The sequence below is a fragment of the Mesorhizobium sp. B2-6-2 genome, from assembly GCF_006440615.1.
In the GTDB taxonomy this organism is placed as follows: Bacteria; Pseudomonadota; Alphaproteobacteria; order Rhizobiales; family Rhizobiaceae; genus Mesorhizobium.
Map to the genome: position 1 here is coordinate 620,010 of NZ_VFUG01000001.1, position 56,941 is coordinate 676,950.

Sequence of the window (56,941 nt, forward strand, 5' to 3'; positions counted from 1 at the left end):
GCCGAGATTGGCCCGCACATCCTCTCCCAGGAAGGTCTTGGCGCCGAGAAATTCCGTCACCAGGATACCGGGCTCGGCATAATGCACGGCCGGCGCGAAGCCCGCCGCATGCGCCGCCCGTGCCGTCATCACCTCGCGCTCGCGAAAGACATGGTGGAACGGGAAGTCCTGGCCGAAGCGCACGACATGCCGCCCGGCCGCGTCCGTCACGACAAAATTGGCGTTGCTGAGGCCGCCCGGCAGCAGCTCGATCTCGATGCCGCCATTCCAGCACGGCAGGGCGCGGATGCGGTCTTCGGCGCTCACGGCTTCGCTCCGGCCCCAACCGGTCCCGCGGAAAACAAGGCTGGGAGGACATGAAAAAGCCTCGTCGGTGCGAGACGCCAGGATCGGTATCCCGCACCGCACCGACGAGCCCCTTGGCCAGGCATGGTATCCCGGCATCCGCCCCCGCGGATTCGATAAAAGCTCGCGCCTGGCTGGTTCCAGGCGATCTGGTCACTAGGTTGCGGCTCTGCCATCACCCTCCCGCGGCAGTTCCGAGCCTGTCACAAGGTCAATGTCACGCCAGCGTGGCAGCGCTGTCAATCCAAAAGCTGTGACCTTTTTTGGGGGTTTTGCCCGAAAATATAAGCAACTCCTTTCAAAGCGCTGCCAAAGCCTTAAATTCGGTCAGAATCCCCGGACACACCGATGATCCATTCGAAACGGCATGGCGAAATCCTGCGGCTCCTCAGCGAGGAGGGCACGATCACCATAGCCAGCCTCGCCGAGCGGCTCGGCGTCTCGCTGGAAACAGTGCGGCGCGATGTCAAGCCGCTCGCCGATGACGGGTCGGTGCTGAAGATGCACGGTGCCGTGGGCCTTGCCTCGATGCTAAGCGAGGCGCCGTTCGAACGGCGCATGCGCGACAATGCCGAAGCCAAGCGCCTGATCGCCAGGATGGTCGCAGCCACGATCCGCGATGGCGAGGCGATCATGCTCGATACCGGCACGACCACGTCCTTCCTTGCGCGCGAGCTGCTCGGCCATCGCCGGCTGACGGTGGTCACCAATTCCTCCGACATTGCCCGTACGCTGGCGACGGTGAATGGCAACAAGGTCTACATGGCGGGCGGCGAGCTGCGCAGCGATTCAGGCGCGGCTTTCGGCATTTCGGCGATTGAGTTCGTCAGCCGATTTTCGGTCGATCATGCGGTGATCTCGATCGGAGCCGTCGACGCGGCCGCCGGCCTGACCGACTATGATCTGGACGAGGCGGAGTTCGCCCGCATGGTGCTCTCGCGCGGCCAGCGCTCGCTGGTCGTCACCGACCATTCCAAGTTCGGCCGCCAGGGACTGGTCCGGGTCTGCGGCTTCGACGGCTTTTCCGAGCTCGCCACCGACCAGCCGCCGCCACGCGATATAGCCGCAGCGCTGGGCCAGGCCGGCGCCCGGGTCAGTATCGCCGCGGCCTGACGTCGCCCAAGGAATAAGAGCTAGCCGAACACCAGCGACTGGTGCGCCGCAACCCCGGCCATCGCGCCGCCAGACACCGCGAAGGCGATGTTGTGCATCAGGCGCGCGGCGTCTCCGGCGGCAAAGACGCCAGGCACCGATGTCTGCTGCTTGTCGTCCACGACGATCGCCTTGCCGAGCGGGCCTTCGTTGAAGGCGCAGCCCAGCTGCTCGGCAAGCGGGCTTGCCATCACATTACGCGGCGCGGTGAACAACGCCCGCACGCTCGCGCTGCGATTGCCGTCGAGCCTGACGACCAGGCCGCCGGACCCGCTATCCTGCACTTCGCTCACCTTGCCCGACTCGAACCGGATGTTGCGCTTCTCCAATATCCGCGCCTGGTCCGCATCCGGTTCGAACAAACCGTCGGCGAACAGCGTGACCTCGCCCCAGTCGGAGATCAGCTCGGCCTGGTGCAGCGACATCGGTCCGTTCGCCAGCACGCCGAGCGGCCCGCCGGCCACCTCGTAGCCGTGGCAATAAGGACAATGCAGCACTGTCTTGCCCCACTGCGCGGCCAGTCCGGGAACATCCGGCAGGATGTCCCGGACACCGGTGGCCAGCACCAGCCGCGTCGCGCCGAAGCCCTCGCCATCGTTCATCCAAACCTCGAAGCTGGTGCCGGCAATGGCCGCCCGCTCGGCGCGGCCCTCGATCACCCTGACGGTGGGATAGGCGAGCAGCTGTCCCCTGGCCTCGTCGAGAATGTCCGCCGGCGCCCGTCCATCCTGGCCGAAGAAGCCGTGCGAATGTTCGGCGAAGCGGTTCCGCGGCTGCCCGGCATCGATCACCAGCACCTTGCGCCGCCCGCGCGCCGCATACATGGCGGCGGACAGGCCGGCAAAGCTGCCGCCGACGACGATCACATCATACTGCATGGCTGGATACTCCAATGAGGTCATAACGGCGGCGAAAATCGGTCGTCAGGTCGGCCAGCGTGATATTGCTGAGCCGCTCAGTAAGCAGCCTTTCCGCCTCCAGGCGAAAATCGTCGAGCACGGCGATGACCGCCTGCTCGACGAGGCATCCGGGACTTTCCGGCTCGGTGCTGAACGGCAACAGCGTCTCGCCGAGCGCGCCGCTGATCTCGGCCAGCGAGATCTTGTCGGGCGCGCGGCCGAGCTGCCATCCGCCGCCATGGCCGCGCGACGAGGTGACGATGCCGGCCTCCCGCAGCCCGGCAATGGTGCGGCGCACCACCACCGGGTTGGTGTGGATGAAGCCGGCAAGCTCTTCGGATGTCAGCGCCCGCTCGGGGGCCTCGGCCATATGGACCAGGATATGCAGGGTCGAGGACAGGCGGCTGTGGCGTTTCATGTAACTTAGCTAGTTACGAAATGCGCTAGATGTCAAGCTCGACTGGACTGCCGCACCGGCAAGGTTGTGCGGCCAGCGTCGACAGCCGCGCGGCATCCTGCAACCGCCTGGCGCGCTCCGGTGTTGCCGGCAGCGCGGCGAGCCGGGGGTGTTGAGGATGGCGACCGGCGTTCTGAATTCATGCGCGGCATCGATCGGGAAACGCTTGTGCTGTGCGTAACCGGCATCGAGCCGCGAGCCCTTTCTTTCGTGCCACCACGCGATGCGCAATGTCCATGCAATCCGCTACCCGCAAACAGCGCCTTGTCGAATGCCGGGCAGTCCCGAATCGCCCGCGCAAGCAATGAGGTCAACATGCCTGCAAGCGATGCTCTATCCTTCCTGATGGCCTGGACGCTGGCGCCGTTCCGGGTGGGTTCGATCACGCCCTCGAGCCCGAGCCTGGCGGCGCTGATGACGCACGAGATCGGTCCCGAGACTGGTCCGGTGCTGGAGCTCGGGCCGGGCACCGGTCCTTTCACCCGTGCCCTGCTGCAGCGCGGGATCCGCGAAAGCGATCTGACGCTGGTCGAGTCCGACCCGGATTTCGCCTCGCTGCTCGCGCGCCGCTTCCCGGCGGCGCGTATTGTCGAGATGGATGCGGCCTGCCTGCGCCATCTGCCGCTGTTCGATGGCCCGGTCGTCGGCGCGGCGGTCAGCGGACTGCCGTTTCGCCTGATATCGCCGCGCAAGTCATCCGCGATCCTGGAAGGCGTCTTTGCCAGTCTTCGGCCGGGCGCGGCGCTCTACCAGTTCACTTATGGCCGCCGGTGTCCTTTCGACCAGACGGTGCTCGACAGGCTCGACCTCGAGGCGGTCCGTATCGGCGGCACCTTTCGCAACTTTCCGCCGGCGTCGGTCTATCGTGTCTCCAGGATCAAGAGCCTCGGCACCTATGACTGGCGCTTCGCATAACCGATCTCCTGTCGGCGGCACTCGGGCTTGGCCTGATCGGGCGCCGCCTGTCTCGCTCTCACCGAAAAGATCCTGCCTGTGCCGCCGTCGCACGTGCTGCTGCTCTTTCTCGGCATGACCAGGGCGTCTGACTTGGCGGCACTCGGCGTCCTGCTGGCGATGACGACATTGGCTCCGACGGCCGGTTGCCTGTTCTGGTATTCGATGCGTGCCCGGCTCGGGCCTGCGCGCGCCGAAGCCCTCGTCGGGCGCTTCGGCCGCTATATATTCCTTCGCCACGAAACCTATCTGCGTTTCTCCGGCGCCTACCGCCGCAACCACATGCGAGCCTCGCTGCTGGCGCAGTTCGTGCCGACGGTGCGCAATTATCTGCCGATCACGCCGGCGCGCTGCGCCGGCGTGATCAAGCCGGCTGCGCCCGCTTCCTTTCCCGCGCGCGCCGGTGTTTAGTCCGGCCATGGCTTTCACCATCCGCCAATTGCAATTCTTCGTCGCCGTCGCCGAGCAGGGCACCGTCTCGGGCGCCGCGCAGAACCTGTCGATTTCCCAGTCCTCGGTCACCGAGGCGATCAAGGAGCTGGAGAGCGATCTCGGCGTCGAGCTCTTCGAGCGCCATCCGCGCGGCCTCAACATCACCCACAAGGGCCATCAGTTCCTGCGCCACGCGACCAAGATCCTGGCCGACGTTTCCGACGCGCGCCGCTCTTTCTCCAGCGAGCAGGCCGCCGCCGGCGGCCGTCTGCAGCTCGGCGTCACCTCGCTGGTCGCCGGCTATGTCCTGTCCGACCTGCTCGCCCGCTACCGGCGCGCCTATCCCGGCGTCGAGGTCTCGGCAATCGAGGACAATGGCGATTATCTCGAGCACCTTCTGGTCGGCGGCAAGCTCGACATCGCCGTCATGGTGACGTCCAACCTGCGCGACCGCACGGCGCTGCAGTCGGAAATCCTGGAAGTCTCGGCCTACAGGCTGTGGATTCCGCTCAGCCACAGGCTCGCCAGCGCCGACATCATCGGGGTCAATGACATCGTCTCCGAGCCGCTGATCATGCTCACCGTCGACGAGATCGAGGAGAACACCGGCAAGCTGCTGTCGGCGATCGGCGCCAGGCCGCATGTTGCCTTCCGCACCCGCTCGGTCGAGGCGGTGCGCAGTCTGGTCGCAACCGGCGCCGGCGTGGCGCTGCTGCCCGACCTCGTCTACAGGCCCTGGTCGCTGGAAGGCGACCGCATCGAATCGCGCGACGTTTCCGGCTCGCTGCCGGTGGTCCAGGTCGGCACGGTCTGGCGTCGCGGCTCCGCCCTGCCGCAGGCCGCGCGCGATTTCATCGGCCTCGCGCAGTCGCAGCGTATGGTGCGCCAGCGGCTGTGATCAAGCAATTCCAGGAAAAGTGTGGAGCGGTTGGGTTCGGCGACTTCGCCGTAGCCTTCCGTCCGGAATTGCATCAAACAAAGATATCGGTAAAACCGATATCGGCTTTCTGATAAATGAATTTGCGAAACCGGATTTTTCACCGCACTTTCGCTCAGGGAACAAAGCTGCGCCCCGAGAGCGCTGCCGTCGGAGCATGAAGCTCCGACCCTTTGTAGTTTGCGCATGATCCTTTCCGAAAACCGAGCCGGTTTTCGGGGGCATGCGCCAAAATGGGAGATCGACGATGAATGCATTCCTGAAGTCGTGCACGGCGCTGACTGTCGCGCTGACTTTTTCCGCCCAGGCCATGGCCCAGGTCAAGGAGCTCGGCAAGGGCGAGGGCGAGGTCAACATCGTTGCCTGGCCCGGCTATATCGAGCGCGGCGAGACCGACAAGGGCTATGACTGGGTGACGGCTTTCGAGAAGGAAAGCGGCTGCAAGGTCAACGTCAAGACCGCCAACACCTCGGACGAGATGGTCTCCCTGATGAACGAGGGCGGCTTCGACCTGGTCACCGCATCGGGCGATGCTTCACTGCGCCTCGTTGCCGGCAAGCGTGTGCAGCCGATCAACACCGATCTCATCCCAAGCTGGAAGACCGTCGACGACCGGCTGAAGGACGCGCCCTGGTTCACCGTCGACAAGGTGCATTACGGCGTCCCCTATCAGTGGGGCCCGAATATCCTGATGTACAACACCGAAGTCTTCAAGGAAGCGCCCAAGAGCTGGAACGTCGTCTTCGAGGAAATGAAGCTGCCCGACGGCAAGTCGAACAAGGGCCGCGTCCAGGCCTATGACGGCCCGATCCATATCGCCGACGCCGCCAACTATCTGATGTTCCACAAGCCGGAGCTCGGCATCAAGGACCCTTACGAACTCAACGAAGACCAGTACAACGCGGCGCTCGATCTCTTGCGCACGCAGCGCACGCTGGTCGGCCGCTACTGGCATGATGCCGCGATCCAGGTCGACGACTTCCAGAACGAGGGCGTGGTCGCTTCCGGCTCGTGGCCCTATCAGGTCAACACGCTGGTCGCCGCCAAGAAGCCGGTCGCCTCGACCGTGCCGGAAGAGGGCGTCACCGGCTGGGCCGACACCACCATGATGGAAGCCGACGCCGCCCATCCGAACTGCGCCTATATGTGGCTCGAGCATTCCTTGTCGCCGAAGGTCCAGGGCGACGTTTCGGCCTGGTTCGGCTCGCTGCCCGTCGTGCCCGCCGCCTGCAAGGGCAACGAGCTTTTGACCGACGATGGTTGCAAGACCAACGGTTACGACAATTTCGACAAGATCAAGTTCTGGAAGACGCCGGTGTCGAAATGCGCCAGCCAGAACGACCAGTGCGTGCCCTATTACCGCTGGGTGTCGGACTATATCGGCGTCATCGGCGGCCGGTGAAGTCGCTTCGCTGAGAGCTTGGCGCTGCCCCTCACCCTTACCCTCTCCCCGTGAAGAACGGGGAGAGGGAGTCGCCGGCGTTGGAGTGCTTCCCTTTTCCCCGTCGCGACGGGGAGAAGGTGCCGGCAGGCGGATGAGGGGCAGCGCCGTTGCCTGAAATTTGACGAGCCTGACAGATCAGGACAGCCCATGACCTCTGCCGTTTCCTTCAAACAAGTCTCGCGCCATTTCGGCAGCGTGCGCGCCGTCGACGCCGTCGATCTCGACATCGTGCCCGGCGAGTTCTTCGCCATGCTCGGGCCGTCCGGGTCCGGCAAGACGACCTGTCTCAGGCTGATCGCCGGCTTCGAGCAGCCGACGACGGGCTCGATCTCCATCTTTGGCGAGCGCGCCGAAGGCGTTCCGCCCTATCGCCGCAACGTCAACACCGTCTTCCAGGATTACGCGCTGTTTCCGCATTTGAACGTGCTCGACAACGTCGCCTACGGCCTGATGGTCAAGGGCGTCGGCAAGGCCGAGCGGCTCAAGACGGCCGAGGAAACGCTGTCGCTGGTGCGCTTGCCGGGCTACGGCGCGCGCCGCCCCGGCCAGCTCTCCGGCGGCCAGCGCCAGCGCGTGGCGCTCGCCCGAGCGCTGGTCAACCAGCCCAAGGTGCTTTTGCTCGACGAGCCGCTCGGCGCGCTCGACCTCAAGCTGCGTGAGAACATGCAGGAGGAGTTGAAGTCGCTGCAGAAAGTGCTCGGCATCACCTTCGTCTTCGTCACCCACGACCAGGGCGAGGCGCTGTCCATGGCCGATCGCGTCGCCGTCTTCAACGACGGCAAGATCATGCAGGTCGGCACGCCGGAGGATATCTACCAGCGGCCGAACACGCGCTTCGTCGCAGATTTCGTCGGCTCGTCCAATGTGCTGCCGCCGGATTTCGTCCAGCGCTATTCCGGCCAGCACCGCTGGGGCAGCCTGCGCCCGGAGTCCATCCGCGTTTCCAGCGCGGCAAGCGGCGACGGTGTCGCCGCCCGCCTGGTCGGGACCAATTATCTCGGCGCCACGACGAGGCTGGCGCTCGATGCCGACGGGTTGAGGCTGCATGCGGTGCTGCCGGCCGGCACGGCGCTGCCGGCCGAGGGCGAGGCGGTGATGCTGACCTTCAACCGCGACAGCCTGCATCTGATGGACGAGCCGGCATGACCGTGCTCGGGATAGTGGCCAGTCAGGCAGGCGAGGCGCTCTACGACGCCCCCCTCTGGCCTGCCGGCCATCTCCGCCACTTGGGGGGAGATCAGCAGTTCAGCAGCCGGCTCTCTCCTTCTAACGTCGGTGATTGGCGAAAGCGGCCGCGACATCCAATCTCCCCCCTCGTGGGGGAGATGTCCGGCAGGACAGAGGGGGGCGCGAAGGATCTCGGCTTCCCCCACAATGCCCTTCAACACGCGGTGGCGCTATGACCATCGCTGCTGTTCAAGCCAACCCCACTCCCGCCATCCTGCCCGGCAGCGGCGGCCCGCGGGGCGCCCTTTCGGACCTCTTCTGGCGTCGGCCGAAATTCCTGCTCACGCTGATGCTCGCCCCGCCGCTTCTGTGGCTGGGCATCGTCTATATCGGCTCGCTCTTTGCCCTGCTGGCACAGAGCTTCTTCTCGATCGACGAGTTTTCCGGCCTCATCAACCGCGAGTTCACGCTGAAGACCTATGGCGACCTGTCGCAGGCCGCCAATCTCGACATCATCCTGCGCACGGTGACGATGGCGGCGCTGGTCACGCTTGCTTCGGCGATCATTGCTTTCCCCATTGCCTATTACGCGGCGCGCTATGCGCGCGGCCGCTGGAAGGCGCTGTTCTATCTCGGCGTCATGTTGCCTCTGTGGTCGAGCTACCTGGTCAAGATCTATGCCTGGAAGCTGATCCTCGCCAAGGAAGGCATCCTCACCTGGCTGCTGGCCAAGCTCAACCTGCTTTGGCTGCTCGACGGCTGGCTGTCGCTCCCCGTTGTCGGCGGCAACTCGCTGTCGGTCTCCTTCACCGGCACGTTCATCGTCTTCGTCTATGTCTGGCTGCCTTTCATGATCCTCCCCGTTCAGGCCGCGCTCGAACGCGTGCCCGGCAATCTCGTCGAGGCCTCTTCCGATCTCGGCGCCTCACCCGGCCAGACCTTCCGCAACGTGCTGTTCCCGCTGGCGCTGCCCGGCATTGTCGCAGGCTCGATCTTCACCTTCTCGCTGACCTTGGGCGATTACATCATCCCGCAGATCATCGGCACCTCGCGGCTGTTCATCGGCCAGGCCGTCTATTCGCAGCAGGGCACCGCCGGCAACATTCCTTTGGCCGCCGCCTTCACCGTGGTGCCCATCGTCATCATGGGCTTCTATCTCTGGGGCGCCAAGCGCATGGGGGCCTTCGATGCGCTCTGACCGTGGTCAATCCGCTCCGCTCGGCCTGAAGATCGCCGCCGCCTGCGGCCTGCTCTTCCTGCATTTGCCGATCCTGCTGATCTTCGTCTATGCCTTCACGACGGAGGAAAAGAGTTTCGTGTGGCCCCCGCCGGGGCTCACCGCGCAATGGTTCGCCGTCACCTGGAACCGGCCCGACGTATGGGAGGCGCTGTCGCTGTCGGTCCGCGTCGCCGCCATCTCGACGGCGATCGCGCTGGTGCTCGGCACGCTCTGCGCGGGGGCCGTCTCGCAGACGCGCTTCTTCGGCCGGGAGGCCATCTCTTTGCTGGTCATCCTGCCGATCGCGCTGCCCGGCATCATCACCGGCATAGCCCTGCGCTCCGCTTTCGCGCTCGCCGACATCCCGTTCTCGTTCTGGACGATCGTGCTCGGCCACGCCACCTTTTGCGTGGTCGTCGTCTACAACAACGCCGTCGCCCGCTTTCGCCGCACCTCGGGCTCGATGATCGAGGCTTCGATGGATCTCGGCGCCGACGGTTTTCAGACCTTCCGGCATGTCGTGCTGCCGAACATCGCAACCGCGCTGCTTGCCGGCGGCATGCTCGCCTTCGCGCTGTCCTTCGACGAGGTCATCGTCACCACCTTCACCGCCGGGCAGCAGCAGACCGTGCCGATCTGGATGCTGGAAGAGCTGATCCGCCCGCGCCAGCGCCCGGTCACCAATGTCGTGGCCATGGTCGTGGTGCTGGTGACGCTGCTGCCGATCCTCTTTGCCTATTACCTGACCCGCGACGGCGATCAGATTGCGGGCAGTGGAAAATGAAAAACAGCGAATAGGGAGTAGCGAATAGCGAATAGGGAAATCGATGGCCCAACCCTACTCGCTATTCGCTACTCCCTATTCGCTCCTGTTAAGGGAGAAATCCAATGGACACCCAAATGCTGATCGGCTCGAGATTCGAGAAGGGCACTGAGGCCGAGGAGCCGATCCTCAATCCGAAGACCGGGGCGACGATCCTCAATCTGCCGGAGGCTAGTCCGGTGCAGATCGAAGCCGCCGTCAGGGCCGCCGAACAGGCGTTCGTCAGTTGGTCGCGCACGACGCCGGCGCAGCGCTCCGGCTATCTCTTGAAGGTTGCCGACCGCATCGAAGCCGAAGCGAAGGAGTTCGCGGCGCTCGAAGCGCTGAACTGCGGCAAGCCGATCAACGCCGTGCTCAATGACGAGATTCCGGCGATCGTCGACTGCTACCGGTTCTTCGCCGGCGCGGTGCGCTCGATGCCCGGCCAGGTGGCTGGCGAGTATATTCCGGGCCACACCTCGATGGTGCGGCGCGACCCGATCGGCATCGTCGCTTCCATCGCGCCCTGGAATTATCCGCTGATGATGATGGCCTGGAAGCTGGCGCCCGCGATCGGCGGCGGCAACACGGTCGTCTTCAAGCCGTCGGAGCAGACGCCGCTGACGGCGCTGAAACTGGCGAGGATCCTTTCCGAGATCCTGCCCGAGAGCGTCGTCAATGTCGTGCTCGGCCGCGGCGACAGCGTCGGCAACACGCTGATCAACCACCCCAAGGTCAACATGATCTCGATCACCGGCGACGTTGCCACCGGCAAGAAAGTGCTGCAGGCGGCCGCCAAGTCGGTCAAGCGCACGCATCTGGAGTTGGGCGGCAAGGCACCTGTCATCGTCTTCGACGACGCCGACCTCGGCGCCGTGGTCAACGGCCTGCGCGCCTTCGGCTACTACAATGCCGGTCAGGACTGCACGGCCGCCTGCCGCATCTATGCCGGCAAGAAGATCTACGACAAGCTCGTCGCCGACCTCTCCTCGGCCGTCTCGACCATCAAGTACAACCAGCCGGACGATACCGACAATGAGATCGGGCCGCTGATCTCGCGTCGCCAGCGCGACCGTGTGTCGAGCTTCGTCGAGCGCGCTTCGGAACTGAAGCACATCGAGATCACCACCGGCGGCAAGCCGGGCGAAGGTTCCGGCTTCTATTATCAGCCGACGGTCGTCGCCGGCGCGCTCCAGGAGGACGAGATCGTGCGCCGCGAGGTGTTCGGTCCGGTCGTTTCGGTCACCCGCTTCACGGATGTCGATGAGGCGGTGAACTGGGCGAACGACAGCGACTACGGCCTTGCCTCGTCGGTATGGACCAAGGACGTCTCGCGCGCCATGGCGACCGCTGCCCGCCTGCAATATGGCTGCACCTGGATCAACACCCATTTCATGCTGACCAACGAGATGCCGCATGGCGGCTTGAAGCAGTCCGGCTACGGCAAGGACATGTCGCTCTACGCGCTGGAGGATTACACCGCCGTCCGCCACGTCATGGTGGCGCACGGGTAGTGCAGCTTTCTCTTCTCCCCCTGTGGGAGAAGGTGGATCGGCGCGCAGCGCCGAGACGGATGAGGGGTGTTCCAGCTTGGCGCCAAGTCACCCCTCACCCGGATTGCCGGCCGGATTGCGAAGAGCAATTCGGAGGCAATCCGACCTCGGCGACGGTCCCTGTGTCGGCAGAGGCAGCGTAAAACTAAGCAGCCGTCCTGCCCATCTCCGATGTCGCGGGCTTGATGTTCTGGTTGACCCGGAAGACGTTGAGGGGGTCATAGGTGCGCTTCACCTGGCTCAGCCGCTCGTAGTTTGCGCCATAGCTCGCCCGCACGCGTGCTTCACCTTCGTCGTCCATCATGAAATTCACGTATCCGCCTTCGCCATTATGGGGATGGATGCTCGCCCAGTAATTCTTGGCCCATTTGGTGAGGTCGGCGGCCTTACCTGGATCGGGATCGATGCCGGCGATGACCATTGACCAGGTTGCGTCGCGCGCGTTCCATGCCGTCTCGTTCTTGCCGATGCGGCGAACGGCGCCGTCGATCGGGTAAAGATGCATGAGCGACAATTCGCTCGGCGCCTCGGCGGCCTGCGCGATATGGGTCGCGATGGCTTCGTCGGGAAGCGACTTGACGAAATCGCCCTTCCAATACCATTGCAGGCCCTTCGGAAGCAGCGGATCGAACAGCGCCTGCAGGGCCGGGAACGGCATCACGCCCATCCAGTTGAAGATCGGCGGCGGCAGAGTGTCGAGCAGTGGCGCCATGGCCTTGCGGCCGTCCTCCTCGGTGCCGTTGTAGCAGGAAATGATGGCGCATGCGCGTTTGCCCCAGTATTCGCGCGGGAAGGGGTCGGTCGAGGGAACGGTTTTCAGGCCGACAAAAGCGCCAAGATCTTCCGGCGCCTCCGGCAGGTAGTCGCGATAGGTCTGCATGACGGCCAGCGCATCCTTGGCCTCCCAGAACACCGGGCCGCCGAAGATCATGTTCACAGGATGGGCCTGGAACAGGAAGCTGGTCACGACGCCGAAATTCCCGCCGCCGCCCCGCAGCGCCCAGAACAGGTCGGGGTTCTCCGCTTTGCTGGCTGTCACCACGCTGCCGTCGGCCAGCACCAGATCGGCTTCGACCAGATTGTCGATGGTGAGGCCGTATCTGCGTGTGAGATAGCCCGTCCCGCCGCCGAGTGTTAGGCCGGCAACGCCCGTGGTCGAGACGATCCCGGCCGGAACGGCCAACCCGAAAGGATGGGTGGCATGGTCCACGTCGCCCGAAGTGCAGCCGGGTGCGACCCTCACGGTGCGCGTTTTCGGATCGACGTGGACCCCCTTCATCATCGACAGGTCGATGACGAGCCCGTTGTCGCAAATCCCCAACCCGGCGCCGTTGTGCCCGCCGCCGCGCACGGCGATCAGCAAGTCGTTGTCGCGCGCGTATTTTACAGCGGTGATCACGTCGGCGACATCGGCGCAACGCGCAATCAGCAGCGGGCGCTTTTCGATCATGCCGTTATAGACCTTGCGGGCTTCGTCATACCCGGCATCGTCACGCGCGATCACGTCTCCGCGCAGGCTTTCACGCAGTTTTGCATGGGTTTCGTCGGTCATCGATTTGCTCCCTTGATTGCGCCCATCGCCATGCGGCGTCGGCGCGACGCATTTGTTGCTTCGTTATGCCGCCTCGACGGACGGGTGCGTTGGATGGTGCAGGAACAGCACATTGCACCAATCCGGTGCGCGCCGCTTCGCCCGAAAGGACCAGCGGAGCATGGCCCGGGTGAGCCATGGTATGGCGGCAGGGCCGCCGGATTGGCCGTGCCGGGATGCTCGGTCCCTGGTCTTGTCGATCTGATGGTGACGAGTGGCCGCCCGCGTCGCAGCCGCTCGCGCCTTCGTGCTCGCCGGCGGCCTCTCAGCCCCGGCTCTTCGACGATGCAGCTATTCCACGATCCGGAAGATCGTCCATTGGCTGGTGCCCGACACCACATAGGGCTCCAGCTCCTTGCCCCATTTGGCATGCGCGTCGATCTTGGCGATCTTGGCGAAGAATTCCTCCAACTGGGCCAGGCTTTCGACCTGATGGTGCGCCTCGATCGTCGCTTCGCGCGCACCCACGGAACCGGTCATGAGCTGGAACTTCATGTCGGCGAGCCCGACCTGCGAGCCGATCTCGCTCTCCCATTTGCGCATCAGCTCGAGCGCGGCCTGCTTGTGACCGAACTTGGCGTCGATCTGCCATCTGGCACTGAACATTTTGGTTCTCCTCCCTGATTTGCGGTTGAGCCCGCTGTTAACTATTCGTCCCAGGCCTGCACGACGGTCTGCCGCGCGATCCGCCCGTTCTTCAGCTCCACCATCGCCGCGCAGTACACTTTCGTGCCGTCCGGATAGGCGCAGGCTTGCATAAAGGCGAGGTTGTCCCCCTCGGCAATGGTGGTATCCACCTTGTGGGTCATCGCCCGGCTGCAGATGTCATCCCAGAAGGTGCTGATCGCCGCCCGGCCGCGGATCTCGCGCGGTTTGCTCGGCGGATTGTTGCGGTCGATCACCCGCACCAGCGCGTCGTCATTGTAGAAGCTCGATAGGAGCTTGCCGTCACGGCCTTCGATCGCCTTCTTGATCGCCGCGCCGTCCACTGTCTGTGTCTTGGTCAGCATGTCGTCCTCCATGTGCCCATCGTCTGGGCGGTTGATATGCGAAAGTGCCGCCCGGTGCTTGGTGCCGGGCAGGGGTTTTTTCACTGCGACTTGGTTTTGACTGCCGCGAACAGGTCGTCGGTCTGCTTCTTGAAGGTCGCCAGGTCGACCTGGCTGCCGTTGAGCATCGTCGACCAGTGGCGGACGATCGCCGCCATCGCGATGGCCTCCTTGATCTCCTCGTCGCTCGCACCGTTCGCCTTGGCCGCCAGCGTGTGGAAATAGATGCAGTACTGGCAGGGGATCTGCGAGGCGACCGCGAGACCCATCAGCTCCTTGGTCTTGCCGTTGAGGGCGGTGTTCGGATTGAGCTGCACGCCCTTGATTTCGGCCCATGCGCCTGCGACCGCCACATCGGGCAAAATCTTGAACATGTCCGGCACCGTGCCGAGCGTGGCCTGGATGTCCCTGTAGGCGGCGGTAGCCGAAGCGTCTTCGGCCATCGCGGGGGTGATGGCCAGCAATGCGCCCGCGGCAAATGCCAGCAATCCGATCTTGCGACTGAGTTTCAGCATTTCATCCTCCATTTGGCGGGGCCTTTTCGGCGACATCGCCCAGCCCGCATGGGAAGAATTGATACCTCTTAGGGCGCCTCGACCGCTTCGCCCGAAAGCGCCATGGCTCTCATGGCCCGTCCGGGCCAGCATGTCTGGCCGAGAACGCTGCCGCCGCCGCCCGCGACGGCAGGTCGAGCTTGAGCAGTATGTTGGCGACATGGCGCTTGACCGTGTGCTCGCTGAGGCTGAGCTCGGCGGCGATCGCGGCATTGCTCTTGCCGTCGGCGATCAGGCTCACCACCTCGCTCTCGCGCGCCGTCAGCGCCGTCGGCTCGGCCGGCTTGGGCTTGGGACGGCAGGCGGGCTCCAGATGCTGTTCCGACGTCGCAAGAACCGCCGGCATGGGCTCGTCCAGCTCGTCGAGGCTGACGCGGCCGGCATCGACGAAGTGCAGGCCGGAACCTGTCGCAAGATCGGCGACCAGCCGCGAGGCGAGGATGTCGCCGCGCCCGGCATGCGCAGCGAGTTGCATTGTCACCCGCGCCGTCAGTCCGACCGGCTGGCCGCGCATTTCGGTCTCGCCGACATGCACGCCTTGCGCGCTCGCCACGCCGATTTGCTGCGCCGCCTCGCGCAATGCCGCGGCGCAACGCACGGCGCGCGCCGGCCCATCAAAGCGCGACATCATCAATTCGCCATGCGTGCCGGCCGTCCGGCCGCCGTGGCGCCCGACCAGAAGCCGCCAGGTTTCCTGGAAGCGCTGGCTGCGCTCGCTCCACATACGATCGCCGAGCCTGGCCGTGTCGTAGATGCGCGTCACCAGCAGCGCCGCCAGCACGCGCTCGGTGTCGGCCACCGCCGGCTCGCCGGTGAGGCATTCCTCGATCAGGTCGGCAACCCGATCGACATCGCCGGTCCAGATCGGATGATCGCGCCCGGCTATCTCGACCAGCCGGGCATGCGGGATCTTCTTCGCGAGGAAACGGCTGGCGTCAGGGTCGACACGGACGTCGTTGCGGCGATGGATGAGCAGCGTCGGCGCGCTGATCATCGCCAGGATGCCGCGCACGTCGATATCGGCGTTCATGCGGGCAAGGGCTGCCGCGGCGGTCGGGCTGGCCGACAGCCGCTCGAACCGGGCCCACCACTGGGCGAAATGCGCATCGTCCACCCGGCCGGGCGCGAAATTGGGCAAGGTGGCGCCGGTGCCCCACGCCGTCTCCGCCGTCTCGATGAAGGCCTCAAGCCGCTCCGGCGGCATCACCCATTTGTGGAAATGCGCATAGCCGCCATAAAGCACCAGCGCGCGCGTCCGCTCCGGATAGGTGGCGGCGAACAGCATCGCCATCGGCGCGCCTTCCGAGGCGCCGAGGATCGCCGCGCGGCCGCTGCCGGCGGCGTCCATCACGGCGCGCACGTCGTCCATGCGGGTCTCTAGGCTCGGCAGATGACGGGTATCGACACGGTCGGAGAGTCCGGTGCCGCGCTTGTCGAACAGGATCAGCCGCGAGAAGGCCGAGAGCCGCTTCAGCAGCCGGCTGTAGCCTTCGTCTTCCCAGTGCAGGTCGAGATTGGAGATGAAGCCCGGCACGAACACAAGATCGAACGCGCCCTGGCCGACCACCTGATAGGCGATCCGCACGTCCCCGCTGCGGGCATATCGCGTCTCGATCGGCCTCACGAGTTCTTCCGCCCGGTCCGACGATTTCCGATCGTCAAACATAACAGAGCCGCGCCGATAGCGGCAGCTTAAATTTTAGCAGAAAGAAATATAAGGCCGCCCGGTCGCTACGCTATTTTTGCGAAGCGGCGATATCGGCCGGGAAGGCCGTAAGCCCAAGCTTCATGTCGGCCTCCGCGGGGCTGATCGGCCGCCTGATCCTGGCCGAGGCGGCGACCACGAGCTCATCGAAATTCTCGGTGCCGGCGTCGAGCATCTCGAAGAACTGGCGCCGCATCCGCGGCTCCCAGAACTTGTTGATGTGCTCGGCGACGCCGGCAATGCCTTCCTCGCGCGGTTTCGAATGGAAGAAGGCGGCGATCTGGTTGGCCATGCGCACCAGCTTTTCCCTGGTGCTGGCGATGTGGTCTTCGTCATGCGACATGCTTGGCAACTCCGGAAGCCACCCGTTCAGGGTGGGTGAAAATATCGAAATCGTCGCCGCGAACCAGCGCCACCAGCGTCATGCCGGCGGCGTCGGCCGTGCGGATGGCAAGCGCGGTCGGCGCCGAAACCGCCATGATGATCGCGGCGCCGATGGCGGCCGACTTCTGCACCATCTCCACCGAGACGCGCGAGGTCACCACAACGGCGCCCGACGCGCCGCCGATGCCGGCCCTGGCCAGCGCGCCGGCTAGCTTGTCCAGCGCGTTGTGACGGCCGACATCCTCGCGCGCCATGACGATGCCCTTGCCGGGAACATAGAAGCCGGCGGCATGCACCGCGCCGGTCTCTTTGTGCAGCGGCTGCTGCTTCGACAGCAGGCGGACGGCGCTTGCTATATCTTCAGATTGAAGCGTAAGTCGCGACGCACCAACGGCATCGACGGAGCGCATCGCTTCCTCGATAGATTCGATGCCGCACAGCCCGCAGCCGACCGGCCCGGCCAGCCTGCGTCGCCGCGCCTGGAAGCGCGTGTTGGCCTTGTCCTTCAGCTTGATCTGGATGTCGATGCCGGCGCCGAGGTCCTCGACCTCGATCGCCTCGATCTCTGCCGGGTCGGCGATGATGCCTTCGGTCAGCGAGAAGCCGAGCGCAAAATCCTCGAAGTCGGCAGGGCTCGCCATCATCACCGCATGGGTGGTGCCGGCATAGGAGAACGCCACCGGCGTCTCTTCCGGCACCATGCGGTTCGCGGCCGCGGTGCCGCCGGCGCGGTGCGCGAGACGAGAGATCTGGGAAATGGCGGGACGTTCGTTCGTCACGAGGCGCGCCTCCCTGTACTCCCCATCCTTCGCAGCAACTCGCGCCTTTCTTCTCCCCCGTCGATCGGGGGAGAGGTGTCGAGCGAAGCTCGACGGAGTGGGGGTCGATCAGCCGTCAAGATTGAAGCTCTTGCCTCGACACACCTACTCCGCCGCCTGCAGCGGGGCGATGCGCCGGCTCTGCTTGGCCTGCTCGTTGTAGTCCTTCTGCCAGTCGGTCGGACCGTTGGACGGCGCCACCTGCACGGCAGTGACCTTGTATTCCGGACAATTGGTCGCCCAGTCCGAGAAGTCGGTGGTGATGACGTTGGCCTGCGTGTCGGGGTGGTGGAAGGTCGTGTAGACGACACCGGGCGAGACGCGGTCGGTGATCAGCGCGCGCAGCGTCGTTTCGCCCGAGCGGCTTGCCAGTCGCACCCAGTCGCCTTCGTGCACGCCGCGGACTTCGGCGTCGTGTGGATGGATCTCCAGCCGGTCCTCGGCATGCCATGCGACGTTTTCGGTGCGCCTTGTCTGCGCGCCGACATTGTATTGCGACAGGATACGGCCGGTGGTCAGCAGCAGCGGATAGCGCGGACCGGTCCGCTCGTCCGTCGCCACATATTCGGTGCGGATGAACTTGCCCTTGCCGCGCACGAAGCCGTCGACATGCATGATCGGCGTGCCGAGCGGCGCCTTCTCGTTGCACGGCCACTGCACCGAGCCGACGCGGTCGAGCAGCTCGAACGAGACGCCGGCGAAGCTCGGGGTCGTCTGGGCGATCTCGTCCATGATCTGCGAGGGATGGGTATAGTTCCAGTCGAGCCCGATGGCGCGGGCAAGCTCCTGCGTCGCTTCCCAGTCGGCATAGCGCGCCTTCGGCTCAATGACCTTGCGCACCATATTGATACGGCGCTCGGCATTGGTGAAGGTGCCGTCCTTTTCGAGGAAGGTCGAGCCCGGCAGGAAGACATGCGCGTAGTTCGCCGTCTCGTTGAGGAAGAGGTCGTGCACGACCACGCATTCCATCGCGGCGAGGCCGCCGGCGACATGCTTGGTGTCGGGATCGGACTGTAGGATGTCCTCGCCCTGGATGTAGATGCCCTTGAACGAACCGTCGACGGCGGCGTCCAGCATGTTGGGGATGCGCAGGCCCGGCTCATCGTCCAGCTTCACGCCCCACAGGCTTTCATAGATGTCGCGCACCGCTTCGCCCGAGATGTGGCGGTAGCCCGGCAATTCATGCGGGAACGAGCCCATGTCGCAGGAGCCCTGCACGTTGTTCTGGCCGCGCAGCGGGTTCACACCGACGCCCGGACGGCCGATGTTGCCCGTGGCCATGGCGAGGTTGGCGATGGCGATCACCGTGGTCGAGCCCTGGCTGTGCTCCGTCACGCCGAGGCCGTAATAGATCGCGCCATTGCCGCCCTTGGCATACATGCGCGCGGCACCCCGGATGAGTTCCGGATCAACGCCCGAGAGCTTGCCGACCACCTCAGGGCTGTTCTCTGGCAGGGCGACGAAGGACGCCCAGTCCTGGAACTCGGCCCAGTCGCAGCGTTCGCGGATGAAGGCCTCGTCGAACAGGCCTTCAGTGACGATGACATGCGCCAGCGCCGTCAGCACCGCCACGTTGGTGCCGGGCTTCAAGGGCAGGTGGTAGTCGGCTTCGATATGCGCCGACTTGACCATCTCGGTGCGGCGCGGATCGAGCACAATCAGCTTGGCGCCTTGGCGCAGCCGCTTCTTCAGCCGCGAGGCGAACACCGGGTGGGCGGAAGCCGGATTGGCGCCGATGATGACGGCGACGTCGGTGAACTCGACCGAATCGAAATCCTGCGTGCCGGCCGAGGTGCCGTAGGTCTGGCCGAGCCCGTAGCCGGTCGGCGAATGACAGACGCGGGCGCAGGTGTCGACATTGTTGTTGCGGAAGCCCTGCCGCACCAGCTTCTGGACGAGATAGGTTTCCTCATTCGTGCAGCGCGAGGACGTGATGCCGCCGATTGCCGTGCGTCCATACTGATACTGGATGCGGCGGAATTCCTTCGCCGTATGGGCGATCGCCTCTTCCCAGCTCACTTCGCGCCACGGATCGGAAATCTTCTCGCGGACCATCGGGGACAGGATGCGATCCTTGTGCGTGGCATAGCCATAGGCGAAACGGCCCTTGACGCAGCTATGGCCGTGGTTCGCCTTGCCGTCCTTGTAGGGCATCATGCGGATGACCTCGTCATCCTTGACCTCGGCCTTGAACGAGCAGCCGACGCCGCAATAGGCGCAGGTGGTGACGGCCGAGCGCTCCGGCATGCCTTTTTCAAGCACAGTCTTCTCGCGCAGCGCGTCGGTCGGGCAGGCCTGCACGCAGGCGCCGCAGGAGACGCATTCGGACGCGATGAAGTCCTCATGCATGCCGGCGACCATGCGCGATTCGAAGCCGCGTCCCTCGATCGTCAGCGCGAAGGTGCCCTGCACCTCTTCGCAGGCGCGCACGCAGCGCGAGCAGACGATGCACTGTGCCGGATCATAGGTGAAATAGGGATTGGATTCGTCGCGGGCGATGTAATCGACCGCCAGCGAGCCGTGGCCGGGCGCGACGCCGTTCTCTTGCTTGACGTGGTTGCGGCCCTCGACGCCGTAGCGGTTTTCGGTGAGGCCCACCGACTTCGCCACTGCGTCGAACTCGCTGGCGCCGGTTCCGGCCTTCTCGTTCCAGCCGGTCGGATGGTCGGAGACATAGAGTTCCATGACGCCGCGACGGATGGCGTCGAGCCGGTCCGACTGCGTGCGCACCACCATGCCTTCGCCGACCGGCGTCGTGCAGGAGGCCGGCGTGCCGCCGCGTCCTTCGATCTCGACCAGGCAGACGCGGCAGGAGCCGAAGGAGTCCAGCATATCGGTGGCGCAGAGTTTCGGGATCTCGACCCCGCCCTCCATCGCCGCGCGCATGATCGACGTGCCTTCCGGCACGGTGATGCTTTGCCCGTCGACGGTCAGGGTCACCTGCTTCTTCGCGTTCGACTCCGGCGTGCCGTAGTCGATCTCTTGGATGAGTGTCGGGAAGTCGGCCTTGATGTTCATCTGCCAGCTCCTATTCAGCAGCCACGCGCGCCGGCGCGGGCTTGAAATCCTCGGGGAAATGCGTGATCGAGCTCATCACCGGGTAGGGCGTGAAGCCGCCCAGCGCGCAAAGCGATCCGAACTTCATCGTGTTGCAGAGGTCGGTGACCAGAGCGAGGTTCTTCTCCGCCTCGATGCCCGCGGCGACCTTGTCCAGAACCTCGACGCCGCGCGTCGAGCCGATGCGGCAGGGCGTGCATTTGCCGCAGCTTTCGATGGCGCAGAACTCCATGGCGAAGCGCGCCTGCTTCAGCATGTCGGCCGTGTCGTCGAACACGGTGATGCCGGCATGGCCGATCAGCCCGTCGCGCTTGGCGAATTCCTCGTAGTCGAACGGCGTGTCGAACAAAGCCCGCGGGAAATAGGCGCCGAGCGGGCCGCCGACCTGCACCGCCTTCACCGGACGCCCAGTGGACGTGCCGCCGCCGATGTCGTCGACGATCTCGCCCAGCGTCAGGCCGAAAGCTGTCTCGAACAGGCCGCCATGCTTGACGTTGCCGGCGATCTGGATCGGGATCGTGCCGCGCGAGCGGCCCATGCCGAAATCCTTGTAGTAGGCAGCGCCCTTGTCCATGATGACGGGCACCGAGGCCAGGCTGATCACGTTGTTGATCACCGTCGGCTTGCCGAAGAGACCTTGGATCGCGGGCAGCGGCGGCTTGGCGCGCACCACGCCACGCTTGCCCTCGAGGCTGTTGAGCAGCGAGGTTTCCTCGCCGCAGACATAGGCGCCGGCGCCGACGCGGATTTCCATGTCGAAGGCGTTGGGCGAGCCGAGCACGTTGACGCCCAGCACGCCCGCCTTGCGGGCGATAGCGACCGCCTTGTTCATCGTCGCCACCGCATGCGGATATTCCGAGCGGATATAGACGAAGCCCTTGGTCGCGCCGGTGGCGATGCCGGCGATCGCCATGCCTTCGATCAGCACGAAGGGATCGCCTTCCATGATCATGCGGTCGGCGAAAGTGGCGCTGTCGCCTTCGTCGGCGTTGCAGACGATGTATTTCTGCTCGCCCGCCGTATCCAGCACCGTCTTCCACTTGATGCCGGTCGGGAAGCCGGCGCCGCCGCGGCCGCGCAGGCCGGATTCGGTCACCTGTTTCACGATGTCCGCGGGCGCCATCGCCACTGCATTCTGCAGCCCATTCAGGCCGCCATGCGATTTGTAGCTGTCGAGTGACAGCGGATCGATGATGCCGCAGCGCGCGAAGGTCAGCCGCGTCTGCTTGGCGAAGAAGGGGATCTTGTCGGGCGAGCCCAGCCAGCGCTTGTGATGGCCGCCCTTGAGGAAGCCGCTGTCGAACAGGCTCTTGACGTCGGACGGCTTGACCGGCCCGTAGGCGACGCGGCCCTCGGCCGTCGCCACCTCGACCATCGGCTCCAGGAAATAGGCGCCGCGCGAGCCGTTGCGCACGATCTTGGCTTCGACGCCGCGCTCCTTGAGCTCCTTCTCGATCGCCTTGGCGACCTTTTCTGCGCCGAGCGCCAGCGCGCCGGAATCTGCCGGGATATAGATGCGCGGGATCATGAACGTACCTCCGCGACGATCTCTTCGATCTTCTCGTCATCGAGCCGGCCGATGACCTCGCCATCGAGCATCGCCGACGGCGAGCAGGCGCAAAGCCCGAGGCAGTAGACCGGCTCCAGTGTAACCGATCCGCCGCGCGTGGTCTCGTGGAAATCGATGCCGAGCAACTGCTTGACCTTGGCCGCGACGGCCTCCGAGCCCATCGATTGGCAGGCCTCGGCCTGGCAGAGCTTCAGCACGTGCCGGCCGGCAGGCTTGGCGCGGAAATCGTGATAGAAGCTGACGACGCCATGCACCTCGGCCCGCGACAGGTTCAGCCCATCGGCGATCACCGGCAGCGCGTCTTTCGGAACGTGGCCGAACTCTTCCTGTATGCTGTGCAGGATCGGCAGCAACGGGCCTTCGAGGCCCTTCATCTCGTCAATGATCGCCGCCGTGCGCGACGCGATCTCGGTACTTGCGGCCTGCATGCTCACGCAGCGCCCTCCCTGGTCGTGGCGGCCAATGTATGTCACCCCGGAATATAGAGCGGTTTCGGGGCAACGACATGCATAGGGCGCAATATCGCTAAGTCCTTACGAAATCAGAGGAAACCTCCGAAATCAATAAAGCGCTCTCGTCGCTTGATAGAAATTTTCTATCAAGATCCGTCGGCTCGCATTGTCTAGCCTAGCGGTGGGCGCGGAAATCGTCCGCCAGCGCCATCGCCTCTCCCAGAAGCGCCTGCACCAGCGGCGTGTGCGGCTCGCGCGGCGCCGCCACCAGCCCGACCGTGTGGCTGGCATCCGGCTCGACGATGGGGATGGCACGGATGGGTTCGGAAAAGCCGAACGTTTCCGCAAGGTTGAGCGGCATGATCGATGACCATTTGCCTGTACGGATATGCGAGAACAGCACGATCATCGAATTCGATTCCAGCGTCGGCCGCACCTGCACGCCGGCTTCCGCCAGATGCTGGTCGATGATGCGCCGGTTCTGCATGTCCGGCGTCAGCAGGCAGAGCGGCAACTGGCTGATCTCGGCCCACGACACTTTGTCGCGGTCGGAATAGGGGTTCCCGACCGCCGTGATCAGCTGGTAGCGCTCGTCATAGAGCGGCACGCTGGTGACGCGCCCGAGCGGCTCGTTGTCGAGATAGGTGATGCCGGCATCGACGTCGAAATTGCCGAGCAGCGACAGCACCTCGATGGATGTGCGAGATAGTACCGAGAAGGTGACGCCTGGATGCTTTTCGCGGAATGGCGTCGTCAGCCGCGCCACCATGGCGAGCGCCGTCGGGATCGCGGCGATGCGGATGCGCCCGGACAGGCCGTGGCGCGCCGCGCGCATCTCCTCGCGCATCGTGCGGGTATCGCCGACGATGCGGCGCGCCCAGCCCAGCACCTGCTTGCCTTCCGGTGTCAGGCCCTGGAAGCGCGAGCCGCGCAGCACCAGCATGACGCCCAACTGCTCCTCGAGCTGCTTGATGCCGGCCGACAGCGTCGGCTGGGTGACGCCGCACACCTCCGCGGCCCGGCCGAAATGCTCCTCCTTGGCGAGAGCGATGAAGAATTCCAGTTTGTCGATCATGCCGTCCGATCCGCCGCGGTTTGCCCAAGGTCGGGGAAATCGCCTTGCTTCGCAAGACGCATGCGCAATCGGCCTCGCCCACACTTTTGAGCCGGTTATCTGTTTTCCCGCGCCGCGCGTGGCGTTATGTGGGATAGGTGGAAGCGGGGAGGGACGACATGCTGGGTTGGTTTCGCAAGCTGTTGCCGCGCGAGGATCGCTTCTTCGACCCATTCGAGCGGCATTCGCGCACCGTGGTCGGCGGCGCCGAAGCCCTTGAGCAGCTTCTCCAGGGCAAGGATATCGACCGCTGGTGCCAGAAGTCGACTTTTCTCGCCGCAAGGCTGGCCGGATGACGGGACCCGGACCCGCCTGAGAGTGGGCGCTATTTGCCCACCAGGTTCAGGATGTTGCCGTCGGGATCCTTGAACCAGGCCACCTTCATGCCCGAGCCGACATGGATGTCGCCTTCGAGCGACAGGCCGGGCATATCATAGTGCTCGAAGGTGATGCCCTTCGACCGCAGCGATTTGACGATTTCGCCGATCCGGTCGCCTACCGCCCAGGTTGCGGCCGTCGCCTTGTTGGTGCCGGCGAATTGCGAGCGATAGACATTGAGGAGCGTGTCACCGCTTTTGTAGACGATCAGCTCGCCATCCATGTCGTCCACTTGGCTGAGGCCCAGCGTGCCCTCGTAGAACGCCCTTGCCTTGGCGATGTCCTTCACCGCGAGATTGGCTGTCACATTGCTGTTTTCAAGCATGACCGTCTTCCTTCTCCGGTTGTCGTGATGGCGATGGAGATAGCGCGGGCACGCCGTTTGGCTATGACCGGGCCCGAACCTGCGCCGCGGCCCTGGCCAAATCCGACACCATCCGTCGCTTTCCGGGGCACGCCGGGCGAGCCGTTGCGCCACGGCTTGGTTCTGCCGGCAAACTGCACTATCTGGAACGCCAAACGCCGAGGAAAGATCATGACCGTTACCAAGGAATCCGTCATCGAGCGCCTGAAGACGGTGAACGGACCGGACTTCACCGGCAACATCGTCGATCTCGGCATGGTCTCCGAGATTTTCATCGCCGATTCCAAGGTCTTCTTCTCGATCACCGTGCCCGCCCACCGCGCCCAGGAGCTGGAGCCGTTGCGTGCCGCGGCCGAGCGCGCGGTGAAGGCTATCCCCGGCGTCGCCAGCGCCGTCGTCGCGCTGACGGCGGAGAAGAAAGGCGGCGGCATGGAAGCGCCGGTGCCGACGCGCCCGTCTGCCCCGCGGCCCGCCGCTCCGCATCCGGCGCCGCAGCGCCCCGCGCCGCACGCGCCCGCATCGCAGAGCCATGGCAGGCGCGGCGTGCCCGGCATCGACGCCATCATCGCGGTCGCCTCCGGCAAGGGCGGCGTCGGCAAGTCGACGACCGCGGTCAACCTGGCGCTCGGCCTTGCCGCCAACGGGCTGAAGGTCGGCGTGCTCGACGCCGATATCTACGGCCCGTCCATGCCCAGGCTGCTCAACATCCACGGCCGGCCGCAGACCGTCGACGGCAAGGTGCTGAAGCCGATGCAGAATTACGGCCTCAAGGTGATGTCGATGGGCTTCCTCGTCGATGAGGAGACGCCGATGATCTGGCGCGGCCCGATGGTGATGTCGGCGCTGACGCAAATGCTGCGCGAGGTCGAATGGGGCCCGCTCGATGTGTTGGTGGTCGACATGCCGCCCGGCACCGGCGATGCCCAGCTCACCATGGCCCAGCAGGTGCCGCTTGCCGGCGCCGTCATCGTCTCGACGCCGCAGGATCTGGCGCTGATCGACGCACGCAAGGGCCTCAACATGTTCAAGAAGGTCGACGTGCCGCTGCTCGGCATTGTCGAGAACATGAGCTACTTTCTCGCCCCGGATACCGGCAAGCGCTACGACATTTTCGGCCATGGCGGCGCGCGCCGCGAGGCCGAGCGCCTGGGCGTCACCTTCCTCGGCGAGGTGCCACTGGAAATGGGCATCCGCGAAAGCTCGGACGCCGGCACCCCGGTCGTCGCCTCCAAGCCGGAGGGTGCGGAGGCAAAGATCTACCGCGATATCGCCAGCAAGGTCTGGGAAAGGGTCCAGGAAGAGCGCGGCGCCGCCGAAGCCGCCGTGCCGAGCATCGTGTTCGAATAATTCCTTTCCTTTGAAAGGGTCAGGCGCCGACCTTCTCGCCGAATGTCGAGAAGAACTGCCCTGCCAATTTCTTCGATGTCGATTCGATCAGCCGGCTGCCGAGTTGCGCGATCTTGCCGCCGACCTCGGCCTTGGCGGCGTATCTGAGCACTGTCGAGTCCGCCCCGTCGGCGGTCAGCGTCACGTCGGCGCCGCCCTTGGCGAAACCGGCAACGCCGCCCTTGCCTTCGCCCTGGATGGTGTAGGAATGCGGTGGCTTGAGGTTCTTCAGCGTGACTTCGCCGTTGAAGGTCGCCTTGATCGGGCCGATCTTGAGCACCACGGTCGCCGCCATCGCGGTGTCCGAATTCTTCTCGAGACTCTGGCAGCCGGGAATCGCCACTTTCAGGATCTCCGGGTCGTTAAGGGCTTCCCACACTTTCGCGATGGGTGCGGCGATCCGCTCCTCGCCTTCGATCACCAAAGCCATCAAGACCTCCCGCATTGCTGATGCCGGTTGGTCGTAGCGCGCGGCCCGAAACAAGTCTATCGCACCAAAGTCCGGGTTCCGGCTGCGCCTGCCTCTTGCCTGCATGGACGCATTGTCCTATCGATTTGTCATACAAATACGGAGACCACCATGGCAGGCGCCCCCACCAAGAAGAAGAAATTTCGCTCGCAGGAGTGGTTCGACAATCCCGACAATCCGGGCATGACGGCGCTTTATCTCGAGCGCTACCTCAATTACGGCCTGACGCGCGCCGAGCTGATGTCGGGCAAGCCGCTGATCGGCATCGCGCAGACCGGTTCCGATCTTTCGCCCTGCAACCGGCATCACCTCGAGCTCGCCAAGCGCGTGCGCGAGGGCATTGTCTCGATGGGCGGCATCCCATTCGAGTTCCCCTGCCATCCGATCCAGGAGACCGGCAAGCGCCCGACGGCCGCGCTCGACCGCAACCTTGCCTATCTCAGCCTGGTCGAAGTGCTCTACGGCTATCCGCTCGACGGCGTCGTGTTGACCATCGGCTGCGACAAGACGACGCCTGCCTTGCTGATGGCGGCGGCCACCGTCAACATTCCGGCGATCGCGCTTTCGGTCGGCCCGATGTTGAATGGCTGGCACAAGGGCAAGCGCACCGGTTCGGGCACGATCGTCTGGGAATCGCGCCAGCGGCTGTCGGCCGGCGAGATCGACTATGACGAGTTCATGGACATCGTCGCCTCCTCGGCGCCGTCGACCGGCTATTGCAACACCATGGGCACGGCGACCACGATGAACTCGCTGGCCGAGGCGCTCGGCATGCAATTGCCTGGCTCGGCCGCCATCCCGGCCCCGTATCGCGAGCGCGGCCAGATCTCCTACGAGACGGGCAAGCGCATCGTCGAGATGGTGCACGAGGATCTGAAGCCGTCCGACATCATGACCCGCGCGGCGTTCGAGAACGCCATCGTCGTCAACTCGGCCATCGGCGGCTCGACCAACGCGCCGATCCACCTCAACGCCATCGCCCGCCATCTCGGCGTGCCGCTCGACAATGACGACTGGCAGAAGATCGGCCTCGACATCCCGCTGCTGGTCAACCTGCAGCCGACGGGCGAGTATCTCGGCGAAGACTATCACCATGCCGGCGGCGTGCCGGCGGTCGTCGCCGAACTGATGAAGGGCGGCCTGCTGCCGCATCCCGATACCGTCACCGCCAACGGCAGGTCGATGGGCGACAATTGCCGGGATGCCGTCAACGAGAATCACGACGTCATCCGCGGCGCCGACAAGCCGCTCAAGGCCAATGCCGGCTTCATCAACCTCAAGGGCAACCTGTTCGATTCCGCCATCATGAAGACCAGCGGCATCTCGCCCGAATTCCGTGAGCGCTACCTCTCCAACCCGAACGACCCGGAAGCCTTCGAGGGCAACGCCATGGTCTTCGACGGGCCGGAGGATTATCACGCCCGGATCGACGATCCGGCGCAGGGCATCGACGAGCACACGATCCTGTTCATGCGCGGCGCCGGTCCGGTCGGCTATCCGGGCGGCGCGGAGGTGGTCAACATGCAGCCGCCGGCCTACCTGATCAAGAAGGGCATCCACGCTCTTGCCTGCATCGGTGACGGCCGGCAGTCCGGCACGTCGGGTTCCCCGTCGATCCTCAATGCCTCGCCTGAAGCCGCGATCGGCGGCGGGCTGGCGCTGCTCAAGAGCGGCGACCGCGTCCGCATCGACCTGAGGAAGGGCACGGCCAACATCCTCGTCAGCGACGAGGAGATCGCCAAGCGGCGCGCTGCGCTGCAGGCCAATGGCGGCTATCACTATCCCCAACACCAGACGCCATGGCAGGAGATCCAGCGCGGCATGGTCGACCAGTTCTCGGCCGGCATGGTGCTGAAACCGGCGGTGAAATACCAGGACGTCGCCCATACCAGCGGCGTGCCGCGCGACAATCACTGAGCCTCAATATTCGGCCGATCAAAAGGGCGGCTTGCCGACGGCGGGCCGCCCTTTTCTGTTGCCCTTGTTTCATCTCCAAGGAACCCACAGATAAGCTCGACCTCGGCAGCTCAGGAAGGGAGAGATCATCGTGGCGAAACGGCGCTCTTCCCTCGGCTTTCTCGGCATGTTCGGCCGCTCCGGCGATCTGCGCCAGCTCGACGACGCGTTGCGTGCGGCCGACCTGCATCCGGCGCTGGTGCCAGAGGGCGTGAAACTCACCATCGTCAACCTGATGAACGACCGCTGGCCCGATGAGCCGCCGGCGGACGCCTATGCATCCGTGGCGCAGCTCTGCGGCTATTGCGTCGCCGGACGCCATGTGTTCGAGCAGGCCAACGGCCGCGAGCCGACATTGCAGGTCGAGCGCCGCATCGAGGCGGCGCTGGAGGCCGGCGACAGTTTCGACGCGCAGATCGTGCTGATGACGCTGCACGCCAAGCTGACCAACGCCGAGGTCGTCGCGCGCTACGGGCTGAGGGCGGAATGATCCGACGAACAGGATGCGTTGAGATTTCGGTCAGGCCGAGTCGAAAATGGTGGGTTCCGAGAACCGGCCTACGCCGGCCGTAGCCTTCCCGGCCGTAGCCTTCATAGAGCGGAGACGCTTATGACAGCTTCGGCCGGCGGAGGCCGGAGCGGAGCGTACTTAAAGTACGTGAGCACCGGAAGCACAGCCGCCATTTGCAGGCCGGCCTCACCGGAATATCAATGCGTCCTAGCCGCCCATCTTGTTGCGCGGCAACTTGATCATCTCGCCGAAGCGGGCGCGCAATTTGTCGTCCAGCAGGCGCGAGACGTGGCGCGGGAAGCGCTCGGCAAGCACGCGCTTCTTCTCCGCGATCGCCCGCGACAGGATGTCGGGCCGGCCTTTCTCGTTCCATTCCTTGGGCGAGAAACGGTCGCCGACGGCGGGATAGAAATATTCCGTCTGCATCAGCTTCAGCGTCTGATCGTTGCCAAGATAGTGCCCAGGGCCCTTGAGGCAGACATCGGCGATGGTGTCGATCGACAGCGCGTCGTCCGTCACCTCGATGCCGCGCACGCAGCGCAGGCAATGTCCGAGCATGTCGTTGTCGATGATCAGGCTTTCGAGGCAGAAGCCGAGCAGCGAGGCATGCATGCCGGCCGATTCATAGACCAGGTTCAGGCCGGACAAGCCCGCCATGACATTGGTGATGCCCTTCTCGTAGCCCGCCTGGATGTCGGGCAGCTTCGAGTCCGACATGCCGGCGGCCGAGCCGCCGGGCAGGTCGTAATATTGCGCCATCTGGGCGCAGGCCGCGGTCAGCACTGCTTGCTCGGCCGAGCCGCCCGACATGGCGCCGGTCCTGAGATCGGAGACGAACGGCCAGGTGCCGAAGATCGCCGGATGTCCAGGCTTGACGGCATTGACATAGACCAGGCCCATCAGCACTTCCGCCACCGCTTGCACGACGGCGCCGGCAATGGCGGCAGGTGCCGTGGCGCCGGCCTGGCCGGCCGACAGAAGCAGGATCGGAATGCCGCCTTCGACGCAGGCCTCCAACACTCCGCAGGCGTCCTCGGCGAACTTCATCGGCGGCACGACGAAGCAGTTCGAGTTCGACACGAAGGGGCGCGCCCGGAAATTCTCCTCGCCGCCGGCGATCGCATAAAGCATTTCCAGCGCCGGCTTAACGTTCTCGCGCACTGTGAACGAGGTGCCGACATGCTTGGACGTCCCCATCACGCAGGCATAGAGCGTGTTGAAATCCATATCGAGCGGGTCGGGAATGTCGCGCGGCACCATGGTGCGCTGGAAGAAGTGGATGTTGTCCAGCCCATCGACGAGACGGGCGGCGTCGTAGAGATCCTGCAGCAGCGATTCGCGATATTCGCGCTTCTCGACATCGACCAGATGCACCGCCGCGCCCGCCGTGCCGTAATGCACGCGTTTGCCTTGGATCAGCATGTCGTGCTTCGGATCCTGGCCATGGAGGGTGAAGTTGCGCGCGGCTTGTCTGATTGTGTCCAGCACCAAGGCGCGCGGTAGCCGGACGCGGCCGTCGTCGCCATAGGTGGCGCCCACCCGGGTCAGCGCCTCGATGCAGGACGGGATGGCATTGGCGAAGCCGACCGTTTCCAGCAGCGTCAGCACCGCTTCGTGGATGCGTTCGCGGTCGTTCTGGCTCAATGGGCCATAGCTGCCGCCTTCAAGCCCCGGCCGCACCGGACGGATGTCGTCGGCCAAGGGCGCTGCCCGCATCGCGCGGCGCGCTTCGCGCCCGCCGGACCGCCGCGAACGCTGGTCCGACGACGATTCCTGCTTCTCGAGAGCCACTGACATGGAAGCACTCCACCTTTGTCTTTATCTGCGAGGCGGGCGCGGCGGTTGGTCCACCATCGGCCTGCCTCGTCCCCTTCTGGCTCCGACTATGCCGCCGGCATTGGCACAGCCTATGGGCCAAGCAATCCCGTCGAATATGCCAGAATGCTAAAGCGGCAAACATACGCCCAAACAAAAGAGCCGGCGCAGCGCCGGCTCTTTTTTCAGGGAGGTCTGTGGCGATCAGGCGGCCGCGGGCCTGCGGCCGGCGGCGGTGGCAAGTTCGCGGATGCCCGGCTCGATATGCTGCAGCGAGATCGAGGAGATGCCCAAGCGCATGAAACGAGAGGGCTTTTCGCTTCGATCGAAGAACCGGTCGCCGGGTTCGATGATGACGCTGCGCGACGCGGCGGCTTCGGCCAGGCCGCGTGAATCGGTACCGCGCGGCCCTTCCAGCCACAGCGATGTGCCGCCCGCCGAGTCGGTCGAGCGCCACTCTGGCAGGAAAGCGGAAATCGCATGGACCAGGCGCTTGCGCCGTTCGTCGAAGGCGGTGGAAAGCCTGCGCACCAGCGCCTCGTGATGGCCGAGCGACAGGAACAGCGCAACGGCGCGCTGGTTATTCGCCGGCGGGTGCCTGAGCATGAAGCGGCGCAGCGCGCGAAGCTCGGCGATCAGTCCGGCCGAGGCGACGATGTAGCCAAGCCTGAGACCCGGAGCCAGCGTCTTCGACATCGAGCCGACATAGATCACGCGGCCGGAACGATCGAGGCTCTTCAGCGCCTGCTGCGGCGCCTCGTCGAGCAGCTGGCTGTCATAGCCGTCCTCGATGATGATCTGGTTGTTGCGGTTGGCGCGCGCCAGGAGATCCTGCCGCCGCTCAGCCGACAACGGCACCATGGTCGGGCAGTGGTGACTCGGCGTGACGAAGACGAAGCCGGAATCGCTGGGGATCGACGAGGTCACGATGCCCGACTGGTCGACCGGAACGGGCTGGATATCGGCGCCGGCCAGCCGGAAGATCGAGCGGGCGTCGGGATAGCCCGGGTCTTCCATGGCCACCTTCGAGCCCTTGGTCATCAGCAGCGTGGCCAGCATATAGAGCGCGTTCTGCGCGCCCAGCGTCACGATGATCTCGTCCGGATTGGCGAAGATGCCGCGCCGCGGCAGAAGCCGGGCCTGGACCTGCTCGATCAGCAGCGGATCGTCGCGATCCACCATGTCGGACGCCCAATTGCGGATCTCGAGCACCGCCAGCGCCATGCGGTTGCACTCGCGCCATTCGGCGGTCGGAAACAGCGCCGGATCGAACTGGCCGTAGACGAACGGATAGGAGGACTTGATCCAGTTGTCGTGCTTGGCCGGCGGCGGCATGTCGCTCGCGGCGATCTGCCGGCGTGCCTTCCAGTCGATCTCGTTCTGCTGGTCGGGCGCTTTCTGGTGCGGCTTGGCGGGAGTGGCCAGCACGTCCGGATTGACGAAATGGCCGCGCCGTTCGCGCGCCACCAGGAAGCCCTGGTCGACCAGCTGCTGGAAGGCGAGCACCACCGTGCCGCGGGCAACCCCGAGTTTTTCCGCGAGAATTCGGCACGACGGCAACGGCATCGACGCGGCGATCTGTCGGTCGAGAATGGCCGCGACGATCGCCTGGCGGATCTGCGCCTGGAGGGTTTGGCCGGATTCAGCCGAAATCCGGAACAGGCCGGACCATATGGCCGTGTCATTGCGCTGTGGCATGGGAAATCTTCCTCGGACGGCCAGCTGTTTTCACTTGGCTGGACCAGTGGAGTGTATGGGTGGCATAAGGGGTTGCGCCAATCAATTTTTCTGATCGCTGGGATTTATGCCAGTGATCTATCAAGCGCGACGCGAAGCGTCGTCGCGGCGCAAGCGCGATGCGAAGCATCGTCGCGGCACTGCCCAGGCGCGATGCGCAGCATCGTCGCCCCCGCGATGCGCCCCACACCACCCAAGCAATGCGCAGCATCGTCGCCCACACCGCACGGCATCTTGCGGCGAAATCCCCGCACCTCACCATCCAACACCACCCTCATCAAAGCGTGAATGTGGTGCGGCAAAGCCGCGCTTGAACGAAATGGAAATCGGCTCGATAGAATGACGCGCCGACACGCGCCGGAAACATCCGGCCTGTTAAAATGGTCTAAAAACCCGCCAGGAGCCCGCCAGTGGATCAGTCAGCCTTCGACAAGCAGGTCACCGCTCTGCGTGAGCAGCGCGCGGCGGCCAAGGGCACAATGCGCGAGGCCTTCGCCGCCGATCCCAAGCGCTTCGAGACATTCTCCGCCACCGATGGCGACCTTCTGCTCGACTGGTCAAAATGCGCCGTCGACGCAAACACGATGACGATGCTGGAAAAGCTCGCCGCCGCCGCCGACCTCACGGGGCGCCGCGCCGCCATGTTCGAGGGCAAGAAGATCAACATCACCGAGAACCGCGCCGTGCTGCACACCGCGCTGCGCAACCTGACCGGCAAGAGCGTGATCGTCGACGGCCAGGACACCAAGGCCGATGTGATCGCCGTGCTCGACGCCATGGGCGCCTTCGCCGACGCCGTCCGCTCCGGCAAGGCGGCCGGCGCCACCGGCAAGAAGATCACCGACATCGTCAATATCGGCATCGGCGGCTCGGACCTCGGCCCGGCGATGGTGACGCTGGCGCTCGCGCCCTATCATGACGGACCGCGCGCGCATTATGTCTCCAATGTCGACGGCGCTCATATTCATGACACTCTGAAGGGCCTGTCTGCCGAGACGACCCTGTTCGTCATTGCCTCCAAGACTTTCACTACGGTCGAGACGATGACCAATGCGCAGACGGCGCGCGACTGGGTGCAGAAGGCGCTTGGCAAGGAAGCGGTCGGCAAGCATTTCGCCGCCGTCTCGACCGCGCTCGACCTGGTCGCGAAGTTCGGCATCGAGCAGGACCGCGTCTTCGGCTTCTGGGACTGGGTCGGCGGCCGCTATTCGGTCTGGAGCGCCATCGGCCTGCCGGTGATGATTTCCGTCGGCCCGCGCAACTTCCGCGCCTTCCTCGACGGCGCGCATGAGATGGACGAGCATTTCCGCTCAGCGCCGATGCAGAAGAACCTTCCGGTGCTGTTGGGGCTGATCGGCTGGTGGCATCGCGTCGTCTGCAAATATCCGGCCCGCGCCGTCATTCCTTACGACCAGCGCCTGTCGCGCCTGCCGGCCTATCTGCAGCAGCTCGATATGGAATCGAACGGCAAGAGCGTCACACTGGACGGCACGGCAGTCGCCACGCCGACCGGCCCGCTGGTCTGGGGCGAGCCCGGCACCAACGGCCAGCATGCCTTCTTTCAGCTCCTGCATCAGGGCACCGACTTCATTCCCGTCGAGTTCCTCGCCGCCGCCGTCGGTCACGAGCCCGAATTGAAACACCAGCACGATCTCTTGCTCGCCAACTGCCTGGCGCAGTCGGAGGCCTTCATGAAGGGGCGCACGCTGGAAGAGGCGCGCGCGCAGATGCTGGCCAAGGGCATGAATCCGGCCGACGTCGACCGGATCGCGCCGCACCGCGTCTTCTCGGGCAATCGCCCCTCGCTGACCATTCTCTACAGAAAGCTCGACCCGCGCACGCTCGGCCGGCTCATCGCGCTTTACGAGCACCGCGTCTTCGTCGAAGGCACGCTGTTCAACATCAATTCCTTCGACCAATGGGGCGTCGAGCTCGGCAAGGAACTGGCGACGGGCCTGCTGCCTGTCGTGGAAGGCAAGGAGACTGCCGCAAAACGCGACGCCTCGACTGCCGGGCTGGTGGGACATATCCACCAATTGCGCGGCGCGGAGTAAACCGGATTGGCGGATATCAAGGGAATATTGTTCGACAAGGACGGCACGCTTGTCGACTTCAACGCAACCTGGCTCGGCGTCGCCGACTTCATGGCGATGGATGCCGCCGAGGGCGATCGCTGGAAAGCGGATCGGTTGCTAGCCGCCGCCGGCTTCGACTTCGTCACAAAGCGCTTCAAGCCGGATTCGATCTTCGCCTCCGGCTCGAACATGGATGTCGTCGAGCTCTGGTTTCCGCGCCTGTCCGAGGAAGACCAGATGCACGCCGTTTCCCGCTTCAACGAGATCACTTCGGCGCAAGGTTCGGCCATGGCGGTCGCGCTGCCGGGCGTCGTCGATTCGTTGCGGGCCTTGCACAAACGATCCTATCGCATGGGTGTCGCCACCAACGATTCGACCAGCGGCGCCGAAAAGACGCTGGCCACGCTCGGTATCGCGCAGCTCTTCGATGCCGCCTTCGGCTATGACGCCGTTGCCAACTCCAAGCCGGCGCCCGACACGGTTGTCGCTTTCTGCGACCTGACCGGGTTGAAGCCGGGCGAGATCGCCACGGTCGGCGACAACCGCCATGATCTCGAAATGGCGCGCGCCGGCGGCTGCGGCCTGGCGGTGGGCGTCTTGTCTGGAACAGGCACTCGAGACTCGCTGGCGCCGATGGCAGACGTCGTTCTGGACTCGGTCGCCGACCTGCCGGATTTTCTGGCTGCGCGGGTGAAGGAGACGATCTGACGGGCCAAGGCCTAGGGTTAAACTTAAGTTGACTCGGACTTTCCTGCCAAGCGTCCAGATGGGATGGTTTAGCGGTCGGTCGTTCGTGCAGCCAAGGCATCCATGCGGACCAAGTTAAAATTGGTTTGCGGCCCATTTTCCAAGAGAAGCCATGAGCGAACGCCTTCGCAATATCTTCAGATTAAGAAGCCCAGCGGATAGCGAGCGCGCAAAGTTTCTCTCAAGGGCCTTTGGCATCTTTTCCGAGCAAATCGTTTCGATATGGAGTGGCGACGAGCGTTCGCCTTACGAAAACCTAGGCCGACCGACGATCAAGACAGCTGAAGGCGACCGCGGGTACACACTGGACTTCGCCCTTAGAGAACGTGCCAGCGGCAGGGTCTATGTGAGTGAAATGAAGTGCGAGATTGAGTTTCAGAACTTTAAATTCTTTGTTCTCGAACGTGCTTCCCAGCTAGAGCACCACAAGAAGCCTGCGTTTGAAGCATTCCTGGGAGCCGCACGTCCAACGGTTCACCAGACGACTTTTTTGAAAGGAAAGAGCATCGATACTGACGGCGCAATCCTCATTTGGGGTGCTGTTGCACCCGAAGGGCGAGACGAAGCTATCAAGACAAAAGGCTTCCACGATGTGTTATCAGTCGAGCAGATTTGCGCGGATTTGGCTTCGTGGAAATGTGTGCGGTACGCGGAACTAATTGGGCGGCGCCAGAAGTGGTGCAATGAGCTTTTCGCGGGCTTACTGGAAGCTGCGCCAGTTGATGCTCCGAGTTCAGATTAAGAAGCCGCATGACTGCCCTCGTGAGACCGAAGGCGAAACCCAGTTATCAGGGTGATTGAGTTTCGATCCTGGCGTTAGCGATCTTCCGGCTCGAAGCGAAAAACGCCGCTCGGCTTGGCCGCGGCGCCTTTAGCGTCGCCGAAATCCGGAACTTGGTACTCGGTAAGCAGCCGCAGCCGCGACAGCGGCAGATTGGTGCGGCCGGGATCGCCGACCAGCACATCGATGCCGGAGGCGAGGCAGCGGTCGAGGAACGGCATCATCCGCTGCCCGACGTCCTGCGCGTAAAAGACATCGCCGGCGAGCACCAGGTCGACCGCCGGCGGCGGGCCCGCGGTAATGTCCGTGCCGACAATTTCGATGGCGACGCCATTGGCTTGCGCGTTGAGGCGGAGCGCCACGACGCCGTTGCGGTCGATCTCCGCTGCGATCGCTGCGCGCGCGCCAGCTTTTACCGCGGCGATGCCGACCAGCCCCGAGCCGGCGCCGAGGTCGAGCACGCGTTTGCCGGCTACGATCGACGGACGGTCGAGGACATAGCGCGCCAGCACGGTGCCGCCGGCCCAGGCATAGGCCCAATAAGGCGGCTGTGGGTCAGGCCGGCTTCCGTCGCTCTCGTCTTCCGGTTCGAGCAGCCGCCGCAGGCCGCTGCCGGGATGCGCCTGATAGAGCCGGACCTCCGGCACCGACGGTACCGGCGCCAGCCGCATGTTCGCCTTGATGAAATCCGCCGGATCGAGCCGCTTGCCTCGCTCCCGTGCCTTGCCGGCGGAATAATCGCTCAAACCTGGTCCCGCAGCGCCCGCCGCAGGATCTTGCCGACTGGCGTCTTCGGCAGTTCGGTGCGGAATTCGATATGTCGCGGCCGCTTGTAGCCGGTCAGGTTCTCGCGGCAATAGGCCATCAACGTCTCGACGGTGAGCGCCGGATCCTTCTTGACTACGAACAATTTAGGCACTTCGCCGGAATGCTCGTCCGGCACGCCGATGGCCGCCACTTCCAGCACGCCAGGGTGATGCGCCACCACCTCTTCCAGTTCGTTGGGATAAACGTTGAAGCCGGAAACCAGGATCATGTCCTTCTTGCGGTCGACGATCTTGGTGTAGCCGCGCTCGTCCATGAAGCCCATGTCGCCGGATTTGAAGAAGCCGTCCTCGGTCATCGCCTTGGCGGTCTCGTCGGGCCGGTTCCAGTAGCCGGCCATCACCTGCGGGCCGCGGATGCAGATCTCGCCCACTTCGCCGAGCGGCACGTTGTTGCCGTCGTCGTCGCGGATGGCGATCTCGGTCGAAGGCAGCGGCAGGCCGATCGTGCCGGTGAAATCGGCCGAGCTGAACTTGTTGGCGGTCGCCACCGGCGAGGTTTCGGAGAGCCCGTAGCCTTCGCTCACCGGACAGCCGGTCAGCGCCTTCCAGCGTTCGGCGACGCCCCTCTGCACCGCCATGCCGCCGCCCAGCGTCAGGATCAGCGGCTTGAAGTCGAGCTTGCGGAACTCCTCATTGTTGAGCAGTGCGTTGAACAGCGTGTTGAGGCCGGGAAAGATGTGCATCGGGTATTTCGCCAGTTCCTTGACGAAGCCCGGAATGTCGCGCGGGTTGGGGATCAGCACATTCTGCGCGCCCTGCTGCATGCCCATCAGCGCGTTCACCGTCAGCGCGAAGATGTGATAGAGCGGCAGCGCGCAGATGAAATTGAGATGCGCCGGCTTCGGCTTGACCGTATAGGCGTCCTCCACCCACAGCGAATTCTGCGCGACGTTCGAAAGCACGTTGCGATGCAAAAGCACCGCGCCCTTCGAGACGCCGGTGGTGCCACCCGTATATTGCAGGAAGGCGATGTCGTCGCCGGAGATCGTCGGCGGCTTGAAGGCGATGCTCGCGCCGGTCTTGAGCACCGCGTTGAACTTCACATGGCCGGGCAGCGACCATGCCGGAACCATCTTTTTCACCCGCCGCACCACCAGGTTGACGATGGCGCCCTTGAGGCCGCCCAGCATGTCGCCCATGGCGGCGACGATGACGTGCTTCACCGGCGTCCTGGCGATCACCGCCTGCAGCGTGCCGGCGAAGTTCTCGAGGATGACGATCGCCTGCGCGCCGGAATCCTTCAGCTGGTGTTCCAGCTCGCGCGGCGTGTAGAGCGGGTTGACGTTCACCACCGTATAGCCGGCGCGCAGTATGCCCATCATGGCCACCGGATATTGCAGCACGTTCGGCATCATCAGCGCCACGCGCGCGCCCTTCTCCAGGCCTCTCGCCTGCAGATAGGCGCCGAACGCGGCCGACAGCCGTTCGACCTCGGCATAGGTGATCGACTTGCCCATGCATACGAAAGCCGGACGCCCGGCGAATTGCTTGCAGGCGCCGACAAGGAAGTCGCCGATGGACTTGTAGGGCAGGGCGCCGATCTCGGCCGGCATGTTCTTCGGATAGCTTTTCAGCCACGGCTTTTCCGGCAGGCCGACGGTGAGCTCGGTGATCGCCTTCGGCAGGCCCTTCGAGACAGGCTTCGCGTTGCCCGTTGCTGGCGCCGTCTTCGCGGCGGGCGCGGCGGCGGGCGACTTTGCGGCCGCTTTTCCGGCTTTTGCCGCTGCGGGCTTGGCAGCGGCCGGCTTAGGGGCTGACTTTGCGGGCTTTGCGGTCGTCTTCGCCTTCGGTGCGGCTGCGGCCTTGGCAGTTTTGGGCGCATCGCTTGCGGCGGCGCCCTTGGCCTTTGCGTTCACCGGGGCTGTCGTCTTGGCTGCTTTTGCCACCTGTCTCTCCCTGTCGCCTTCAATCTCGGCGCCCGCTTCCAGGGAAGCGTCCTCCACGCCGTCGCGGATTTTCCGGGAAATCCCGCCCACAGTCTATGTATTGCCTCTATCGGCGACGGTGCAAGCCTTGCCCAAACGGCAGGGCGGGGAAAGATTTGCCGTCGAAATCCGATGATCCGGACACCTTCCGCAGCATGTCCGGCGGCGGGCAGATCTCCGGCAGTCGGGTCCTTTCAGCTCATTTTAACAGGTGAGCGATCAATAAAAAAATGCCGTCGTTAATAATGTCGTGAGCAGAAAAAACTACTCATTTTTTCTGCGGTTTGAGCAAAAGCTAGATTCTTTTCCTGCTTCCCATGGGGTACGCAAACGAGGTGTTCCAAAGGCGAAGAAACGGTGCTTATATGCGCCCTTCGCGAGCCTGATAGAGGGGCTTGAGAGAACATCAGGGAGTGGTCAATGAAAAAGACAATGACTTTTGCAGCCGCGTTGCTGGCTGCAAGCGTCCTCAGCGGCATGGCCAGTGCTAAGACGCTCGTTTATTGCTCGGAAGCGTCGCCGGCCAATTTCGATCCGGGTACGACGACCGGCGGCAACGACTTCGACGCGTCTTCGCGCACCGTCTATTCCCGACTGGTCGAATTCAAGCATGGTGGCACCGAGATCGAGCCCGGCCTAGCTGACAAGTGGGAAATTTCCGACGATGGCCTGGTCTATACTTTCCATCTGCATCCGGGTGTGAAGTTCCAGACCACCGACTATTTCAAGCCGACGCGCGACCTCAACGCCGACGACGTCGTCTTCTCCTTCGATCGCCAGTTCAACAAGGAGAATCCGTGGAACGGCGACAAGTATCTGCCGAACCTCACCTGGGACTATTACACCGGCATGGACATGCCGAAATACGTCGCCAAGTGGGAGAAGGTCGATGACCTCACCGTCAAGCTGACGCTGACCGAGCCGAACGCGCCGATGCTGGCCAATCTCGGCATGGATTTCGCCTCGATCGTGTCGAAAGAATATGCCGACCAGCTCCAGAAGGACGGCAAGATGGCCGACTTCTCGACCAAGCCGGTCGGCACCGGTCCGTTCCAGTTCGTCGACTACCAGTTGGATTCGGTCATCCGCTACGCGGCCAATCCCGACTACTTCAAGGGCAAGGAAAAGATCGACGATCTCGTCTTCGCCATCACGCCTGATGCGACCGCCCGCATCCAGAAGGTGCTCGCCGGCGAATGCGACGTCGCGCCCTATCCGAACCCGGCCGACATCGCCACCATCAAGGCCAACAAGGACGTGACCCTGATGGATCAGGCCGGCCTGAACATCGGCTATATGAGCTACAACACCACCATCCCGCCGCTCGACAAGCCGGAAGTGCGCCATGCGCTCAATCAGGCGATCGACCGGGAAGCCCTGATCAAGTCGCTGTTCCAGGACGCCGGCGCGACGCCCGCCGAGAACCTCATCCCGCCGACCATGTGGTCGTGGGACAAGGACGTGAAGACCGACACCTACAATCCGGAAGCGGCCAAGAAGGTTCTGGCCGATGCCGGCCTGAAGGAAATCCAGCTCTGGGCTGCCGACCGCGTTCGTCCCTACAATCCGAACTTCCAGCGCGCGGCTGAGCTGATCCAGGCCGACTGGGCCAAGGTCGGCGTCAAGGCGAACATCGTCAATTACGAGTGGACGAAGTATCGCGAGGAAGGCAAGAAGAAGGACCGTCCCGGCGCCTTCCAGATCGGCTGGACCGGCGACAATGGCGATCCGGACAATTTCTTCGCCACTCTCTTCGCCTGCTCGGCCATCGGCGTCTCGAACTACTCCAGCTGGTGCGACAAGGACTTCGAGGACCTTATCCAGAAGGCCAAGAAGACCAGCGACCAGGCCGAGCGCACCAAGCTCTATGAGCAGGCGCAGGTGATCTTCGCCAAGCAAGCGCCCGCTTTCCTGCTGGCTCACAGCCAGGTTTACGCGGTCGTTCGCAATAATGTCACCGGCTTCAAGATGGACCCGCTCGGCATTCACCGTTTCGACGGCGTTGACAAGTCCGAGTAATATTGCGAACGGGGCGGCGCAACGTCCAGCGCCGCCCCGTTCCATTTGATGATGCTCCGATACCTTCTCAACAAAATCGCCCTCCTGATTCCGACCTTGGTCGGCATCACCATCTGTGCCTTCGCCTTTGTCCGGCTGCTGCCGGGCGATCCGATCCTCGCCATGGCCGGCGAGCATGGCGTCGCCCCCGCTCGCTACGAAGAGCTCAAGCAACAGTTCGGCTACAATCTGCCGATCTGGGAGCAGTATGCGCGCTATGTGGGTGAGGTCGCCACCGGCGATTTCGGCGTTTCCATCTCGTCCAAGCGGCCGGTCCTCGAGGAATTCAAGACGCTCTTCCCGGCGACGCTGGAACTGTCCTTCTTCGCCATGATCTTCGCCATGGTGATCGGCATTCCCGCCGGCATTTTTGCCGCCGTCAAGCGCGGCTCATGGTTCGATCAGTCGCTGATGGGCACGGCCCTTGTCGGCTACTCCATGCCGATCTTCTGGTGGGGCCTGCTGCTCATCATCTTCTTCTCGGGCTATCTCGGATGGACGCCGGTCTCGGGCCGCATCGGCTTGCAGTTCTTTTTCAAGCCGATCACCGGCTTCATGACCGTCGACAGCCTCCTCTATGGCAAGTGGGACGCATTCCGCTCCGCGCTCAGCCATCTCGTCCTGCCGGCGATCGTGCTCGGCACCATTCCGCTGGCGGTGATCGCGCGCCAGACGCGCTCGGCCATGCTGGAGGTGCTGGGCGAGGACTATGTCCGCACCGCGCGCGCCAAGGGCCTTTCGGCGGCGCGCGTCATCGGCGTGCATGCCCTTCGCAACGCGCTTATCCCGGTCGTCACCACCATCGGCCTGCAGGTCGGCACGCTGCTCGCCGGCGCCATCCTCACCGAGACCATCTTCGCTTGGCCCGGCATCGGCAAGTGGATGGTCGATTCCATCTTCAAGCGCGACTATGTCGTGGTGCAGTCGGGTCTGCTTTTGATCGCGCTCATCGTCATGGCGGTGAACCTCATCGTCGATGTGCTCTATGCCGTCATCAACCCACGCATCAGGGCGGCATAAATGACCCAGACCGAAATCGCCCCGATGGCCGCCGGCAGTCCGGATCGGCTCACAGGCCTCAAGACCTTCTGGCACTATTTCTCCGTCAACCGCGGCGCCGTCATCGGCCTGTTCGTCTTCCTCCTTTTGGTGCTCGCCGCGCTGTTCGCGCCGCTGCTCGCGCCCTATGCGCCCGACGTCCAGGACAAGACCGCGTTTCTGCGGCCTCCCGCCTGGCAGGCCGGCGGCTCGGCGCAATATCTGCTCGGCACCGACCCGGTCGGCCGCGACATCCTCTCGCGCTTGCTCTACGGCGCGCGCTTTTCGCTGCTGATCGGCGCGGTGGTGGTCACGCTGGCGCTCACCGGCGGCATCACGCTCGGCCTGCTGGCCGGCTATTTCCGCGGCTGGGTCGACGTCGCGATCATGCGCGTCATGGACCTGATCCTGGCCTTTCCGTCGCTGCTCCTGGCGCTGGTGCTTGTCACCATCCTCGGCCCGGGCCTGTTCAACGCCATGCTGGCGATCGCATTGGTCCTGCAGCCGCATTTCGCCCGCCTGGTGCGTGCCGCCGTGATGGCCGAGAAGAGCCGCGAATATGTCGTGGCGGCCAAGGTCGCCGGCGCTGGCCATGTCAGGCTGATGCTTGCCACTATCCTGCCCAACTGCCTGGCGCCTTTGATCGTCCAGGGCACGCTGTCCTTCTCCAATGCTATCCTGGAAGCCGCCGCGCTCGGCTTCCTTGGCCTCGGCGCCCAGCCGCCGACGCCGGAGTGGGGTACCATGCTTGCCACGGCGCGCGAATTCATCCTGCGCGCCTGGTGGGTGGTGACCTTCCCGGGTCTCGCCATCCTCATCACCGTGCTTGCCATCAACCTCGTCGGCGACGGCCTGCGCGATGCCCTCGATCCCAAGCTCAGGAGGTCGTGATGGCGCTGCTCGACATCCAGAACCTCGTCGTCGAATTCCAGACCGCGTCCGGTCCGTTCCGCGCCGTCGACGGCGTCTCGCTCCATGTCGACGAACGCGAGGTACTCGCCATCGTCGGCGAATCCGGCTCCGGCAAGTCGGTGTCGATGCTGGCCGTGATGGGCCTGCTGCCATGGACGGCGACCGTCACCGCCGACCGCATGGCCTTCAACGGCCGCGACCTGTTGAAGATCGACCCGGCCGACCGCCGCAAGATCATCGGCAAGGACATTGCCATGATCTTCCAGGAGCCGGTCGCCAGCCTCAATCCCTGCTTCACCGTCGGCTTCCAGATCGAGGAAGTGCTGCGCTTCCACATGGGCATGGACAAGGCGCAGCGGCGGGCGCGCGCCATCGAGCTTTTCAAGCAGGTCGGCATTCCGGAACCGGAGGAGCGGCTGAATTCCTTCCCGCACCAGATGTCGGGCGGCCAGTGCCAGCGCGTCATGATCGCCATGGCGATCGCCTGCAATCCGAAGCTGTTGATCGCCGACGAGCCGACCACAGCGCTCGACGTCACCATCCAGAAGCAGATCCTCGACCTGCTGGTCTCGCTGCAGGCCAAATACGGCATGGGCCTGATCATGATCACCCACAATATGGGCGTGGTGGCCGAAACCGCCGACCGCGTCATCGTCCAATACAAGGGCCGCAAGATGGAGGAGGCCGACGTGCTGTCGCTCTTTGAATCGCCGAAGAGCAACTATACGCGCGCGCTGCTCTCGGCGCTGCCGGAGAACGCCGTCGGCGACCGGCTGCCGACCGTCTCCGACATGCTGTTCGAGCCCGCGCCTTCGGGAGCCGGCGCATGACCAAGGTCGTCGAAGGCAAGGACATCAAGCGCGACTATCATGTCGGCGGCGGCCTGTTCCGCGGCGCGCGCACCGTCCATGCGGTGAAGGGCGTGTCCTTCAGCGTCGAGAAGGGCAAGACGCTTGCCATCGTCGGCGAGAGCGGCTGCGGCAAGTCCACGCTTGCCCGAATCATCACGCTGATCGATCCGGCCACCTCCGGCGAGCTCTTCATCGACGGCAACAAGGTCGACATCGCCAGGGACGGGCTCACCAAGGAGATGCGCCGCAAGGTGCAGATCGTCTTCCAGAACCCCTATGGCTCGCTCAACCCGCGCCAGAAGATCGGCGACGTGCTCGGCGAGCCGCTCCTGATCAATACCGACAGGCCGGCCGAGGAGCGCCGCGACCTGGCGATGAAGATGCTGAAGAAGGTCGGGCTGGGACCGGAGCACTATAATCGCTATCCGCATATGTTCTCGGGCGGCCAGCGCCAGCGCATCGCCATTGCCCGGGCGCTGATGCTGAACCCGAGCCTCCTGGTGCTCGACGAGCCGGTCTCGGCGCTCGACCTCTCGGTGCAGGCGCAGGTGCTCAACCTGCTTGCCGACCTGCAGGACGAATTCCAGCTGACCTATGTCTTCATCAGCCACGACCTCTCGGTGGTCCGCTATATCGCCGACGACGTGATGGTTATGTATTTCGGCGAAGCGGTCGAATACGGCCCGCGCGACGAGGTCTTTTCGGACCCCAAGCACGCCTACACCAAAACGCTGTTCGCCGCGACGCCGCGCGCCGACATCGCCTCGATCAAGGCGCGGCTGGCGAAGAAGGCTGCCGCGGCCTAGGAGGTCGTCATCCTAGGGCGGAGTGACGCGAAGCGTCGCTTATGGTCCGTGCAACGATCTTAGCCGAAGGATGGCGATCCTTCGCGCCCCCCTCTGTCCTGCCGGACATCTCACGAAGAATCAAATCACGACAGCTTCGCAATAATCGCCCGCAGCGCTTCCCCAAAACGGTGCACCTCTTCCACCGTATTGTAGTGCACCAGCGAGGCGCGGATCGCGCCGCTGTCCATCGATAAATTGAGCCGCTTCATCAGCCGCGGCGCATACATGTGGCCGTCGCGGATGCCGATCTGCATGGCCGCCATCTCCTCGACGATCCGCTGCGGCGACAGCTTGCCGACGTTGAAGCAGAAGGTCGGCACGCGTTCAGTGATGCGCGCCTCGTCGGCGACGCCGTAGATCGTGGCATTGCAATCCTTCAGCACCTTCAGCATGGCGTGCGCCAGCATCAGCTCATAGTTGCGGATGGCGTTCATGCCGGCGACGATGTTGTCGCGGCGCGAGCGGTTGTTCTCGGGCAGGAAGTTGCGGCCGATCGATTCCAGGTAGCGCACCGCCGCGTCCATGCCGGAGACGTTCTCGTAGATGAAGGTGCCGGCCTCGATCTTGTAGGGCGGCTCGTCGGGAATGAAGTCCTCGCGGAAGGTCGGCAGCCGCTTCAGCGTCTCGAAGCGGCCCCACAGGAAGCCCATATGCGGCGAGAAATTCTTGTAGCCGGAGCAGACGAGGTAGTCGCACTGCCAGGCCTGCACGTCGATCAGCCCGTGCGGGCCGTAATGCACGCAGTCGAGGAACACTTCGGCGCCGGCCGCATGCGCGATCCTGGCCACCGCGGCGACGTCGACGATCGAGCCGATCGAGTGCGCCGTCACCGTGCAGGCGACGAGGCGCGTGCGTTCCGACACCAGCGGCTTGAGGTCGTCGACGTGCAAATTGCCGTCCTCGCGCATGCGCCACCATTTGAACTTGGCGCCGGCGGATTCCAGCGCCAGCCAGGTGGCGATGTTGGCGTCATGGTCCATGTCGGTGATGACGATCTCGTCACGTCCCCCAACCGCGTCGTCGGATAGCATTTGACCGATGCCGAGGCTGACCAGGCGGATGAACGAGGTGGCGTTCATGCCGAAGCAGATTTCGGACGGACTGTAGGCATTGATCAACAGCGCCACACTCTCGCGTGCGTCGGCGACCGACTGATCGACGGTGACGCTGCGGCCATAGCGGCCGCCGCGCTGCACATTGTGTGAAACCAGGTGATTGGTCACGGCATCCAGCACGCTCTGCGGGATCTGCGCGCCGGCGGCATTGTCCAGGAAGATGAAGTCGCCGGCCTGTTGAAGCGCCGGAAACATGGCGCGGATCTTCTCGACCGGAAACGCGGCGGCGTTGGTATTGTCGGACTGATGCTTGTTCACGGGGGGTACGCTCCTGCGGGGGCTTGGACGGTTGGCGGGTTCAGCGCGTCTTCTCGGTCTGGAAGCGGCGCTCGAGCAGGCTGACGAGGCGCACCATCGGCCAGAGGAAGATGAGGTAGACAAGCGCCGCGCCGATCAGCGGCGAGGGGTTGGCATAGAGCGACTGCGCATTGGTCGCTTCCTTGAGCAGTTCCGGCAGCGCCACGGTCGAGGCGAGCGAGGTATCCTTGAACATCGAGACGCAGTTGCTGGTCATCGGCGGGATGACCACGCGGATCGCTTGCGGCAGCACGACCTTGCGCAGGGTCAGCATGAACGGCAGGCCAAGCGCCTGCGCCGCCTCGAACTGGCCGCGCGGAATGCTTTCGATGCCGGAGCGGAACACCTCGGCCGAATAGGCCGACATGATGATGGCGAAAGCCGTCACGGCGGAGGCCCAGGACGACAGGCGTATGCCGAGGAAGGGCAGCGCGTAGTAGATCAGGATCAAAACCACCAGCACCGGCAAAGCGCGAAAGATGTCGGTGTAGCCGACTGCGAGCAGTCGCAGCGGCTTCGGCGCATAGAGCCGCACGAGGCTAATCGCCAGCCCCGCCGCAATGCCGATGACGATGCTCATCACCCCAAGCAGCAGCGTGTTGAGAAAGCCGCGCAGCAGCGCCGGCAGGCTCGATGCAATAACGCCGGGATTGAAGAAGGTGTCGATCAGCGACATGCGAGCGTTCCCGAACCGTTTTGCGTCCAGAGCAATTCCACGAAAAGTGCGACCGGCTTTTCGTCCGGAATTGCGTCAAATCAAGGAGACAGACGCCAGAGCCAGGCACCGACACCGATTTGCCGCGCTGGCTTCGGCGATGGCAGGGCTCATGCGTGAAAAAACGGACGTGCCGGCCTCTCGCGCCGGCACGTCCTGTTGCGTTCGTCGCCGCTCAGGCCTTGGGCAGCGGCATTTCCTTGACCGTGGAGGAATCCGCCGGAGCATCGCTGTCGAACCACTTCTTGTGGATCGCGGCCAGCGTCCCGTCCTTCTTCATCGCGGTCAGCGCGTCGTTCAGCTTGCCGAGCAGCGGGTGGTCCTTGGTCATCATCAGGCCGTATTGCTCGCCGGTCTTGATGCGTTGCTTGACGACGAGGTCCTTCATCTTCTTGAAGGAGTATTGCATGCCGGGGATGTCGCTGACGGCGGCATCGACGCGGCCGGCGCTGAGGTCGAGCAACAGGTTCTGCTGCGTGTCGTAGCCCTTCACGTCGCTGAAGCCGTCGGCCTGCTGATGGTCCTTGACCCAGGTTTCGCCGGTGGAACCGGAAAGCACGCCGACGATCTTGCCCTTGAGGTCCGCCTCGGCGCTGATCGGGCTGTCGGCCTTGGTGGCGATGCCCATGTCGGAATCATAATAGGGCTGCGTGAAGGACTGCGACTTCAGCCGCTCCTGCGTGATGGTGATCGAGGAGATGGCGACGTCGATGCGCTTGGAGGTGGTGGCGGCGAACAGCGCCTGGAATCCGAGATCGGCGATGTCGGTGGTCATGCCGATGCGCTTGGCCGCCTCATTGACGATGTCGACCTCGAAACCCTCGAAGGTGCCGCTCTCGTTCTTGTATTCGAAAGGTGGATTGGTCGGGTAAGCGCCGACATTGAGCGCATCCGCGGCGTGAGACGTGGCAGGGCCGGCGGCGATGCCGATTGCGGCGGCCATGAGAAGCAGGTTGCGACGAGTAAAGCTCATTTCTGTTCCCTCTGTTGTTGAACGGGCGGGTTCGCCCCGCACGGCTTTTTGCCGCCCCGCTTCCGGCAGGGCGTCAATTCATTGCGGCGGTCATGCGTTGAAGCGCCGTTTCTATCTGGTTGCTGTCGCGGCACACGCACATGCGCAGGAATGCCGCCGCCGAATTTCCGAACAGGTGACCGGGCGCAAGCCCGACCCGCGCCGTCTCCAGAATGCGGGCGCAGGCGCGGCGCGCGTCGTTCTCGCCCTCCAGGGCGAAGAATGCATACATGCCGCCGCGCGGCTTGGTCGGCAGGATGGTGCCTGGGATTTGCGCCAGCCGGTCATAGGCGAGGTCGAGGCCTATCCTGATCCGCTGCCTGATTTCCTCGACCAGCGGCTCGCCCTGGCGGATGGCAGCGACGGCGCCGGCCTGGATCGGCGCGGCGGTGCCGCTGTTGACATATTGCGTCATGGCGCCGAGCTGGTCGGCAACGCCCGACGGATGGGTCAGCCAGCCGATGCGCCAGCCGGTCATGGCCCAGGCTTTCGAGAAGCTGTTGACCGACAGCACCCTGTCGCCGTCCTCGGCGATCTGCAGGATGGAAGGGGCGACGTCGCCCGCGAGATAGAGCCGGCCGTAGACCTCGTCGGAGATGATCCAGATGCCGGTGCGTCGGCTGAAGTCGAGCAGCGCCTGCATCTCCTCGCGTGTCGCGGTCCAGCCGGTCGGATTGGACGGCGTCGACAGGAAGATCGCGCGGGTGCGCGCATCGCAGCTTGCAAACAATCGATCGAGATCGAGCTGCCAGTCGCCCTTGAAGTCGAGCGAGAACGGGCGCGGCTCGCCGCCGATCAGATGGATGGCGTTGTGGATGTTGGGCCATTGCGGTGCGACATAGACGACGTTGGTGCCGGTATCGACCAGCAGTTCCAGCGCCAGATAGAGCGCCTGCATGCCGCCCGGCGTCACCGTGGTTCGCGCGATCGGGAGCGAGCGGCCGTGGATGCGCGTCTGGTACTCTGAAAGCGCCTCGTTCAACGGGCCGTGCCCGCGCATGTTGGGAACGTAGAAAGTCAGGCCTTCGTCGAAGGCGGCCTTCGCCGCGTCGCGGATGAAAGCGGGCGTCACCATGTCGCCTTCGCCGTACCAGAGCGCGATGACATCGCCGAGTTCCCGCGCGCGAACCGCAAGGTTGGCGATGTTTTCGGTGTGCAGATCGCGAATCTGGGCACGCACACCATCGAAGGCATAGCGCGCGCTGGACGATGAATGGGGCAGTATGAACGACAAGGACCGAACCCCTCTCACCCGGAACACTGCGATGGACCGGAAAAGCCCCTCCAGCCGGACAGTCGCGATCTTGATGCTATCCAAAGTACGGCGCTTTTCAAGGCGAAAGTTTTAAGCTTAAAGTTTGGCGCCCTCTTTCGCCTAGCCGGCTGCTTGCGCCAGTTCCGCGCGCGCGGCGGTGCCGTTGGTCGCGGCGCCGGCGCCGAGAAACATGGTGTCGCTGGCCAGCACGAAGAAACTCGCGCCGCTGGCTGCCCATCGGGCGACAGTCTGTGGGCTGGCGCAAAATATGCCGGCAGTCCTGCCATGTGCGATCGTCGCGCGAATGATTGTTCCGATCGCCTTGGAGAGCTTGTCCGCGCCTGCCGGGCCGACCGCGTCGATCGACACCGAAAGATCGCCAGGGCCGACGAAGACCACGTCGACGCCGTCGACCGCTGCGATCGCTTCGATGTTGGCCAGTCCCTCCGATGTCTCGACCTGGACCGCGACGATTGTTCGGTCGTTGGCGGAGGCAAGATATTCGGGAATGCGATAGCCATAGCCCGCGGCCCGGCCGGGACCGACACCGCGCTCGCCTTGCGGCGGATAGCGCGAGGCCTTCACCGCCATTGCGGCCTGCTCCGCCGTCGAGACGCGCGGCACGAGCACGCCTTGCGCGCCGCTGTCCAGCGCCGCCTGAATGGCTTCCGGCGCATGGCCGGGAACCCGGACCATCGCCGGCACGCGATGCACGTCGGCTGCTCGCACCATGGTCTCGATCATGTCGCGCGAGATCTGCGCGTGCTCCCAGTCGATGCAGAGGAAATCGAGGCCGGACAGCGCCATCACCTCGACGGCGACCGGATGGGGAATGGCGGCGAATGACCCGACGAGGTTCGTCTTGCCGATGCACTTCTGGCGGAACTCGCTCATGCCATCCCCTTCTGAGTTGCCCAATCCATACCCGCAAATGGCGGCGAGGCGAAGCTATTTCAGGCTTGAAATATTTTCACGCCGGCCTAGCGTGTGGCGTCCCGCCGCGAGTTGCCAAGATGATCAAAGCCCATCCCCTGCACGGCCCGAACAGACTGAAGCTCGGCGTCTTCTCGACCAACGCCGATGGCGGGCTTGCCATCACCGACGTGCCGGAGCGCTGGACCGCAAGCTGGCGGGATAATCTGACGGCCGCCCAGATAGCCGACCGCGCCGGGCTCGAATTCATGCTGCCGATAGCGCGCTGGCGCGGTTTCGGCGGCCGCAACAAGGTCCGCGAATTCTCCTTCGAGACCTTCACCTGGGCGGCGGCGCTCGCAGCCGTGACCGAGCAGATCGGCCTGTTCATGACGGTGCATGTGCCGCTGGTGCATCCACTCTACGCCGCCAAGGCGCTGGCGACGGTCGACCACATCAGCCAGGGCCGCGCCGGGCTCAACATCGTTTGCGGCTGGAACCCGAAGGAATTCGGCATGTTCGGCACGCCGCTGGTCGAGAAAGGCTATGACCAGGCGGCGGAATGGATTGAAATCCTCGAGCGGCTTTATGCATCGAGCGAGCCTCTCGACTATGAAGGCGCTTATTATCGGCTCAAGGAAGCGGTGAGCCGGCCGGCCAGTCTTCAGGTTCCGCGGCCGGTGACGATGAATGCCGCTTTCGGCGGCCCGGGCCGGGATTTCGCCGCCGGCAGATGCGACTATCTGTTCACGACCTTTTCCGAGATGAACGATGCCGGCAAGCATGTCGCCGACATCGGTGAGCGCGCCGACAAGGCGGGCCGCGATGTCGGCGTCTATACGGTTGCGCATGTCGTCTGCCGCCCGACGGTGGAAGAGGCGCAGGCCTACTACACGCGCTACGCCGTCACGATGGCCGATCACGAAGCCGTCGATGCCCATATGGCCGGCAAGAAGGAATTCTCCCAGTCGCATGACCCGCACGCCTATGACCGCTACCGGCAGCGCTTTGCCGGCGGCGCCGGCACTTATCCGTTGATTGGAACCCCTGAAAAGATTGCCGCCGATATGGCCGCCATCGCCGGGCATGGCTACCAGGGCATCGCGTTGTCCTTCGTCAACTACACCCAGGAACTGCCCTATTTCTGCGACCATGTTCTGCCGATTTTGAGACAGGCAGGACTGCGAGGATAAGGTCCGGTCGGTACCTGCTGGCGGGGGCTTTCGCAACTTCGTCATTCCAGGGCGGAGCAGGAGCGAAGCTCCGTCGCGGAGACCCTGGAATCCATTCCGTTGCCTCGGACGCAGGGCGCAGCGGAGCAGAACTCTGCACCGATGCGGCGCGTCGAAGTCACGGAATGGGATCCTCGGGTCTGCGCTGCGTCGCTATCGCTCCTTGCTCCGCCCGTGGATGACGAAGCGATCGTGCGCTTATTCCGGAATAACAGCCGTCGCCTGAATCTCAACCTTGGCCCGGTCCTCGACCAGCGCCACCACTTGCATCGCCGCCATAGCCGGGAAGTGTCGGCCGATCACGTCGCGATAGGCCTCGCCGATGCCTTTGAGGTTGCCGACATATTCCGCCTTGTCGGTAAAGTACCAGGTCATCGAGGTGATGTGCTGCGGCTCGCCGCCGGCTTCGGCGAGCACGGCAACGACATTGGCGAGCGTCTGGCGCACCTGGCCGACGAAGTCGTCGGTCTCGAACCGGCATTCGGCATTCCAGCCGACCTGGCCGCCGATAAAGACGAGCCGGCCATGCGCGGCCACACCATTGGCGTAGCCGATCGGTTTGGCCCAGCCTTCCGGCTGCAGGATGGTGTGCATGTCCAGTTCCCCCTGGTTCAAACTCGTTGTCACGCCCCGCCCATCACCTGCCTGGCGATGACCACTTTCTGCACGTCCGAGGCGCCCTCATAGATGCGCAGCGCCCGGATCTCGCGATAGAGGCTCTCGATGATGTGGCCCTTGCGCACGCCGTCGCCGCCATGCAGTTGCACCGCCTTGTCGATCACCTCCTGCGCCCTGTCGGTGGCGAAGAGTTTCGCCATCGCCGCCTCGCGCGTCACCCGCGCCGCGCCCATGTCCTTGGTCCAGGCGGCGCGGTAGATGAGGAGCGCAGCGGCGTCGACATCGAGCGCCATGTCGGCGAGGTGACCCTGCACCATCTGCAGCTCCGCCATCGGCGCGCCGAACAGTTTTCGCTCGGCCGCGCGTTTGATGCTTTCGTCCAGCGCGCGCCGCGCAAAGCCGAGGGCGGCCGCGCCGACCGTCGAGCGGAAGACGTCGAGCACCGACATGGCGATCCGAAAACCGTCGCCGGGCTTGCCGATCAGGCCGGAAGCCGGAACGCGCACATTGTCGAAGGACAGCCGCGCTAGAGGGTGAGGGGCGATGACCTCTAGCCGCTCGGCGACGCTGAGCCCCTTCGTCTCCGCCGGCACGACGAAAGCGGAAATCCCTTTCGCGCCGGGCGCCTCGCCGGTGCGGGCGAACACGACATAGAGATCGGCGATGCCGCCATTGGAGATCCAGGTCTTTTCGCCGCAAAGCAGATAGTTGCCGCCGTCGCGGACGGCGGTCATTTCCATGTTGGCGACGTCCGATCCTGAGCGTGGTTCGGAGAGCGCAAAGGCGGAGATCGCTTGGCCGGCCCGCGTCTTCTCCAGCCAGCGCTGCTGGTCCGGCGTGCCGAACAGCGTGATCGCGCCGGTGCCCAGGCCCTGCATGGCGAAGGCGAAATCGGCGAGCCCATCGTGGCGGGCAAGCGTCTCGCGCGTGATGCAGAGCGTGCGCACATCGAGCGGCGCGGGTTTGGCCGGGTCGAGCGCCGTCGGCTTCAGCCACCCGTCGCGGCCAAGCATCGCCACGAGCGCGCGGCAGGCGGCGTCGATACCGTGGTGGTCGACGGGGAGGTTTTTCGCGCACCAGGCGTCGAGATTTTCGGCGAGTTGGCGGTGGCGGTCTTCGAAGAAGGGCCATGAGAGGAAGGTGCGGTCAGGCATTTGCACCTCCGCAGTTCCGCGAGGCTTGCGCTCTACGGCGCCCCCCTCTGTCCTGCCGGACATCTCCCCCTCTCGGGGGGAGATTAGCAGCTCGGGCGCCGCCGCTATTCTTGCGAGGGGGGAGATTGGCGAAAGCGGACGTGAGATCTGATCTCCCCCCTTGTGGGGGAGATGTCCGGCAGGACAGAGGGGGGCGCTGTCCCGCCAGGATGCCCTTCTTAAACGGACACAACATCCTCAATTCCCCTCGAACACCGGCTTCTGCTTGGCCACGAACGCCTGATATGCCCGCTCGAAATCGCCGGTCTGCATGCATATCGCCTGCGCCTGCGCCTCGGCCTCGATTGCCTGGTCGAGGCCCATCGACCATTCCTGGTTGAGCTGCGTCTTGGTGATGCCGTGCGCGAAGGTCGGGCCGGAGACGATGCGCGCCGCCATGTCGAGCGCGTCGGCCTCGAGCACCGCGGCATCGACCAGCCGGTTGTAGAATCCCCAGCGCTCGCCCTCCCCCCCCGTCATCGTGCGGCCGGTGTAGAGCAGCTCGGCGGCGCGGCCCTGGCCGATGATGCGCGGCAGGATCGCGCAGGCGCCCATGTCGCAGCCGGCCAGCCCGACTCGGGTGAACAGGAAGGCGGTCTTTGCCTCCGGCGTGGCGATGCGGATATCTGAGGCCATGGCGATGATCGCGCCGGCGCCGACCGCGACGCCGTCGACGGCCGCGATGATCGGCTTGCCGCAGTTGAGCATCGCCTTGACGAAGTCGCCGGTCATGCGCGTGAAGGCGAGCAGCGCCTTCATGTCCATCTTGACCAGCGGCCCGATGATGTCGTGGACATCGCCGCCCGAGCAGAAATTGCCGCCATTGGGCAGGAACACCACGGCATCGATATCATCGGCATAGACGAGCTCGCGAAACGTGTCGCGCAGCTCGGCATAGCTGTCGAAGGTCAGCGGGTTCTTGCGCTCCGGCCGGTCCAGCCTGATTGTTGCGACTCGGCCTTCGACCTGCCAGAGGAAATGCTTCGGCTTGAGCTTGGCCATGGCGCTCATTCGCGTCCCTCCCAATTGCTGCGGAACGATTTCAGCATGCCGGTCAGCTGCCGCGCCTCGTCCTCGCTGACATTGCCGAGAAGCTCGCCGACCCAATTCTCATGCGCGGCGGCGATCGCGGCGAAAGATTTCGAGCCTTCCTCGGTCAGCCGCACCATGGAGGTGCGCCGGTCGCCGTTGCGGCGCGCGCGCATCACCAGCCCTTCGGAAACCAGCCGGTCGACGATGCCCGTCACATTGCCGTTCGACACCAGCAGGAAGCGCGACAGGTCGCTCATCAGCATGCCTTCCGGCGAGCGGTAGAGCGCCGCCATCACGTCGAAGCGCGGTAGCGTGGTGTCGAACTCCTTCTTCAGACGCTCGCGAAGCTCCGCCTCGATGGTGCGCGAGGCGCGCAGCAGGCGTATCCACAGCCGCAGCCTGTCCTTGCCCGGTCCGGCGGAAGTCGGTCCCGCTACCATGTCTCGCCTCCCGAGATCGAAATGGCCTGCCCGGTGATCGACCGCGCGGCGTCGCTGCACAGCCAAAGCACCGCCGCCGCAACCTCTTCTGGCTGGATGAAACGCCCTTGCGGGTTCGTCGCCGCAAGGCTCGCGCGCGCCTCGTCGGTGGAACGTCCGGTCTTCTCGACGATGCGCTGGACGGACTCCTCGAGCATCTCGGTTTCGACGAAGCCCGGACAGACGGCGTTGACGGTGACACCGGATTTGGCGGTCTCGGCAGCCAAGGCCCGCATCAGCCCGACAATGCCGTGCTTGGCCGCGACGTAAGGTGCGACATAGGCATAACCCTTGAGGCCCGCGGTCGAGGCAATGAAAACGATCCGGCCTGTCTTTCGCGCGAGCATTCCGGCGAGCGCCGGCCTCACGGTCAGGAAGGCGCCGGTGAGGTTGACGTCGAGCGTGCGCTGCCAGTCGGCCAGCGCGGTCTTGTGCGACGCCGCGCTGCCCGCCATGCCGGCATTGGCCACGACGATGTCGAAGGGTCCGCGCGCGGCTTCCGCCTTCTGGTGCACGTCCGCCATGTCGGCCTCGTTCGTGACATCGGCGGTGACGGCAAAGATGCGGTCGTTTTCCTTTGCAACCTCAGCCAGCGCCGCTTCGCGCCGCCCGCAGATGGTGACGGCCAAACCTTCTGCCGCCAGCACTTGCGCAATGGCTTTGCCGACGCCGGAACCGCCGCCGGTGACCAGTGCGTGCTTGCCGGCAATTTCGCGCACGGCGCTCATACCTTCAGCCCCACAGCCGCTTCACGCTCGGCCAGCCGGTAGATCTGGTCGCGTCCCGGCAGATAGGGATCGGGCCATTTGACGCCGCGGTCGCCGAGCGTCACCGCCGCGTGCAGCGTCCAGTAGGGATCGGCAAGATGCGGCCTGGCCAGCGCCACCAGATCGGCGCGGCCGGCCATCAGGATCGAGTTGGCGTGGTCCGGCTCGTAGATGTTGCCGACCGCCATCGTCGCCATGCCGACCTCGTTGCGGATGCGGTCGGAGAACGGTGTCTGGAACATGCGGCCATAGACCGGCTTGGCGGCGATCGAGGTCTGGCCGGCCGATACATCGCAAAGGTCGACGCCGGCTTCGTGCAGCATCTTCGCGATCTCGACCGCATCCGAAGGCGTGACGCCTTCGATGCCCACCCAGTCATTGGCCGAGATGCGCATCGAGATCGGCTTTTCGGCCGGCCACACGGCGCGCACCGCATGGAAGATTTCCAGCGGATAGCGCATGCGGTTTTCCAGTGAGCCGCCATAGTCGTCGGTGCGGCGGTTGGTCAGCGGCGTGATGAAGGCCGACAGCAGGTAGCCATGCGCGGCATGGATCTCCAGCATGTCGAAGCCGCAGCGCGCGGCCATCTCGGCCGAGGCGACGAACTGGTCGCGAACCAGATCCATGTCGGCGCGGTCCATCGCCTTCGGCACCTGGTTCTTCGGCGACCATGGCACGGCCGAAGGCGCCATCACCGGCCAGTTGCCGTCCGGCAGCGGCACGTCGTTTCCTTCCCAGCCGACCCGGGTCGAGCCCTTGGCGCCGGAATGGCCGATCTGGGCGCAGATCTTTGCTTCGGTCTCGGCATGGACGAAATCGACCAGCCGCTTCCAGGCGACCTCATGCTCCGGTCTGTAGAAGCCCGGGCATCCGGGCGTGATGCGCCCTTCCGGGCTGACGCAGGTCATCTCGATATAGAGCAGGCCAGCGCCGCCCTTGGCGCGCTCGGCATAATGCGAAAAATGCCAGTCGGTCGGGCAGCCGTCGACGGCCTTGTACTGCGCCATCGGCGAGACGACGATGCGGTTGCTGAGCGTCATGTCGCGCAGCTTGAACGGCGCGAACATCGGCGCGCGGCGTAAGCTGTTGCCGCCGGCGCCGGCCTTGCGCTGGAACCATTCTTCGGCGCCCGCCAGCCATTCGGCATCGCGCAAACGAAGGTTCTCGTGGCTGATGCGCTGCGACCGGGTGAGCAGCGAATAGTTGAATTGAACTGGATCTAAACCGAGATATCGTTCGACTTCTTCGAACCATTCCAGCGAATTGCGCGCCGCCGATTGCAGCTTCAGCACCTCGGTGCGCCGCGCATCCTCATATTTGCGGAAGGCCGCATCGAGGTCCGGCTCGGACTCGACATAGTCGGCGAGCGCCACCGCGCTCTCCAGCGCGAGCTTGGTGCCGGAGCCGATGGAGAAATGCGCTGAAGCCGCCGCGTCACCCATAAGCGCCAGGTTCTTGTACGACCAGCGCTCGCACAGCACGCGCGGGAAGTTGATCCAGGCGGACCCGCGAATGTGGTTGGCGTTGGTCATCAGCGGATGGCCGCCGAGATGCTTTGCGAAAATGCGTTCGCAGACCGCGATCGATTCCTGCTGCGTCATCTGGCCGAACCCGAACGCAGCCCAGGTCGCTTCGCTGCATTCGACGATGAAGGTCGCGGTCTCGCTGTCGAACTGATAGGCATGCGCCCACACCCAGCCATGCTCGGTCTTCTCGAAGATGAAGGTGAAGGCGTCGTCGAATTTCTGCGTGGTGCCCAGCCACACGAACTTGCATTTGCGGGTGTCGACGTCGGGCTTGAAGACGTCAGTGAAGGCCGCGCGTGACTTCGAGTTCAACCCGTCGGCGGCGACCACCAGGTCATGCGTTTCCATAAAGGGTTTCGGGTCGGAGATATCGGTCTCGAACATCATCTTGATGCCGAGCTCGCGGGCGCGCCGCTGCAGGAGGATCAGGAGCCGCTTGCGGCCGATGCCGCAAA

52 protein-coding genes and 2 pseudogenes (2 of these 54 only partly in view) are annotated in these 56,941 nt (G+C 64.5%); 22 read left to right on the forward strand and 32 right to left on the reverse strand.

Annotation, left to right across the window (positions count from 1 at the left end):
* Positions 1-306, reverse strand: the start of a protein-coding gene (locus FJ419_RS03075; RefSeq protein WP_140687431.1) for a phosphotransferase family protein. Its footprint begins 579 nt before the window's first position; 306 of the gene's 885 nt are visible here — the first part of the coding sequence; its start codon is at positions 304-306; the stop codon falls past the left edge of the window.
* Between the two features lie 387 nt (positions 307-693).
* Between FJ419_RS03075 and FJ419_RS03080 the strand changes: the two genes are divergently transcribed.
* The gene (locus FJ419_RS03080) at positions 694-1,458 is read left to right on the forward strand and encodes a DeoR/GlpR family DNA-binding transcription regulator (RefSeq protein ID WP_140687433.1); all 765 of its coding nucleotides are present in this window, start codon (positions 694-696) and stop codon (positions 1,456-1,458) included.
* Between the two features lie 20 nt (positions 1,459-1,478).
* Here FJ419_RS03080 and FJ419_RS03085 read toward each other — a convergent pair whose 3' ends face one another.
* The 3 genes and pseudogenes from FJ419_RS03085 to FJ419_RS31080 form a co-directional block, all read right to left on the reverse strand.
* On the reverse strand, positions 1,479-2,375 hold the full coding sequence (locus tag FJ419_RS03085) for an NAD(P)/FAD-dependent oxidoreductase (RefSeq protein ID WP_140687435.1): 897 nt from the start codon (positions 2,373-2,375) through the stop codon (positions 1,479-1,481).
* Positions 2,365-2,814, reverse strand: a complete 450-nt coding sequence (locus FJ419_RS03090; protein ID WP_140687437.1) for an Rrf2 family transcriptional regulator — start codon at positions 2,812-2,814, stop codon at positions 2,365-2,367. The genes FJ419_RS03085 and FJ419_RS03090 overlap by 11 nt, the downstream gene beginning before the upstream one ends.
* Positions 2,815-2,887: 73 nt before the next feature.
* Positions 2,888-3,051, reverse strand: a pseudogene (locus FJ419_RS31080) (sensor histidine kinase); the annotation flags it as partial.
* 117 nt (positions 3,052-3,168) lie between these two features.
* On the opposite strand from FJ419_RS31080, the gene FJ419_RS03100 reads away from it, so the two are divergent.
* From FJ419_RS03100 to FJ419_RS03140, 8 genes are all read left to right on the forward strand, one after another.
* The gene (locus tag FJ419_RS03100; RefSeq protein WP_140687439.1) at positions 3,169-3,768 is read left to right on the forward strand and encodes a methyltransferase domain-containing protein; all 600 of its coding nucleotides are present in this window, start codon (positions 3,169-3,171) and stop codon (positions 3,766-3,768) included.
* Positions 3,769-3,846: 78 nt separating this feature from the next.
* Positions 3,847-4,218 carry a hypothetical protein gene (locus FJ419_RS03105; RefSeq protein ID WP_140687441.1) on the forward strand — a complete coding sequence of 124 codons (372 nt, stop codon included), beginning with the start codon at positions 3,847-3,849 and terminating at the stop codon, positions 4,216-4,218.
* 7 nt (positions 4,219-4,225) lie between these two features.
* Entirely contained in the window at positions 4,226-5,137 is a 912-nt protein-coding gene (locus FJ419_RS03110) for a LysR substrate-binding domain-containing protein (RefSeq protein ID WP_140546017.1), read from the forward strand.
* 286 nt (positions 5,138-5,423) lie between these two features.
* Positions 5,424-6,578, forward strand: a complete 1,155-nt coding sequence (locus FJ419_RS03115; RefSeq protein WP_140687444.1) for an ABC transporter substrate-binding protein — start codon at positions 5,424-5,426, stop codon at positions 6,576-6,578.
* Positions 6,579-6,767: 189 nt separating this feature from the next.
* The gene (locus FJ419_RS03120; RefSeq protein ID WP_140687446.1) at positions 6,768-7,766 is read left to right on the forward strand and encodes an ABC transporter ATP-binding protein; all 999 of its coding nucleotides are present in this window, start codon (positions 6,768-6,770) and stop codon (positions 7,764-7,766) included.
* A gap of 253 nt (positions 7,767-8,019) precedes the next feature.
* Positions 8,020-8,985 carry an ABC transporter permease gene (locus tag FJ419_RS03130; RefSeq protein ID WP_140687448.1) on the forward strand — a complete coding sequence of 322 codons (966 nt, stop codon included), beginning with the start codon at positions 8,020-8,022 and terminating at the stop codon, positions 8,983-8,985.
* Complete coding sequence (locus FJ419_RS03135) at positions 8,975-9,790, forward strand: ABC transporter permease (protein ID WP_140687450.1); 816 nt, start codon at positions 8,975-8,977, stop codon at positions 9,788-9,790. The genes FJ419_RS03130 and FJ419_RS03135 overlap by 11 nt, the downstream gene beginning before the upstream one ends.
* Positions 9,791-9,894: 104 nt before the next feature.
* Complete coding sequence (locus FJ419_RS03140; protein WP_140687452.1) at positions 9,895-11,322, forward strand: gamma-aminobutyraldehyde dehydrogenase; 1,428 nt, start codon at positions 9,895-9,897, stop codon at positions 11,320-11,322.
* A gap of 184 nt (positions 11,323-11,506) precedes the next feature.
* Here the strand turns inward: FJ419_RS03140 and FJ419_RS03145 are convergent, their stop codons facing one another.
* The 11 genes from FJ419_RS03145 to FJ419_RS03200 all read right to left on the reverse strand — a co-directional run bounded on the left by FJ419_RS03145 (position 11,507) and on the right by FJ419_RS03200 (position 23,616).
* Positions 11,507-12,913 carry an FAD-binding oxidoreductase gene (locus tag FJ419_RS03145; RefSeq protein WP_140687454.1) on the reverse strand — a complete coding sequence of 469 codons (1,407 nt, stop codon included), beginning with the start codon at positions 12,911-12,913 and terminating at the stop codon, positions 11,507-11,509.
* Between the two features lie 330 nt (positions 12,914-13,243).
* Entirely contained in the window at positions 13,244-13,558 is a 315-nt protein-coding gene (locus FJ419_RS03150; protein WP_140687456.1) for a hypothetical protein, read from the reverse strand.
* 41 nt (positions 13,559-13,599) lie between these two features.
* Positions 13,600-13,974, reverse strand: a complete 375-nt coding sequence (locus FJ419_RS03155) for a nuclear transport factor 2 family protein (protein WP_246679110.1) — start codon at positions 13,972-13,974, stop codon at positions 13,600-13,602.
* A gap of 68 nt (positions 13,975-14,042) precedes the next feature.
* Positions 14,043-14,516 (reverse strand): carboxymuconolactone decarboxylase family protein, encoded by a 474-nt coding sequence (locus FJ419_RS03160; protein ID WP_140687458.1) that lies wholly within the window; start codon positions 14,514-14,516, stop codon positions 14,043-14,045.
* A gap of 109 nt (positions 14,517-14,625) precedes the next feature.
* Positions 14,626-16,179 (reverse strand): alpha/beta fold hydrolase, encoded by a 1,554-nt coding sequence (locus FJ419_RS03165; RefSeq protein WP_140543089.1) that lies wholly within the window; start codon positions 16,177-16,179, stop codon positions 14,626-14,628.
* Positions 16,180-16,291: 112 nt separating this feature from the next.
* Positions 16,292-16,603: a formate dehydrogenase subunit delta gene (locus tag FJ419_RS03170; protein ID WP_140687460.1), complete on the reverse strand. Its 312-nt coding sequence runs from the start codon at positions 16,601-16,603 to the stop codon at positions 16,292-16,294.
* Entirely contained in the window at positions 16,593-17,423 is an 831-nt protein-coding gene (gene fdhD / locus FJ419_RS03175; RefSeq protein WP_140687462.1) for a formate dehydrogenase accessory sulfurtransferase FdhD, read from the reverse strand. Before fdhD ends, FJ419_RS03170 begins: the two co-directional genes overlap by 11 nt.
* A gap of 144 nt (positions 17,424-17,567) precedes the next feature.
* Positions 17,568-20,480, reverse strand: a complete 2,913-nt coding sequence (gene fdhF, locus FJ419_RS03185; protein WP_140687464.1) for a formate dehydrogenase subunit alpha — start codon at positions 20,478-20,480, stop codon at positions 17,568-17,570.
* Positions 20,481-20,490: 10 nt separating this feature from the next.
* A complete protein-coding gene (locus FJ419_RS03190) occupies positions 20,491-22,047 on the reverse strand; it encodes an NADH-quinone oxidoreductase subunit NuoF (RefSeq protein WP_140687465.1) in 1,557 nt (518 codons plus the stop codon).
* Positions 22,044-22,523, reverse strand: a complete 480-nt coding sequence (locus FJ419_RS03195; protein WP_140687467.1) for a formate dehydrogenase subunit gamma — start codon at positions 22,521-22,523, stop codon at positions 22,044-22,046. Before FJ419_RS03195 ends, FJ419_RS03190 begins: the two co-directional genes overlap by 4 nt.
* A gap of 193 nt (positions 22,524-22,716) precedes the next feature.
* On the reverse strand, positions 22,717-23,616 hold the full coding sequence (locus FJ419_RS03200; RefSeq protein WP_140687469.1) for a LysR family transcriptional regulator: 900 nt from the start codon (positions 23,614-23,616) through the stop codon (positions 22,717-22,719).
* Between the two features lie 158 nt (positions 23,617-23,774).
* Between FJ419_RS03200 and FJ419_RS03205 the strand changes: the two are divergent.
* Positions 23,775-23,915, forward strand: a pseudogene (locus FJ419_RS03205) (nuclease PIN); the annotation flags it as partial.
* 65 nt (positions 23,916-23,980) lie between these two features.
* On the opposite strand, the gene FJ419_RS03210 reads toward FJ419_RS03205, so the two are convergent.
* On the reverse strand, positions 23,981-24,358 hold the full coding sequence (locus tag FJ419_RS03210; RefSeq protein WP_140687471.1) for a VOC family protein: 378 nt from the start codon (positions 24,356-24,358) through the stop codon (positions 23,981-23,983).
* 207 nt (positions 24,359-24,565) lie between these two features.
* On the opposite strand from FJ419_RS03210, the gene FJ419_RS03215 reads away from it, so the two are divergent.
* Positions 24,566-25,744 (forward strand): Mrp/NBP35 family ATP-binding protein, encoded by a 1,179-nt coding sequence (locus FJ419_RS03215; RefSeq protein ID WP_246679124.1) that lies wholly within the window; start codon positions 24,566-24,568, stop codon positions 25,742-25,744.
* Positions 25,745-25,763: 19 nt separating this feature from the next.
* Here the strand turns inward: FJ419_RS03215 and FJ419_RS03220 are convergent, their stop codons facing one another.
* Positions 25,764-26,213 (reverse strand): carbon monoxide dehydrogenase subunit G, encoded by a 450-nt coding sequence (locus tag FJ419_RS03220; RefSeq protein ID WP_140687476.1) that lies wholly within the window; start codon positions 26,211-26,213, stop codon positions 25,764-25,766.
* A 150-nt stretch (positions 26,214-26,363) separates the two neighbouring features.
* On the opposite strand from FJ419_RS03220, the gene FJ419_RS03225 reads away from it, so the two are divergent.
* The gene (locus FJ419_RS03225; RefSeq protein WP_140687478.1) at positions 26,364-28,169 is read left to right on the forward strand and encodes an IlvD/Edd family dehydratase; all 1,806 of its coding nucleotides are present in this window, start codon (positions 26,364-26,366) and stop codon (positions 28,167-28,169) included.
* 130 nt (positions 28,170-28,299) lie between these two features.
* On the forward strand, positions 28,300-28,698 hold the full coding sequence (locus FJ419_RS03230; protein ID WP_140687480.1) for a hypothetical protein: 399 nt from the start codon (positions 28,300-28,302) through the stop codon (positions 28,696-28,698).
* A gap of 228 nt (positions 28,699-28,926) precedes the next feature.
* Here FJ419_RS03230 and FJ419_RS03235 read toward each other — a convergent pair whose 3' ends face one another.
* Together FJ419_RS03235 and FJ419_RS03240 are read right to left on the reverse strand one after the other, a co-directional pair.
* Entirely contained in the window at positions 28,927-30,516 is a 1,590-nt protein-coding gene (locus FJ419_RS03235; RefSeq protein ID WP_140543101.1) for a trimethylamine methyltransferase family protein, read from the reverse strand.
* A 222-nt stretch (positions 30,517-30,738) separates the two neighbouring features.
* A complete protein-coding gene (locus FJ419_RS03240; protein WP_140629206.1) occupies positions 30,739-32,232 on the reverse strand; it encodes a PLP-dependent aminotransferase family protein in 1,494 nt (497 codons plus the stop codon).
* A 449-nt stretch (positions 32,233-32,681) separates the two neighbouring features.
* On the opposite strand from FJ419_RS03240, the gene pgi reads away from it, so the two are divergent.
* The 3 genes from pgi (at position 32,682) to FJ419_RS03255 (ending at position 35,835) form a co-directional block, all read left to right on the forward strand.
* Positions 32,682-34,325 carry a glucose-6-phosphate isomerase gene (gene pgi / locus FJ419_RS03245; protein ID WP_140687482.1) on the forward strand — a complete coding sequence of 548 codons (1,644 nt, stop codon included), beginning with the start codon at positions 32,682-32,684 and terminating at the stop codon, positions 34,323-34,325.
* Positions 34,326-34,331: 6 nt separating this feature from the next.
* Positions 34,332-35,054: an HAD family hydrolase gene (locus tag FJ419_RS03250; RefSeq protein ID WP_140687484.1), complete on the forward strand. Its 723-nt coding sequence runs from the start codon at positions 34,332-34,334 to the stop codon at positions 35,052-35,054.
* Between the two features lie 151 nt (positions 35,055-35,205).
* Positions 35,206-35,835: a hypothetical protein gene (locus tag FJ419_RS03255; protein ID WP_140687487.1), complete on the forward strand. Its 630-nt coding sequence runs from the start codon at positions 35,206-35,208 to the stop codon at positions 35,833-35,835.
* 74 nt (positions 35,836-35,909) lie between these two features.
* Here FJ419_RS03255 and FJ419_RS03260 read toward each other — a convergent pair whose 3' ends face one another.
* Both FJ419_RS03260 and FJ419_RS03265 read right to left on the reverse strand, forming a co-directional pair.
* Entirely contained in the window at positions 35,910-36,620 is a 711-nt protein-coding gene (locus FJ419_RS03260; RefSeq protein ID WP_246679111.1) for a methyltransferase, read from the reverse strand.
* Entirely contained in the window at positions 36,617-38,587 is a 1,971-nt protein-coding gene (locus FJ419_RS03265) for a long-chain fatty acid--CoA ligase (RefSeq protein WP_140687490.1), read from the reverse strand. Before FJ419_RS03265 ends, FJ419_RS03260 begins: the two co-directional genes overlap by 4 nt.
* Positions 38,588-39,046: 459 nt before the next feature.
* Between FJ419_RS03265 and FJ419_RS03270 the strand changes: the two genes are divergently transcribed.
* Genes FJ419_RS03270 through FJ419_RS03290 form a run of 5 tightly spaced genes read left to right on the forward strand, consistent with a single transcriptional unit; the run spans position 39,047 to position 44,291 of the window.
* Positions 39,047-40,645, forward strand: coding sequence for an ABC transporter substrate-binding protein (locus FJ419_RS03270; RefSeq protein ID WP_140629213.1), 1,599 nt, complete (start codon positions 39,047-39,049; stop codon positions 40,643-40,645).
* Positions 40,646-40,696: 51 nt separating this feature from the next.
* On the forward strand, positions 40,697-41,704 hold the full coding sequence (locus FJ419_RS03275; RefSeq protein WP_140629740.1) for an ABC transporter permease subunit: 1,008 nt from the start codon (positions 40,697-40,699) through the stop codon (positions 41,702-41,704).
* Between the two features lie 24 nt (positions 41,705-41,728).
* Positions 41,729-42,613, forward strand: coding sequence for an ABC transporter permease subunit (locus tag FJ419_RS03280; RefSeq protein WP_246679125.1), 885 nt, complete (start codon positions 41,729-41,731; stop codon positions 42,611-42,613).
* Positions 42,613-43,464, forward strand: a complete 852-nt coding sequence (locus FJ419_RS03285) for an ABC transporter ATP-binding protein (RefSeq protein ID WP_140543108.1) — start codon at positions 42,613-42,615, stop codon at positions 43,462-43,464. The genes FJ419_RS03280 and FJ419_RS03285 overlap by 1 nt, the downstream gene beginning before the upstream one ends.
* Positions 43,461-44,291: a dipeptide ABC transporter ATP-binding protein gene (locus FJ419_RS03290; protein ID WP_140687494.1), complete on the forward strand. Its 831-nt coding sequence runs from the start codon at positions 43,461-43,463 to the stop codon at positions 44,289-44,291. Before FJ419_RS03285 ends, FJ419_RS03290 begins: the two co-directional genes overlap by 4 nt.
* Before the next feature lie 125 nt (positions 44,292-44,416).
* On the opposite strand, the gene FJ419_RS03295 is transcribed toward FJ419_RS03290, so the two are convergent.
* The 5 genes from FJ419_RS03295 to FJ419_RS03315 form a co-directional block, all read right to left on the reverse strand.
* Entirely contained in the window at positions 44,417-45,706 is a 1,290-nt protein-coding gene (locus FJ419_RS03295; protein WP_140687496.1) for a cysteine desulfurase-like protein, read from the reverse strand.
* A gap of 40 nt (positions 45,707-45,746) precedes the next feature.
* Positions 45,747-46,421 carry an amino acid ABC transporter permease gene (locus FJ419_RS03300; protein ID WP_140629246.1) on the reverse strand — a complete coding sequence of 225 codons (675 nt, stop codon included), beginning with the start codon at positions 46,419-46,421 and terminating at the stop codon, positions 45,747-45,749.
* 214 nt (positions 46,422-46,635) lie between these two features.
* The gene (locus FJ419_RS03305) at positions 46,636-47,433 is read right to left on the reverse strand and encodes an ABC transporter substrate-binding protein (protein ID WP_140687498.1); all 798 of its coding nucleotides are present in this window, start codon (positions 47,431-47,433) and stop codon (positions 46,636-46,638) included.
* 73 nt (positions 47,434-47,506) lie between these two features.
* Positions 47,507-48,706, reverse strand: coding sequence for a pyridoxal phosphate-dependent aminotransferase (locus FJ419_RS03310; protein WP_140687500.1), 1,200 nt, complete (start codon positions 48,704-48,706; stop codon positions 47,507-47,509).
* Between the two features lie 141 nt (positions 48,707-48,847).
* Positions 48,848-49,621, reverse strand: coding sequence for an HpcH/HpaI aldolase/citrate lyase family protein (locus FJ419_RS03315; protein WP_140687502.1), 774 nt, complete (start codon positions 49,619-49,621; stop codon positions 48,848-48,850).
* 119 nt (positions 49,622-49,740) lie between these two features.
* Between FJ419_RS03315 and FJ419_RS03320 the strand changes: the two genes are divergently transcribed.
* Positions 49,741-50,832 carry an LLM class flavin-dependent oxidoreductase gene (locus FJ419_RS03320; protein WP_140687504.1) on the forward strand — a complete coding sequence of 364 codons (1,092 nt, stop codon included), beginning with the start codon at positions 49,741-49,743 and terminating at the stop codon, positions 50,830-50,832.
* Between the two features lie 237 nt (positions 50,833-51,069).
* Here the strand turns inward: FJ419_RS03320 and FJ419_RS03325 are convergent, their stop codons facing one another.
* From FJ419_RS03325 to FJ419_RS03355, 6 genes are all read right to left on the reverse strand, one after another.
* Positions 51,070-51,465, reverse strand: coding sequence for a RidA family protein (locus FJ419_RS03325; protein WP_140687507.1), 396 nt, complete (start codon positions 51,463-51,465; stop codon positions 51,070-51,072).
* 29 nt (positions 51,466-51,494) lie between these two features.
* Positions 51,495-52,643 carry an acyl-CoA dehydrogenase family protein gene (locus FJ419_RS03330; protein WP_140687509.1) on the reverse strand — a complete coding sequence of 383 codons (1,149 nt, stop codon included), beginning with the start codon at positions 52,641-52,643 and terminating at the stop codon, positions 51,495-51,497.
* A 237-nt stretch (positions 52,644-52,880) separates the two neighbouring features.
* Positions 52,881-53,693 (reverse strand): enoyl-CoA hydratase family protein, encoded by an 813-nt coding sequence (locus FJ419_RS03340; RefSeq protein WP_140687511.1) that lies wholly within the window; start codon positions 53,691-53,693, stop codon positions 52,881-52,883.
* On the reverse strand, positions 53,690-54,154 hold the full coding sequence (locus tag FJ419_RS03345; protein WP_140629264.1) for a MarR family transcriptional regulator: 465 nt from the start codon (positions 54,152-54,154) through the stop codon (positions 53,690-53,692). The genes FJ419_RS03340 and FJ419_RS03345 overlap by 4 nt, the downstream gene beginning before the upstream one ends.
* Positions 54,148-54,921 carry an SDR family NAD(P)-dependent oxidoreductase gene (locus tag FJ419_RS03350; protein WP_140687514.1) on the reverse strand — a complete coding sequence of 258 codons (774 nt, stop codon included), beginning with the start codon at positions 54,919-54,921 and terminating at the stop codon, positions 54,148-54,150. The genes FJ419_RS03345 and FJ419_RS03350 overlap by 7 nt, the downstream gene beginning before the upstream one ends.
* Positions 54,918-56,941 carry the 3' portion of a bifunctional salicylyl-CoA 5-hydroxylase/oxidoreductase gene (locus FJ419_RS03355; protein WP_140687516.1) on the reverse strand. It continues 271 nt past the right edge of the window, so the window shows 2,024 of its 2,295 coding nt (coding positions 272-2,295); the start codon falls outside the window, past its right edge; the stop codon is at positions 54,918-54,920. Before FJ419_RS03355 ends, FJ419_RS03350 begins: the two co-directional genes overlap by 4 nt.

Excerpts from the sequence above, each read along its gene's own strand:
- FJ419_RS03085 (WP_140687435.1), bottom strand. The coding sequence starts at position 2,375 with ATGCAGTATGATGTGATCGTCGTCGGCGGCAGCTTTGCCGGCCTGTCC.
- FJ419_RS03225 (WP_140687478.1), top strand. The coding sequence starts at position 26,364 with ATGGCAGGCGCCCCCACCAAGAAGAAGAAATTTCGCTCGCAGGAGTGG.
- FJ419_RS03160 (WP_140687458.1), bottom strand. The coding sequence starts at position 14,516 with ATGCTGAAACTCAGTCGCAAGATCGGATTGCTGGCATTTGCCGCGGGC.
- FJ419_RS03170 (WP_140687460.1), bottom strand. The coding sequence starts at position 16,603 with ATGTCGCATGACGAAGACCACATCGCCAGCACCAGGGAAAAGCTGGTG.
- FJ419_RS03130 (WP_140687448.1), top strand. The coding sequence starts at position 8,020 with ATGACCATCGCTGCTGTTCAAGCCAACCCCACTCCCGCCATCCTGCCC.
- FJ419_RS03330 (WP_140687509.1), bottom strand. The coding sequence starts at position 52,643 with ATGCCTGACCGCACCTTCCTCTCATGGCCCTTCTTCGAAGACCGCCAC.
- FJ419_RS03235 (WP_140543101.1), bottom strand. The coding sequence starts at position 30,516 with ATGTCAGTGGCTCTCGAGAAGCAGGAATCGTCGTCGGACCAGCGTTCG.
- FJ419_RS03305 (WP_140687498.1), bottom strand. The coding sequence starts at position 47,433 with ATGAGCTTTACTCGTCGCAACCTGCTTCTCATGGCCGCCGCAATCGGC.
- FJ419_RS03155 (WP_246679110.1), bottom strand. The coding sequence starts at position 13,974 with ATGGAGGACGACATGCTGACCAAGACACAGACAGTGGACGGCGCGGCG.
- FJ419_RS03300 (WP_140629246.1), bottom strand. The coding sequence starts at position 46,421 with ATGTCGCTGATCGACACCTTCTTCAATCCCGGCGTTATTGCATCGAGC.
- FJ419_RS03135 (WP_140687450.1), top strand. The coding sequence starts at position 8,975 with ATGCGCTCTGACCGTGGTCAATCCGCTCCGCTCGGCCTGAAGATCGCC.
- FJ419_RS03275 (WP_140629740.1), top strand. The coding sequence starts at position 40,697 with ATGCTCCGATACCTTCTCAACAAAATCGCCCTCCTGATTCCGACCTTG.
- FJ419_RS03110 (WP_140546017.1), top strand. The coding sequence starts at position 4,226 with ATGGCTTTCACCATCCGCCAATTGCAATTCTTCGTCGCCGTCGCCGAG.
- FJ419_RS03210 (WP_140687471.1), bottom strand. The coding sequence starts at position 24,358 with ATGCTTGAAAACAGCAATGTGACAGCCAATCTCGCGGTGAAGGACATC.
- FJ419_RS03290 (WP_140687494.1), top strand. The coding sequence starts at position 43,461 with ATGACCAAGGTCGTCGAAGGCAAGGACATCAAGCGCGACTATCATGTC.
- FJ419_RS03115 (WP_140687444.1), top strand. The coding sequence starts at position 5,424 with ATGAATGCATTCCTGAAGTCGTGCACGGCGCTGACTGTCGCGCTGACT.
- FJ419_RS03080 (WP_140687433.1), top strand. The coding sequence starts at position 694 with ATGATCCATTCGAAACGGCATGGCGAAATCCTGCGGCTCCTCAGCGAG.
- FJ419_RS03100 (WP_140687439.1), top strand. The coding sequence starts at position 3,169 with ATGCCTGCAAGCGATGCTCTATCCTTCCTGATGGCCTGGACGCTGGCG.
- FJ419_RS03090 (WP_140687437.1), bottom strand. The coding sequence starts at position 2,814 with ATGAAACGCCACAGCCGCCTGTCCTCGACCCTGCATATCCTGGTCCAT.
- FJ419_RS03285 (WP_140543108.1), top strand. The coding sequence starts at position 42,613 with ATGGCGCTGCTCGACATCCAGAACCTCGTCGTCGAATTCCAGACCGCG.
- FJ419_RS03270 (WP_140629213.1), top strand. The coding sequence starts at position 39,047 with ATGAAAAAGACAATGACTTTTGCAGCCGCGTTGCTGGCTGCAAGCGTC.
- FJ419_RS03340 (WP_140687511.1), bottom strand. The coding sequence starts at position 53,693 with ATGAGCGCCATGGCCAAGCTCAAGCCGAAGCATTTCCTCTGGCAGGTC.
- fdhF (WP_140687464.1), bottom strand. The coding sequence starts at position 20,480 with ATGAACATCAAGGCCGACTTCCCGACACTCATCCAAGAGATCGACTAC.
- FJ419_RS03350 (WP_140687514.1), bottom strand. The coding sequence starts at position 54,921 with ATGAGCGCCGTGCGCGAAATTGCCGGCAAGCACGCACTGGTCACCGGC.
- FJ419_RS03120 (WP_140687446.1), top strand. The coding sequence starts at position 6,768 with ATGACCTCTGCCGTTTCCTTCAAACAAGTCTCGCGCCATTTCGGCAGC.
- FJ419_RS03220 (WP_140687476.1), bottom strand. The coding sequence starts at position 26,213 with ATGGCTTTGGTGATCGAAGGCGAGGAGCGGATCGCCGCACCCATCGCG.
- FJ419_RS03345 (WP_140629264.1), bottom strand. The coding sequence starts at position 54,154 with ATGGTAGCGGGACCGACTTCCGCCGGACCGGGCAAGGACAGGCTGCGG.
- FJ419_RS03255 (WP_140687487.1), top strand. The coding sequence starts at position 35,206 with ATGAGCGAACGCCTTCGCAATATCTTCAGATTAAGAAGCCCAGCGGAT.
- FJ419_RS03315 (WP_140687502.1), bottom strand. The coding sequence starts at position 49,621 with ATGAGCGAGTTCCGCCAGAAGTGCATCGGCAAGACGAACCTCGTCGGG.
- FJ419_RS03325 (WP_140687507.1), bottom strand. The coding sequence starts at position 51,465 with ATGCACACCATCCTGCAGCCGGAAGGCTGGGCCAAACCGATCGGCTAC.
- FJ419_RS03190 (WP_140687465.1), bottom strand. The coding sequence starts at position 22,047 with ATGATCCCGCGCATCTATATCCCGGCAGATTCCGGCGCGCTGGCGCTC.
- FJ419_RS03145 (WP_140687454.1), bottom strand. The coding sequence starts at position 12,913 with ATGACCGACGAAACCCATGCAAAACTGCGTGAAAGCCTGCGCGGAGAC.
- FJ419_RS03320 (WP_140687504.1), top strand. The coding sequence starts at position 49,741 with ATGATCAAAGCCCATCCCCTGCACGGCCCGAACAGACTGAAGCTCGGC.
- FJ419_RS03240 (WP_140629206.1), bottom strand. The coding sequence starts at position 32,232 with ATGCCACAGCGCAATGACACGGCCATATGGTCCGGCCTGTTCCGGATT.
- FJ419_RS03140 (WP_140687452.1), top strand. The coding sequence starts at position 9,895 with ATGGACACCCAAATGCTGATCGGCTCGAGATTCGAGAAGGGCACTGAG.
- FJ419_RS03150 (WP_140687456.1), bottom strand. The coding sequence starts at position 13,558 with ATGTTCAGTGCCAGATGGCAGATCGACGCCAAGTTCGGTCACAAGCAG.
- FJ419_RS03200 (WP_140687469.1), bottom strand. The coding sequence starts at position 23,616 with ATGATCGACAAACTGGAATTCTTCATCGCTCTCGCCAAGGAGGAGCAT.
- FJ419_RS03280 (WP_246679125.1), top strand. The coding sequence starts at position 41,729 with ATGGCCGCCGGCAGTCCGGATCGGCTCACAGGCCTCAAGACCTTCTGG.